Origin of the sequence: Scandinavium sp. UTDF21-P1B, from assembly GCF_040750395.1 — a bacterium.
Lineage (GTDB): Bacteria > Pseudomonadota > Gammaproteobacteria > Enterobacterales > Enterobacteriaceae > Scandinavium.
The window spans coordinates 1-57,671 of the sequence record NZ_JBFLVD010000020.1; the positions used below are offsets into that span (position 1 = coordinate 1).

Genomic DNA, 57,671 nt, shown 5'->3' on the forward strand with positions numbered 1-57,671 from the left:
TCTAATACTGGGGGCAGGTCAAATACGTAACCCTTTATTGGACTGGTCAATAGGTTATGCAGTATTGTGACGGGGAATAACATGGTCTGGAACTCGTCATTAATTACATATGCTAACCGGCTTACTGAAAATAGAGGGATGTTAAGTGACAAGTAAGATGTCAGGAAAACTGCTTGTTTTGGTGGGTTTATTTTTTTCTACAACAGCTTTGGCTGTGCCAACACAAAACGAAGATGTAGCTTCATTGATTAATCAGCGTTTGTCTTACATGAAGGACGTTGCAGGATACAAAGCGAACAATCATCTTGCCATTGAGGATTTATCTCAAGAAGCAAAAGTATTATCAAGCACAGCACTCGAAGCAGAAAAGCTGGGCTTGGATGGAGAGTCGGTAAAATTTTTTATACAGGCGCAAATGGATGTAGCCAAGGCAATTCAGTACCGCTATCGTGCTGACTGGTTATCTATATCTGAAAAAGGCTGGCAACCTAAGTCCCTGGAGCAGGTAAGAAAAAAAATTAGTGCCTTAAACACCAACATTCTTGCTGATGTCAGTACGAAACTAGCAATGGATTATCGGTTTACTGACAAAACCGCCTTCATGAAAAAGCTTGACCAGACTCACTTAAAAGATAGCGATAAAGAACGTCTATGGAATTCGTTACGACAAATTACTTTGAAAAAATTAAAGCGTCAGCACGACGTTTCTGTCCACGGTACACCTGCGGCCAAACTTGATGGTTAGGGAACTCAAAAAGGGGCGATATAGTTTTTTAAATGCAGCTACTATCTCGCGGTTGGTCATCCCTTGGGCATACAACGGCAGAATTTGGTTTGCGCCGTTCAGGCTGGCGGGTGATAACCAGCCAGCCTAGTTGATTCAACGCGACTGCGGACGCTTAGCGCGAAAGTGGCATTATCTTGCTGCCTAAATCCGCGCCATCCTCTGACAATGCTTCAATGACCACAGAGGTCTGGGTCGGCAGATGGTGCTTACAGACGCCATACGCCACCAATGTTTCGCCGGGCAGGATATACGACTTCTCCAGCGTGCCTGGCATATTATCCGGCAGCAATTTTATCTCTGTCTTCAAATGTAGCGTGGAAAGCCCAGTATTCGTGACCTTGAGCACATTGCCTTTAGCGGACCAGTTAAGCTGGTTCTGGCTGTCGGGGGAGGCTTGCGACGCAATGACATCAGCCTGTTGCTGCCCGGTCTCTCGCGTCATCCTGGCCGCGATGTTATGTTCCGATGTATCATGCTTTTCTTCCTCTCCCTGTTTCAGGGAAGTGGAATGGGGCTGCATAGCGATACTGGACGATGCATCCAGTGATGAAAGCGATGCATGAGCGCACGCGCTAAATACCAGAGAAAACAATACGGCACCGATGCGTTTTTTATTCATGGTCATGATCTTATTTCTGATAGATTAAAATTTGTTTGGGTATACTGACTTAATAAATTAATCAGGATTTCTTTGTGTTAAATGTCTGTCGCACGCGTCAATGAAAACGAAATTATTTTTTATTTTAGATACCAGGTATTTCTCATCATGCATGGTGCAAATGCGGCGAGTTAAAACCTCTCTGCCAGTAAAGCGAAGAATTACCAGCTCATACGGCGTAATAATGCTTTGCTCTGCCTAATTTTATTCAGCGCCTTGATGCTGGCGCGGATTGATGAGAGATACGCGCGGCGGCTGCCCTGCCCTGAATTAGCCAGTTGTTGTTTGCGTGTCATTTTGCTGTGATGGATTTTGCCCGGTTACGCGAGGGGGGGATATTTGACAAGTATGAAATTGACGAGTGAATCGACAGTGCGGCCTCTGTTGTCGACGGCCCGGTACAGATACGCCCAACGGCCATTGACCTTCACGTAGGTTTCATCCATATGCCACGGGCAAAGATCGGAAGGATTATGCCAGTACCAGCGCAGCCGTTTTTCCATTTCAGGCGCATAACGCTGAACCCAGCGGTAAATCGTGGAGTGATCAACATTCACTCCGCGTTCAGCCAGCATCTCCTGCAGCTCACGGTAACTGATGCCGTATTTGCAGTACCAGTGTACGGCCCACAGAATGATGTCACGACTGAAATGCCGACCCTTGTATTGGTTTTCCCGCCTCAGTCTGGGGCAAAACAAAAAGCCCGATCTCACCAGTCGGGCTTTTTTGGGTTCTGTCGCATTAAGGCAGCGTCACTCAACGTCGGTAAACCTGATGAAGAGACGATTATCATCAGGCAGAGTAAATATCTGAACAACCTAGTGGAACTTAAAGTCCTTCAGCACCACCAGAGGCTGCATGATCGCGATCTTTGCAATAGTGCCCTGAACACTACTCATCACGGGCATTGTCAAGATCGGCCTCTGCACGCTCCAGCTTTTTGCGAAGCTCCTTAACTTTACGTTCTTTGCGCCGGATGTCATCTCCATCACTGTATTGCTTGGATGGATCCCTGCAATTCTGTTTCACCTCTGATAAGGCACGTTCCAGCCCCGCAATCTCATACGTGTTATTGTATTTTTTCGCATAGCTCATCTGGCGCCTGATGGCCTCTTTTCTCTGCTCACAGTTTTGCGTTTTTGCCACTGCCTCTGTGAAAAAAGAGGGCACAGCCACCAGAACGAGGATAAGGTAAATTATATTTTTCATATGCAATTATCATCTCCATTGATATTTGTAGTTATTATCCATTTTTTTAGCCCAATGGGAACACCCTGCAATTTCACGATACTCGTACCGAACCTATCTATTGGATGTCAACTAGTTTTGCCGACTGGCGCCAACTACTCTGGCCGCATCCATTGATTGGTGGTTTTAAGCCACGCTGGTTACTGCCTTCGCTGTCTTTTTCCGGCAACCTGCCGCCGTTAATGCGACAGAACCCAAAAAGATCCTGAGACTGGTGAATATCGTCTTCGAGTAGCTCCCATCGCTATACGACGGGCACCTCGATAAGTAGTTACAACATACCAATAGATGTATTAACACTCCTATCCGTGCATATCTGCAACTCCAAGCCTCCATCCACCACTGAAAAGCGAAGCCGTCCCGGGCCGAAGGCCCGGAACAATGTTGCTTTTAATGATGGATGTTGTAACTAGGGTTTTGAGTTGCTGTAAGTAGTGGTGCTGGGGCTTTTGTGTACACGCCCGTAAGCGCACAGAAGCTTCTGTACCGCGTCTAGTGGGTTTTTGTCTTACAGGGCGAAAGGATGGATTGGCAGAACCTATCAAAACGGTAACCGGCTGCGCCAGTCTCTCACTGAGCCATATTCACCATCAGCTGGCGCCTCCATGTCGCTTCGCGCCATTGAGTGGACCTGCGCGCCAGTCCGGTAAGCCTGTGATATAAACGATTATGTTTATAAACACTTCTGTGGATATCGATATGCTGCTGACCGACTACATTGACAGCGTGTACGGAACGACGCACGGAAACCGGGCGCGCTTTCTGAGGGACAACCCGGATATCCTTCCCCAGGAGCTGAGCCGCCGGCTTAAGGCAGGCCTGAAAATCAGGCCAGAGACTGGAGAAATCTACAAGCCCGTATCACGCCGCGTCAGGATACCATCGGCGGTGGCTGCCGGGGCTGGCGTCTTTCTCTCTGACGGCCTGCGTGAACGTGTCGCGACACTGGCCACCGCACAGAACGTGACAACTGATGCCATGCTGAATGCCCTGGTGGAGCGCGAGGAGCTGTGCCGGAAACTGTCCCTTCAGACGGATAATGGTGACGCCGTGCCGGAACAGCAGATTGCCGGCATTGTCAGCCGGTACTTTTCAGCACTGTCTGAGCGCTGTGAAACCGGTGCCTGGCACAGGGTGCTGGAGGGGCTGGTCCGGGAACTGGTGGAATCTGGCCTGCCGTCATTCCATACCGGGAATGTTGCCGAGAGCCGCCGGCTGAACATTCCCCGCACCGCGTATTACTGGTACGGCGGTTTCGTGGCAAAACGCGTGGCCATGATGCTGGGATGTTTCGATGTTTATCTGTGGAATGAAATGATGCGGCCGGACAGCGACGTGTTCTTTGTGGGTGATGCGCGCAACGTCGTCGCCTGCTACTTCATTTGCCAGCAGATGTGCCGCCAGCTGAAAGCCGTGCGGCTGAACTGGCGTAAGCAGCAGGGCACGTGGGGGAGCCGGGCTGAACTGGATGAGGCTGCGCACCGCTACACGCAGCGACTGGCTGAAGGGATAATGGATAACGGTATTTTTATCGGTGGCGACGAGCAGAATTTTTACCGGCTTCACAGATATGTGGAAAAGCATTATGCATGGACCATGCGTTGAGAGGATTAATGCCCGGGCATTTGCTCAACCTGTCCCATTACTGAGGGAGTATATTTTGATGAACATAAGTGTAGAAGATTTGTTTCCGGAGTCATTTAAAAGAATTAAAGCAGAAGAAGAAACTAACAGGCCTGATCCCAACTGGTTTGCACATTTACCCCCTGAAAAAATTAATGCGTATATGTCCAAGTACCCGTTCAAATCCTTTGATGATATTCCAGAGGATAACAGTGGGTTGCAGTATGAAACGCCCCGGTAATCCTGGAGACTAAACTCCCTGAGAGAGAGGTAACAGGATGACTAAAAATACACGCTTTTTCCCCGGAGGTCCGTCAGCGGGCCGTCCGTATGGTTATCGAAAGCCAGAATGGCTATGACTCGCAGTGGGCGGCCATCAGCTCCATCTCCCTTAAAATCGGCTGCACGCCTGAGACCCTGCGTATCTGGCTGCGTCAGTATGAGCGCGATGCCGGCACAGGTGACGGCAGGCTCACCACCGCTGAACGCCAGCGCCTTAAAAGTTGGAAGAAACCCAATTGGCGGCTCTGGCAGGGACAGTGACAGACGCGCAACTGGAGTCCGCAGGATACCGTCAGGCAGGATACCTTTTTCCCCGTGTTCAGGAAGCCGGTAAATATCTCTGGGCGGCACGTCGGGGATTTACCACCTATGGCGGCGCCGGGCATTTCTGGCTGCCTGTGGCTTACCGGGAGACCCTGCTTACGGGTGCGGTGAATGTTACCCGTGATGCGTATGACTGTGTCATCACCACTACGCGGGATGCCGCTGGCCTGACGACGACGACAGAGTATGACTGGCGTTTTCTGACCCCCGTCAGGTTTACTGACGCGAACGATAATGTCCATACGGTTACGCTGGATGCACTGGGGCGTATTATGACATCCCGGTTCAGGGGTACGGAAGAGGGCATCGCTACCGGCTACAGCACTGATGCAATGATGATTCCGGCTGATGCAGAGGCTGCCCTGGCCCTGACCTCATCCTTGCCGGTTGCACAGTGCATCGTTTATATCGCGGACAGCTGGATGGCGGGTAACACGGAGAACGGCGGGAGAATTCCACCCCATGTCCTGACGCTGACAACTGACCGTTATGACAGCGATAACGCCCAGCAAATCCGCCAGCAGGTGGTTTTCAGTGATGGCTTCGGACGGGTCCTGCAGACTGCCGTCAGGTATGAAGGGGGAAAGCCTGGAGCCGGACAGGCAGCGGCGGGTTACAGACCGGAGCAGACGATCTACCGGTGGAAGTGGAAACCGCCTTCCGTTGGGCCGTCAGTGGCCGGACAGAATATGATAATAAAGGTCAGGCAGTCCACACGTATCAGCCATATTTCCTCGACAGCTGGAAGTATGTCAGCGACGACAGCGCCCGCCATGACCTGTATGCCGACACCCATTATTACGATCCGTTGGGGCGCGAATGGCAGGTGAAAACGGCACAGGGTTGGCTACGCCGTACATTATTCACGCCGTGGTTTGTGGTCAGTGAAGATGAAAATGACACGGCGGCAGAGGTCAGCGAATGACTGACAGCAGATGAAACATGGCATAACGGATGAGGTAGTCAGTTTATGAACCATAATAGCAGCCTGGTTTATCAAGCAACCCCGACGGTCACGGTCCTGGACAACAGGGGGCTGGCCGTGCGCGACATCGTGTACCACCGCCATCCCGGCACCCCGGACGTTACCAGTGAGAGCATCTCCCGCCATCAGTACGATGCCCGCGGCTTTCTTATGCAGAGTGCTGACCCGCGTCTGTACGACGCCGGACTGGCGAACTTCACGTATCTTAAGGACCTGGCCGGCAATGTTCTGCGTTCACAGGGTGTGGATAACGGCATCACAGTGGCGCTAAACGACGCCGCAGGTCGATCATTTATCGTAGTCAGCAATATCCGCAGCGCTGATGACGGTACGGAAGACAGAAGCCAGGCGGTAACCCGTACCTGGCAGTACGAGGACGCAACGCTGCCGGGGCGCCCGGTGAGTGTGACTGAACAGGCTACCGGCGAAGCCGCCCGCATCACGGAGCGCTTCGCGTATGCCGGCAATACCGATGCGGAGAAAGCCCTGAACCTCGCCGGCGTGTGTGTCAGTCATTACGATACTGCCGGCCTGATGCAGACCGATAGCATCGCCCTCACCGGCGTGTCGCTCTCCGTTACCCGCCGCCTGCTGAAGGACGCGGACAATCCCGATATCGTGGCCGACTGGCAGGCTACCGATGCCTCAGCATGGAACGACCTGCTCGCCGATGAGAGTGAGCGGCATATAACCCGGACCACCGCTGACGCCACCGGCGCGGTGTTGACCACCACAGATGCGGCCGGAAATGAGCAGCGAGTGGCGTACGACGTGGCGGGCCTGCTATCGGGCATCTGGCTGACCCTGAAGGGCAAAAAAGAGCAGGTTATCGTGAAGTCTCTTACGTACTCAGCCGCCGGGCAGAAGCTGCGCGAGGTGCACGGTAACGGGGTGGAGACCACGTACACGTATGAAGTTGAGACGCAGCGGCTGACCGGGATTAAAACGGAACGTCCGTCCGGCCATGCGTCGGGTGCGAAGGTGTTGCAGGACCTGCGTTATGAGTACGACCCGGTGGGGAACGTGCTCGGTATCAGTAACGACGCGGAAGAGACGCGCTTCTGGCGCAACCAGAAAGTGGTGCCGGAAAACACGTACGTCTATGACAGCCTGTACCAACTCGTCGACTTTCTGCTGACCGCCAGGCGTGACGCGGCAGCGGCGTTGCGCTTCTTACGTAAGGCTATCCGCCATCACTGCGAACCTGAGGTGGTACCATCGATAAAAGCGGTGCAAACACCGCTGCCCTTGCGGAGCTGAATGCTGGCAGGGAGGAGTGCATTAAGGTCAGGCAGAGTAAGTACCTGAACAATCTGGTTGAGCAGGATCACCGTAGCATCAAACGGCGGATAAAGCTGATGACGGGATTCAAATCCTTCCGACGGGGGCAGATTGTCCCCGGCAGAGCAGTTTTACCTTCTGGTTGCATAAAAAATTAACAGACCCGATTTCCGGCAACCTGCCGCCGTTAATGCGACAGAACCTTCAGGTACGCAACCTGTCCGCGAACGCCACTTGCCAGTCTGCAGGGCAGCGTTCGCTATACCTATGTGCGTGAAGGAAACTATTATCGGTTGCATCTGCAACCCCGCAGCGCCGAGATGGTTGAGCTTTTTGAGGTTCTCAAAGACGATAACATTAAGTTAAAGATAACTCCTTTAGACAGTAATGATTACATGATCGAAACACCGATTAAGACGGTTTTTTTGTGCACTGCTGAATGATGCTTTACTATGGGTAAACACAGTGTCCAAATTTCGATTAGATTCATTATGTTAAATGAACAATGAAAGTTCATTACTTCACGTACTTGACGTATCTATTGCCAACACCAAACTGCTGGTATCAGGTTACGTTTTGCTGAATGCGCTTGAGTTGAATCAACCGCAGTACAGCTGAGCCGCCAGTCGGTATACCAGACAATCCGCATGGCAAAAGGGCCAATGCGTTGCCGCCCGGGCTTCTGCGCAGGTCAGGATAACATCAGTGCGTTAACTTCGGTCAACAAACAGCGAGGAAAATATGGAACGCCGTTACAATAAACTCAGTATTGCTGGTTTAATTTTCTGTGCCCTGACGCTTCCTTTAGCACAGGGGTGCGCCACTAATCAGGATCCGCGGGTGGAGGCTGCGGTGGCGGATAAACCTTTTTACGACTGGTTTAATAACTTAATCAGTCAGATTAAGGCCGATCCCAGCTATAAGCGCCTTCCGATAGATAGTAAAGCGCAATCAAACGATTTCCTCGCTCTGCTGCACACTGCCTGGCAGCATAAAATTTCGAAGAGAGAGTTTACCCAACGCGTCAACAGCCAGTATCCTGGCCATGAATACGAAACTTCGTTCATCGTCGCCAGACTTCCTTAAACATCCGCCAGTGAAGCGCGTGTCGGCAGGTAAACTGCCGATATGGATGCTTGCTCACCATACCGCTCAGGTCCGGCGCGTCAGCACCGGACCTGGATGAGGTCATTATCTGGAGAGCTGCTGTGCAGCCTGCTCAATTTTATGATTGAGTTATTTTAAAGAGCCAGAGCATTCAGGCAAACTGAGGGCCAATGGAACGAAAACGTACGCTAAGAGATTTATTTACTGTTTTTAAAAGGTTTCAATTGAATAGCTTTTTAATTCATAGTTCTTGCCATTATGATGTAATCGATCAAATATGTGGTTAGGTTCTCTCCTGCCATTCGACCGTTGCGAGGGAGGCTTTACTCAAATACTGTCCCTACCAAATTAAGGATTTTATGAGAAATTTACTCGCTTTGCCAGTTGTCTCTGCTGCTCTGTTTTTCACCGTTCCTGTGTATTCCATGGAGGTTTCCGCTGATGCGATTCGGACTATTCAGGAATACAATGGAAATGCCCGTATTGTGTTTAAGCTGGCCGAGAAATTCCAAATCACATCGGAAAAAACCACAAAAATTAACGGCATGACCGTATTCTCCGGGAATGTTGTCGTAACGTTTAAGGGGACGACACTGAAAACGGACTCTATTACTGTGAAAAAACAAGCAGATGGTACTTCTCTTCTGGAAGCGAAAAAAATCTCACTGGAACGTGCGGATAGCTTTATTGAATAAATCAGAGTAAGCCGATAAAACGGCACCCACTGCTACATCGGTTATGTGACTGTCCGGCATACCCAACAACGTCATCCGGTTTAGCGCTTTGACCATCTCCACAATGATCTGGCAACACAAAACACGCACCCGGAAAACCGGGGCAATTCACCATTTGAGATAAAGGATATTGAACTTATGTTTTTACATTCTCTTTATCTTATAGCTATTATTGTCGAGGCCATCACTGCTGCTCTTGCTGCAGGTCGTCGTAATATGGACTGGGTTGGGGTATGTACGCTAGGTTGCGTAACGGCACTCGGGGGAGGTTCTGTCCGCGATGTACTTCTCGGAAATCATCCTCTGGCTTGGGTTGAGCATCCATTTTATTTACTCATCACGGGTGGCACGGCCCTTTTGACTATTTTTATCTCTCGATTCCTCCATCATTTGCGGAAGCTGTTCCTCTTTTTAGATGCCGTAGGGCTGGTTGTATTTACTCTGATCGGTTGCAATGTCGCTATAACTCTCACCATGCCATTTATTATTATTATAGCGTCAGGTATGATAACTGGATGCGTAGGGGGTGTACTTAGGGATATTCTCTGCGCTGATATTCCTTTGCTTTTCCGACAAGAACTTTATGCTGTCGTTTCCGCACTTACAGGATTAATCTATACAGTGGGATTGTGTGCAGGCTTGAATAATGAATTGATGATGACACTGGCAATGAGCTCAGGATTGGCTTTACGACTTATGGCTTTACGTTTTGGTTGGGGCATGCCAAAGTTTATTTATACTAAAAACTTACATTAATAGTATTACAGGGCTGTTCAGAACAGGGGGGCCTGATGGCTGCGAATTGAATGTCTGCCCTAGGGGGGCTCAGAGCAGGATTTCGCTTTGTTCGTTTTTAAATCAAAAAGTAATTCCGTCCTGAAATCTGCGTTCCAGCCTGCACGATTTCTTTTACTGCCGATGCTGCCCCTGAGTGGGTTATGTTTCAGTAAAGCCAGTGCAACCCGGTTTATCAGCGCTATATGGTTGGCTTTTGCCTGAACAACAAAATCCCCCTGCCGTGATCAAAAGCACGGTATTTTTGCAGCCACTCCAGCTGAGCATCGCCAAAGACCTGAATATATTTCCAGCCCTGCGCGCCGCTCAGAACGGCAGCTAACACCAGAAACAGCACATCAAGAAGATTGTGCTTAACATTAATGTCCCTTCTCGGGTCAGGAACTGCAGATAAATCGTCGAAGATATTCACTACCTTCCTGCATACATGGCTTATCTCGCTGCGCCATAAGCTGCGTAAGGTCCCCGTCGAAGTCCTTGAACTTTCTCCCCCTTATGTACAGACAGTTCTGACCGGGAATAAACAAAAAGACGACCCCCGCGCTATGCCGTTGTCGGATTACATCAGCGAAGTGATGAATCTACTGGAACAAGGATCATCCCGGAGGAGAAATCTTGTTAAAACGCGACTATGTCCGTCGCTGGGCCGAACGCGATGGTCGTTATGACGAGATCTTTGCCGTATTTAATCCGGAATGACAGCAGAGATCACATGAAAGAGGGAATCTCTGGTTCAGCGCTGCATTGATACCGGAACAACAACACACGGAATCGGATACCAGACTATTATTGATCTGGCTGAATTGTTTTCAATTGATGCGATGAAGGATATAGCGCGTTTCCGCTATATCCTTAAGGAATACCTGTCGCAAAGAGTATCGACAGGGAAAAGATTATCAGAAATAGCGAACGAAGAACTGAGCGCTACCTGCGAAAGCCACTTCCTGGGAGTTAGTGATTTCGGACTTCTTATTAATCTGTGGAACGACGTCAAAGGTAAAAGTAAATGCGGTACCAACTGCAGGCTGATTTGTGGTGGTATCCAGCACAGTCCAGTCTTCAACCGTTGGATATCCCCAGCCAAAATTGCTGACGGCGAAGGACTCCGTACCACGCCCACCATAGCCAAATTTGGAACTATTCTCAGTACCATCATAGGAAGAGGATTTACTGACGAGAGTAAAGTTGCCAATTCTCTTATTTGTTACCGGATCCATACCAATGCCAAAAATACGGGCTGCTACATTACCGTTATCATAAATTGTGCCTGGTATTTTAATACCTGCAATAGCACTTGCGGCATTAGCATCCGTTGCCCAGAAAGCAATATGGGTCGCAAGGCCGTCTTCACAGGTTACACTTAAGGTGGCTGATTTAGGGGGCAGCGGCGTAAAGGTGGTATTGCTCAGGCTGTTATGGCTAATCGGATCCCAGACCAGATTTTCACCGCCGCCGACAATGCTGGCATCACATGCCGGAGGGGTAATTTTCCCGGAGACATTAATGGTTGGGTTGGCAGCATACGCAGAACCTGCAACCATCAACGACGTAATTAAAAATAATTTAGAATAACACATGATAAAACTCCTCTTTATATCTTTATACAATAAGTTATATTGCCACTGCTGCTTTTAAATTATGACTGATCAATTAACAAGTAATTTGGAATTGAAATAACCAGCTGCAATATGCCTAATCAGAAATAACGGACAAAGAACTGGACTGAGCCAGAGAATGGCACCTCCTGAGCATTTGTTATTTGTGATTTTTTATTAATTTGTGGCACAACATCAAATGTAAATGTAAAACTATTAGCAAGAGCGGGTGTTTTGCTGGTGACATCCAGGACAGTCCATTCCTGCGTGGATCCCAGTCCCCAACCCTGGGTAAGATTTGCGACACCAAAAGACTCAGTGTTATGACCACTACCATTATCCACATAACCAACAGTCTGATTATTCTCGGTACCATCATACGACGAGGTTTTACCAATCAGACTAAAATTACCAATTTTATTATTTGTTACCGGGTCCAGACCAATACCATAAATACGGGCTGCGTTTTCACCATTACTGCCGCTGGTACCAGGAACTTTAATACCAGGTGCAGCACTGCTGGCATTTGCATCGACTGACCAAAAGGCCATACGTGTGGTTAAACCACTTTCACAGGTGATCTGTAACGTAGCAGGCTTAGCCTCAAGAGCAGTAAAGGCGGTATTGCTCAGGCTGTTATGACTAATCGGATCCCAGACCAGATTGCCATCCCCAGCAATGTTGGCATGACACGCGGGTGGGGTAATTTTCCCTGAAACGTTAATGGTTGGATTGGCGGCCAGTACAGAACCCGTAGCCATAATAGTACTCAGTACTGCTAACTTATAAATATTCACAAATAGTCTCCATATTATTTATCACAAAAAAACATACTTCGGTAAGCGTTGTTGAAAACGCCTGAGTTAATATCAACAATCAATAAAAATTAATAACTTATTTATTGTTTCGCATTCGGTCCAACGCCATTCATAACAGCAGACTGGCGGTTGTCCAGAATATATCCATAATCCGTCACAGCGGAGAAATCCACTTTGCTGCCAGCGACCACTCGTGTATCGGCCGGTAATTCAGCGCAATTTTTCGAACCCGGTAGCGCATATGCTTTTGGCATTGTCACCGACGTTTTCCCTGGTAGCAGCGCCACATTATTGACAAAGCGGATGGCATATTTAGTGTCATTGCTGACGCACAGCTGATTACCAATGACACTCCATTTCAAAAACTCCCATTTATTCTCTACCGGAACATAACCCGCCGGGCGAATCACCACCGGTAAATCCTGTCCCACCATGAAACCGACATGAGCACCCTGCTGTTTCTTTTCCGGTGGGATCCCCATGAACAAAATACGGGCCAGGTGCTCTTTATCGAGCTTTTTGTTACTGCGATACAGCAGACGTACTGTCTGGGTTTCTCCAGGCTGAACCACCACGGCCTGCGGGGTTGGAATCAGTGCTGCATCCAGGTCCTCATCGTCCAGACGCTGAATTTTGCTGTAGAGCAGCACCGGTTCTTTATTGGTATTTTTAATCCCAATAGTGCCTTCGCGATCATTTTCTTCAATAATCAGCACTGAGGTGGTGGGCAGAACTGCCGATGCCAATGCATTACTGCATCCAGCGCCCGCACACAGCAATAGCGCTAAAATTGTCTTTCTATACTTTTTCATGTTTTTCTCCACACGTAACCGGAACATCGATTAACCCATCGGTTAATTCCGGATTGAATGATCCTTTTTTGATATAGCAGGTAACCTGGTTACTGCTGTTTATTTTGGCGTTACTTTCGGCCAACCTGGTGGCCTTCTCCTGGCTGAGCATCAGGATATTTTCGTCAATGGTGTAACCAAGCAACTCAGCATTCTCATTTAACAACTTCGCACCATATGGAAAACTATTTCCGGCGCTCACCAGCCTGACCAGATACACCCGCTCCTGATCTGAGGAAAAATCAACCTTGCCAACCGCACCGCGCCTGATGGTAATTTCCTGATGCGGATTCTTGACATACGCGCCTTCCGGAAGCGTTTTGGTGACAATATCGACTGAGTTCGATCGTCCTTCAAATAGCTGCGGTGCAATCGCTAAACCATCATAATTGGTTATTACTCGTGAAGTGGGTGTCGTCAGACTCGTATATCCCTTCACGCCGGTATTAATTAATGCAAAGGTGTCCTGTACCGGCACAGGGGAGAACACAATATTCTTCCCTGTACTAACGACTGAACCGGACAGATTCGTCGAATAGTTACGGTTGTGTTGATCACTCGCGGAATAATACGTGGTAGTATTCACATAAGGCGTCTGCCAGAATGCCTGGGCATAATGACGAGTGCTGTTACCATTTCCTCTGTAGTGATCAACCCCCACACCGACATTTAAATTATCGGTAATTGTCTGGCTGGCACTGGTGCCCAAAATCATGTTCTTCTGATAATGATTGACATAGGACGATAACGAACCTGATTTGCCACCATTTTTAAATGGCACACGCAAATTAATCATCGTCGACCATGAATTCTGTCGGTCATTTCCCAGTTGCCAGCCATAAGAAACGTTAGCGCTGAACGTGTAATAACGCGCAGAATATGAGCCAAACACTGATACAGAATTCATCGCTGGCATATTCCACGACGTGTAATGGGACAATGAAATCCCACTGCCGACAGATCCGAAAGGTTGGCTTATTCCTCCGGATACAGAATAATGCGGGCTATAGCGCTCATCTGGGTAACTTGTATCCAGCGTCTGCTGACTTTCACCCAAATCACGGTAGTTATAGCTCTGCCAGCTCAGCGAGAGATACGGCGTGGCCGTCCCCCATTGTCCTGATAAATTGCTACTTATCTTTTGCCCTAAATCGCCATTCTTACCGCTACGGGAAAGACTGAAATTCATGTCACCCTGGGTGTTGTAAGGGATCAGATTGGCGTAAAGACCTGCCCCCAGCCCGGTATAGTGTTCAGCCAGCAGCATTCCGGCAAAAGGTTGCAAATAGTCATAAAGCGGCAGCCTGTATTCCGCCCCTAACACCGGTACGTTACCCACACCGCGTGATGGATCTGTCTGTCCGGCAAACAGAGCAAACCGGGAAGCCATCTGGCTGCTGACGCTGAATGCTGCCCGCGGGATAGTCTGTCGCTGCTCACCGCCACTGTTCTCACGAACCACGACCTCGGCATCTGCATACGCCGTGTACAGCGGAACAGCATCAAACATGAACGGGCCTGCCGGGACCGGGCGTGAAAAGATTATTTTCCCCTGTTGATATACTTCCACCTGCGCATAACCTGGTGCAATGCCACTGACACTGACAGTGGAGTCACCACTGTGCATGCCGGCATTGTTATCAAGAGTAAAACCATTAATCTGCCCCGCACCAAACAGCGAGTTACCAACGCTGAGATAACCTCCGCGAAAGCGCAAAGTATCCGCGATATCTGTTTCCAGCCAGGCGCTGTTCAGGCTTTGCTGGCTGTAGCTCTTTCCCCACGAAGGGCTGTAGTGCGCATACGAGAAATTCGTACGCAGCAGGACATTCTTAAAATTTGCCCCCCAGCCCATCAGTGCATTTATGCTGTCGGTATGTGAACCAATCCCTGTGCTGCGATTCACGCTGGCATTGTAATTAAAAAAAGTACCAAAACCACCAGACTGAATATTATGAAACTGCGATGTCTTTTCCAGATAGAAATCGGGAATAGTGATGGTTAATGCATTTTTACTACTGTCGTAGTGGCTCTCCAGTAGCGATATTTTTTTGCGATCAAGGCAATCAGTCCCCGGTGTCAACACAATTAAATCGGGCTTAAACATAAACTCGCGTAACAGATTTTCTGATAAGCAGGCATTACCATCGATATCAAAATTAATTTCCTGCACGCCGCCATATTGACCATTCAGATAAATACCAGTATTGATTTTCCCATAAGGTTTATCCGCTTGTTTTATCGCATTCTTTGCCTCGTCGCGGTTTAGTCCCAATGATTCAATGGCATTCATGTTGAAACTAATAGGTTCAGCCGCAGATGACATATTAATAAACATTGTAAAATTAATGAAAGCTGTCAAAAAAAACAGAGAACCACAATGAAGTTTAAGATGTTTCATATCCAATCCGATGGTATTGCTGGAGCCTTTTTTATATCAACAATAAAGTCTTTCATTCATCCTGGACAGAGAGGTGGCATCCCACCGGAAGATAAAACATCTCTTTCAACATCTGAACTTGATGACCATAATATTACAAACACATATAGGAACACTCCTAATGATATATTCATGATTTAAAATAGAATCATTTTCAATCAATGCATTATATTTTTGTTATATTCACTATCTGTTTCTTGTCTGTAATTTTACTCATAATCGGTGATTATTTTTATAAGATAAGATACATATCTTATAAGAAAGACGAATATGAAATTAAGAAACTTCTCTCAGTGTTCAGATTTTTCCCTTCCAGTTTATTATGAGTCGGCGTTGCCTGTTTTTCCTGCAATTGGAAGTTGCCGTAACCTTCCACTACTTCCCACTTAAACATTTCTGCGTTAGTGGTTGCAGAGGCGTTAATAGCATAGCCTGCATTGTACGTTTGTTTCTGCACAACAATATGATCCTGCAGAAGATTAATCACAGGCACAGAGTGAGCATCACCACCACCATTATCCGGCGGAGTGATGTCACTGTCACCGCTGTTATGTCCGGCAAATTCCACGTCGAGAATATTATAAAAAGCATTAGTGGTATCATGGACGGTCCAGACTGCCAGGATTTCCTGATAGCCTTCACGCTCCGGGACATCACAGGTATGAACCTAAAGAGTGCATTCATACAGGTAACTATACGATCAAACTTACGGCAGGGCGTTATGTTACATCTACAGAATATGTCACTTACCATGTTATTTCTCCAGTACCACCAGTGATTTAACTTGATGTGTAGTGTGCCCTGTAAAAAAACCTGAATAGGGTAACATATCATCTTTATATACGCCTGTTTCGGTCTGAAGCAGGAGTAGCGAAAAACTCTGGACTTCTGTGTGATTAACTTACTCTGGTGCCTCCCTGCTTTTCAGGGGGATGAAAATTGTTACTCCGGGGTTTGGGTAGCAGGATAACAGTAAACGCTTTAAAATGACTGCTTAACTGCGTTTTGGGTTCCGTTACCCCCCAAACCCCATTAACGGATTTCGGCACCATAAATGAATAGCGCCCCTGCATATTGATATGTCCGCACTGTAATGGTGAAATTTTTTCAACATCTTCATCCTGAACCTGACTTGGCAGAATGGATTACGAGCCGTTCAGGTATGTCCAGACGGTTACCGGTATTTAGCCTTCCTTTCAGACACTACTTATCTATGCGTCTTATCATCACTGCTGCTATCACCAGCAGTGTAATAGCAAAGGACGCATTAACCATCAATGCAGTCAGCATATTCCCTCCCTCATTTATGTTAATTCATGCTGTATCCATCGTTTCTTTCCCGCCCATCAGTGTAAAGCCGATGCGGAATACTTATAGGCAGACGAAATAAATCTAGGCATACTCTATTTATTTATCTAAAAAAGCAACACGCATTACGGGAATTATGTTATGTCGCCAAAATCACCATCTTGGCGCGTAAAGGGTGTGGTAATTCAGTGGTGGTAGTAAAAAGAATAGCAGCACGCAGCATGTTTTTTGACACTTGTTAATCCCGTAAAGCATATTGTGTAGTGGTTTATATGCTAATCTTTCCCCTGAATATTGAGAAAGGAGTAGCGATGGAATGGCTGGTCATTGATGTTCTTTATTTAAGAACAACAGGGAACTATGCGCTCACTCTTCAAGCCAGCATATTAAAAATGATGGCTGAGGTCACTTCCGAATCCCCTATTCTGCCTGGTGATAGTCTTTATCCCGTCATTGATGCCAAGTATCTGATTAACAAAAATGAGACCCGGCATCTGAAGGTCATCAGTGCAACTGTATTTTCAGAGAAACAGTGGCGTTTTCTGAAAAGATTATCCAGGTGCCAGACTACAACTACTGCTCAGACCGTACTAAATGGGTAAAACCCACAGCAGACAATCCGGTGAGATAGTTTTCCTGTCTCATTTGGGTTGTTTTTACCTCATTCTGGTGTTACGTTTTCCTCATCTAAAGTTAGACAGTTTTCATCATTATGGCACTTTACGGCTAATTCGGGTGCATTGCCTGGCTCTGGGTGGCGTAGACCTGACCAGTCCGGCTGGGAAAATGACTATGTGGGTGATTTCCGCAGTGGCTGAATTTGAGCGGGATTTGCTGCTTGAACGTACACACTCAGGTATTGCACGTGCCAGAGCATCAGGAAAACGTTTTGGTCGCCCTTCAGCTCTGAATGAAGAACAGCAACAACGGGCAGTGATTAATCGTATACAAGTCAGATATAAACACAACTGATGGAGTAAAAATGAAAATTCCTGCAATTTTTTCGATCATGCTAATGGGGCTGTCCTCACTTCTTGTATCACAACAGGCTATGGCGCATGCTCATCTGAAGGCTGCAACCCCCGCCGATAAGGCCGTACTTACAGAGCCTCCTAAGCAACTGGTATTAAGCTTCACTGAATCGCTTGAGCCATCTTTTTCCAAAGCAGAATTAAAAAATGCGGACGGCCAGATTATTCCCTCAGGTAAACCAGCCTTGGATCCTAAAAACAAAGCTACGTTGATAGTGCCTGTGAGCAAGACACTTGATAAAGGACAATATGAAGTTGACTGGACAGCTCTTTCAGTTGATGGTCATAAAACACAAGGAAAGTATACCTTTTCTGTTAAGTAAAAGGCTGATATTCGCGATGTCCGCGCCAGTATATATAACACTGGCGCGGACATCGTTCCAGAATGAACATACGTAATAGTTGACGTGCAATAAACGTACGCTCTGTCATCTCTGGGGCCGAGAAAGTAAAAAACAAAAAATAGAATAAAGACCAATGTAAGCGGAGACCCTGCTTTCCAGACGATTGTGCACCAATATCAATCTAATTCGTTTGTTACCGCCAAACGAATCGGAAAACCGATACTAGAAAAATGCTAACTCAGTGGCCAGTTTTGTTGACCACTACAGTTCAGAAATGAAAAAAGTTATTGTTGGTCGACAACTAACCCGGAGCTGGGCAGCCGCAGCTGATAGTGCCGCATCTCACGAATAAATGCGCTTAACAGCTGGGATAGTTCGTTTTGCAGAACCTCCCCCGCCGCCAGCAGGTCAGGCAATTTTTCCATCATCAGGCAGCAACGTTCCGCCCGCTGCAGACGCAACAGATTCCACGAAGCTTTCAGCCGGTGCGCGATGCGCGCTACCTTTTCAACATCGGGCTGGCTGGGATCCAGCTGCTGCAAATCTTCTTCAACCGACTGTTTTAACTGCTGCAGCATCAGCGCAACCATCTCGCTTTGCTCTCCTGCCAGCGCCTGTATTTCCTGGAGATCCGGCGTGTCGCTGGCGGCTTGGGGAAAGCGTGACAGCGCCTGCTGCAGGCGACTTTCGCTAAGGGGTTTACGCAACAGCCCATCCATGCCTGCATCGCGCGCGCGCTCCTCTTCCCGGCGCAGCGCGCTGGCGGTACAACCCAGTAACAGCACCGGGCAATGCAATTCGCCACTCAGACCTCGCAGGATAATGTGTTCTACTAATTTATATCCATCCATCACTGGCATCTGGCTGTCGGTAATCAGAATGTCCGGCTGGTGCTGCCGCAGGTAATCCAGCGCCTCTGTCGGCGTTGCGCAGGCGGTCACCTGATGTCCCAGTCGGGTCAGCTGCATGCTCATCACAGTCAGGTTGGCCGGGAAATCGTCCACCAGCAGTACATGATAGTGTGCTTCACTGGCAACCTCCGCCGCCGCTGTGGCGGTTTTCTTCGGCGGCGGCAGAGCGGACGCCAGCGGCAAGGTAAGCCGCACCTGCGTCCCTCTGCCCGGTTCGCTGTCGATTTGCAACGTACCTGCCATTAAACTAATCAGCTGCTGGCAGATAGCCAGCCCAAGTCCGCTACTGTAGGGCGTAGTGGCATCCAGCTGGAACCACGGCTGAAAGATATTTTCCTGCCTGTCAGGGGGAATACCGATACCGGTATCGATCACTGTCACGCTCAGCTGCTGTTGCTGATAGCGCGCCTGCAACGTGACGCTGCCCCGCTCGGTATATTTGATGGCGTTGCCCAGCAAGTTGGCGATAATCTGATTGAAGCGCACATGATCAACACGACAGAACAGCTCTGGCGGCAGCTGGATATCACTGTGCCAGTCCAGCCCTTTGCTGCGGGCGCTGCTGGAAAATATCGCCTCGCTGGCCTGTAGTAGCTGGCTCAGGTTGTGACTGGCGAACTGCAGCTGCAGTTCGCCCGCTTCGATACGCGACAGATCCAAAATATCGCCAACCAGATCCCGCAGCGTGGTGGCGGCCTGCCATGCCAGCTCCAGTGAAGGGTGCGTTTCCCGCTCAATATCCAGCAGACCAAGTAGGACATTTAACGGGGTGCGCATATCGTGGCTCATGCGAGCTAGAAACTGTGATTTTTCTTCGCTGGCTTGCTCAGCCTGCGCCAGCGAACGGTTCAGCGCGCTCTCCAGCGCCGCTTTGTCACTGATATCTATCCATCCGCCGACCATGCCCTGCGGGATCCCTTCGCTGTCGGTATAGCGCGACAGCCATCGAAACAGCGTTACACTGTGCGCCATATAAGCGACGGTAACTTCATCCACTTGCGGTTCCGCGCTGTTCAGTGTAGCGATGCGCGTTGGCAGATCGAGCCAGTCGGCCAGCGGATTTCCCGCCTGTCCGGGCAGCAGCGTACCTGCAGCGATCCCGGCAGGCACAATCGAAGCTTCAGCGAACGCCTGATTAAAACGTACGACTCGACCGGCCGGATCGCAGATAAACAGCGGTACCGGTGCGCTGTTGAGCAGCGCCTGCCACAACCGTAACGCATCATTAAGCTGACGATGAGTCTGCTCGCTTTGCCGTTGGCGAATGAAATGTCTGGCGATAATAGCGATGGTCAGCATCACCGCCGCCAGGGTAATCATCGCCAGCAGTTCCACCCACAGCGATACCCGGCTGCTCTCCCCACTTTCGCTGCCAGCCAGCCAGCGACTTTTACTGCTCTGAATATCGGCCACACTCATCCCTTCCAAGATATCGCTCAGCCGCTCATACAAAGCCGATTTTCCTTGGGGGAAGACAAACCACAGTGGAACTTCCGGCAGATCAATGCCATTGAGGATCAACTTGTCGTTATCACGGCGTTTCAGTTCATAATTCAGGCTGAACGCATCGCCTATCATGCCATCCGCGCCGCCAGCCTCGATCAGCGCCAACCCTTGGGTAATATTGTCGACCTGCAGAATCCCTTCCGCAGGCAGGCTGGCGCGCAGCGTCGGCGTCAGCTGTGCATCACGAACCACAGCCAGCCGCTTATGCCGCAAGGAGGGGAGGTCCCCTTTCAGCGAACTGGCGCTCTGACTCACCATCCCCAGCACCTGATGGTCAAAGACAAAGCCCCGATAGCCTGCTGGTAGTGGCGAGGTTTCCCCCATAATCAGATCGATTCGTCCTTGTTTTAACAGCAGCTCAGCCTCAGCTTTACTGGCAACACGCTTCAGATGTAATGAAAAAATCGAGGAGGGGAAAAAAGTATCCAGTAAATCATGCCAGACGCCGCTGATGCCGTTCTGCTCATCGGCGATCACCAGCGGTGGATGTTCGCCTATCAGCGCAATACGCAACGCTAAGGGACCCGCCATAGTGCCGTCCATCCAGGTGCGCTGATCGGTCACGCTGCCGGTTGGCAGGTTCCAGCGCTGCTCCAGCGCGCGGACATCCCGTTTATCAAGGCGACTGATGCGCCGGTTAATATCATCCAACAGCGCCAGATTTGCCGGCTCTACCCAGGCGCGATAGTTCATCAGCGCAACATCAGGCAGCACCGAGCCCGTGGTGCCGGAAAGTGGAACGCGGTGCAAAAAGCGGTCGACCATAAAACAGGGAGCAACGACGCCGCTGGCTTCATCACGCATCAGGCGGCGGAGATTACCGTAAAGGTCATTATCGCCGGAGAGGAGTTTTTGCGACCGCTGGCTGAATTGCGCCCGCAGCGACAAGGGAATTTCAGGCAGGACCAGCAGGGGCTGCTTAACGCTTTGCTCCCCCATCAGGCACAGGCGAAACGTCATCAACGGCGCGCTCGCCTTCAACCCCGCCTCATCAAATGACTCAGCAGCGATTACGCTGCTGACCGCGCCCTGAGAAAGCGCCTGAAGCGCCTGTTCCCTGGAGTGATAAGTCACCAGCGCAGGGGCCGATGTCTCACCCTGCCAGAGCAAAGCGACCTCATCAGCCAGCACGCTGCGTCCTGACGGCGAAGCCGTAGAAAAAGGCTCAGTATGACTCAGAATGCCGATACGCTCTTCAGCATGCAGACCGCCACTGAACAGCAGCCACACCAGTAACCACCGCCGTGCGCCGCCCCTCTTCATGCCGCCTGCTGTCAACTGTTCAGCCCCAGCTGCTGGGCATACTGATACAGCTCAAACTCAGAGGTGACGCCCAGCTTACGCATCGCGCTGGTTTTTTGCGCACTAACCGTTTGTTTGGTGCGCTTCAATTGGGCGCTGATCTCATTCACCGTCAGTCCGCGTAACAACAATCTCAACACTTCGGTCTCTTTCGGCGATAAGACTACAGCGACAGTCTCGCTTTTGATGGCCGCCGCTTTGCGCGTCCCTGGCGAAAAAAGAGATTTCATGGTTTGCAGCAGATCGACCGAAAGGCTGTTTTTATTCAGCACCGCCTGCACGCCGAGGCGCGAAAGTGAATTCTGGATGCCCGGATTGGTAATCATGGTGACGACAATAATAACAATGTTGGGCCAGCGACGTTTCAGGTACTGAATCAGCGCCAGGCCATCGGCGTGAAGTTTACCCGGCATACTAAGATCAGTGATCACCACATCGACAGGCTGGCGGGTCAATTTTTCCACGAGATCATCGGCACTGACAGCTTCATGAATCACCTCATATCTGTCCGCCTGTGACTGCAACAGGGTGCGTAAACCCAAAAGATAAACCGGATGATCGTCTGCTATAAGTACCGTTTTACGCATTAACCTTCCCTTAATGGTTTCCGGCCCCGAAATTCGGTGAACCTGCATTCAAGTAAATATAACACCAGAATCAGACGTTGCAGATATCCACCATAACGACACCATGGCTGGCGCCCCGGACAGTAGGGTGTCCCGCTAAATCAACACACCATTTCATGTAATTAAGATTTTTAAGACAAGCGATCACACCCTCGGATCTAGCATAATACCGGCGCGCTGACAGAATAATCCCGCAAAAATCCATGATAAATACCAGACAGAAAACCCCAACAAGCTGAAAAAAGTAATTAATCCATTGACAGTTTTAACCATAATAGCAACATAAGATGATTCTTACTGATTAAGCAAGCCAGCCGAATACTGCACATTGCTATGAAAATATTGTTGTTATATTGTTAATACATGTGGCTAGGGCTGTTGTCAGCTAAGGTTATCGTCGTTCAGGTAAATTATTCGTAAGTTAAGTAACGGTAATTGGCCGGCGCCCGGCGATCGACTGATACCCTAGCGCTGGTCGCGTGTACCGCCATGGTGATTGCCGCCAGACCATTGACATGATGCCAGCCTGCCTCAGCCTGGCGCACTTTATCCTGTCAGCAAACAGGTTGGATAAGGATAAGACGCAATGAAAGAAAAGGTCAGTAGCTTTACCACCACCCGACTTACCATCACCATCGCATTCTCCATGTTGCTGTGGGGGATGTTATATTTCGCCACTGGCTACCTCTCATTACGGCTGGACGATCCGGTCAGCCGCGTGGCGTTTGTCTGGTTTCCCGCCGGGGTGGCGGTCAGCGCATTCTTACTGACGCGGCACAGTTACTGGCCGCTACTGTTCTCTCTGTTTTTTCTGGTACGCACCCTGCTTGATCTCTATATGCGGCACCATCTGCCGACCTCGCTGATCCTCTCGGCGGTATCACTGGGCGGAGATTTACTGATTGCCTGGTATGTTCACCGTTTCAGTCGGCCAGGCGACGACCTGAATATTATCCTCATCTGGATCTCCGCAACCTTGGTGTTCAGTCTGCTGGCCGCCATTCTCGGCGTGGGCTGGCTTGCCTTACATAGCGGTCTGCCATTTTTACCAACCGTATGGATTTGGTGGAGCGCCAATGTTACAGGAACCTTAGCGGTGACCATCATTCTGATGGGGTTTCTGCGTAAAAAACAGCAGCAGGAGAACGCTGGCAATCAACGCTGGCGCCATCTCACTGGCGCCGTACTGTGGATTTTACTGGTGCTGAGCGGCTGGTTTGCTTTCGATCGGGAAATTGGCGTCGGCAGCATGGCGGGCGCCTATGCACTGGCGCTGATCCCGCTGGTGCTGGCAATTGTGCAGATGGTGATCTGCGGTAATCGCAGCGGCTCCTTCGCCTTCCTTAGCCTGAGCATTATTGTGATTTATTACTCGTGGCAAGGCTATGGGCCATTTTTCATTCATGGACTGCGCGCTGGCGAACCTCTGCTGCTGGCGCAGTGCTATCTTACCGCCATTGCGCTGTTGCTGGCCTTTATTCGCGTGCTGACGCATTCCGTCAAGAACACGGATACGGTTGGCAACCAGCTGCATGACCAACAGGTGATTTATCACCTCAATACCAGCACCGGCCAGATGGTGTGGAATAGCGAGCTTCGCCCGCCTCTGGACATCTTGCTTGCTGGCATTGATAGCAGAGAGCAACTGTTATCGCGGGTACATCCTGAAGACAGCGCCAGCCTGCAGGCGCGCTGGGATGCGGCTCTGGCGGGACAACCGCAGCGCTCCCTTCTGACTTTGCGCCTGGCACTGCCGGATAAACAGTGGCTTTCCATTATCGATCGCGAAGCTATCGCGCTCAAGGATAGCCAGGGCAACGCCATTATCGGCTACTGGTTGCTCAATCGCTACCGCCAGTAAGCTTCCCAGCATGTCATCTCAACCAATATTAATGGGAATTTTCCATGTTACATATTGCTCTCTTACTGTTGGGTGCCGATTTTGTCAGGAAAAATGCTGGCTATCTAGGCATCCTGGGGTTGTTATGGGGTGCGCTGGGGGTCAGCATATTTATTGATGGTATGCAGGGTATACGCTATTTCCCACTGCATATCTTCGGCATCCTGCTGCTGATTGAAAGCCTGTTTACTCTGATACTTGCCAGTGGCGGTATTGGCGCGCAAAAAGCCGTATTCTTTTTCAAAGGTGGGATCTTCTGCTTTGTGGCATTACTGATACTTTCCGGGCGCCAGAACAGTGATATTCTGCTGGCGATCATATTTGGCTTCAGCTGGTTTATCACCGGTCTTTTTACCATCGTCAGCGCATGGGTGGTGCGCTTTGCCCACTGGCGCAGCACTATCTTTGGCGGTTGCGCGCAAATCGCTTTTGCGCTGTTTCTGTTTCTGCCCTGGCCGACCCATCACCTAGGGACCATCTCGCAATTTATCGGTATGGTGATGATGCTGGGCAGCCTGCATATACTGCGCCTTTCGGTACGTTTACGGGAATTGCGCGAAGGGTCATCGGTATTTACTCTGCTGGCGCCGGGCGGATTAATGACCGAGCTGAATCCTGCTAATATCGAATTATTCAAACCTCAGCGCGCCGCAGCCGCGCAAGCTCACGATAACCCGTCATTAACCAAAGGCGAATTAACGGTTCATGTCTGGACCCCGGAAGGATCGTCGGCCGGGCCAACGCTGAATCGTCCCATTCTTAATCGCTACATCGCAGCGGTTGATACCAACGATGTTATTTCAACTGGCCATGCCGCCCTTGAATTTAAGCCGCATCTCTATATCAGTCTCTACCCTGCTGTTGACATCGAGCGCTCGCCATCAGAGTTTTTGCGACTGTTGAAAGCGACTCAGGAAAATAACGTGCCCGGCGAGTACAAAAAAGACTATGCCAGCGAAGCGGCTGCCTGGTGTGAATCAGACCGAAAAATCACCTTTAGCCACGTTAACCAGAGTTCGTTGGAGCGTTTCTGGCAGGCTTACCGCAGCGAGGAGATCTATAATCTTACCTGGCGTAACTGCTCCAGTAGCGTGGCCTACGGACTGGAAGCAGCGCTCGATGGCGTATTATCCGGGCGGCCGCACCCTTGGCTGACGTTTTTACGCCTGCTTATCATTCCTGAGCTGTGGATAGCATCGCAGCTGCGTAAACGCGCTACCACCATGGCCTGGACTCCAGGTATAGTGCTGGACTATGCCCGAGCGCTCCATGCTATTGTCCACCCTTTGCCGTTGTCGCTGTTTTACCGCCGCAAGAACAAGGAACTGAGTGAATGAGCAGCGGTAACGCGCAACAAGCTAATCAACCCAACGACTGGCTGCTTGAATATTCCCGTCTTGCCGCAATTATCTGGTATGACCAAGATCGTTTTCATATTAAAAACGTGAGAAATTTTCGCTACCGGGATCCGGATAATTATCTTCCCGACTGGTACCACGCGGATTACCGCATCAGTGAGGTGGTTGCTACGGATCTAGTGCTCTCCTACTGGTCCGGTAAAGCTATTGCCCATGTGTTTTTAAGCTTTGGCTTCAGCGATGGCCGCTGGCTCGCCATCTCAATTGAAACCCGCCGCAGGCAGGGCCAGCATTACTCGGCGTTTGGCGGCTTCTTTCGCCGCTATCCGGTTATTTACATTCTCGCTGATGAACGGGATTTAATCGGGGTACGTACCGATATTCGCCGCGAAGATGTCTACCTTTATCCGTTAAATATCTCAGTAGAACATAGCCAGACGCTGCTCAGGGATTATCTTCGTCGGGTTAAGCAGGTGAATGAACATCCTGAGCACTACCATACCCTGTGTAATAACTGCACCACTAACATTCTGCTGCATGGCAAGGCCGTTTCATCAGCGGTGAAATATAACTGGAAAATATTATTGAGCGGCTATGCCGATCTTTACTGTTATCAACATGGCCTGATTTCAGACGTGGTGCCCTTCAATCAACTGAAACGCAGTTGCTATCTGGCGCGGCCAGAGAATGCAAGTATCGGGGACGATTTCTCCCACAGCATCAGAAAACATCGCCCCTGATAGTCATACACCGGGTTTATTTCTTTTCGCACATGGCGATCCAGTTATCATTAATCATCATCAGCCATTTCCGGTCGGTAAGCGGCTTGAAAGTCAGGGTCAACGGGGTGCCGGTAGCGCTGAACAACGTATACTCTTTTCCCAACTGATCGCCGGCGGCAATATCGACTGCGGCTACCCGGGCGTGGATCGTCCCTTGATGCTGTCTGACATCGCCAAGGTTCAGGATGCGGTTAATTACTTTACCGCCGTGCGAATTTTTACTGATGCCAAATACGCTCAATTTTTTCTGATATGGCCACCAGGTTAGCCCGCCGTTAAAGCTGTAAGGTTGCAGATTGTCATCAATAAAATTGCCCTCCCTAATCACACTGTAACATGGCACCTGAGGTGTCAGTTTTTTTTCCTGGTAGTCTTGGATAGCATAAAACAATCCCCCTCCACCCATGATAAAAGTAATCAATAAGATGAAAAATATTCGTACTGACATTGACTGTCCCTTTTAGAAATATCTTTATTACATTTAGCGATCCATACTTTCGGCCCATTACCTGCGATATAAACGTCCTTAATACCTCCCGATATATTTTGTCGTATCGCATGCAGATTACTCTGCATCATATCTTCAGAAGTTAAAAAATGAAATTTGATATTATCCATGGTAACTTCAAATGGAAAATTAGCTATGGCAGGCCCCTTACAAATAAGCACCAGCGGCCAAAAAAGCATACAGGAAAGAATTAACAGCGCCATCTTGCGCGGGATTTTAATTATTTTACTGTCGGCCTTCTCGCTTTTCATCTCGGGTATCACTTCAGTGACGTCTGATCCGGCAGCAATGAATATTTCTTCATCCGGTTTATTTATCACCACAGCGCCCGCTTGATCATTTATCTCCACTGACGCCGCTTCCAACGCAGTTTGCTTCAGGCTTACATCTTCTTTTGCCTCCAGCTCCTGTTCAGTCTGCGGGTTTAAATCAGCTTTAGCTACCGGGAGAATGTCATGATCATAGTTAATAAAAATAACGCCATAGCGCGGTATGGTTTTGATCATTGAGCAGGACAAACCGGCGAGCTTTAATTTACGTCGCAGATTTTTTATCAGCTGATGATAGCTGGACTCACCAACAATAGTGCCATTTTTAATCCAGATCTCATGGATGATATTCTCTTTACTGCCCTGACCCTCTAGTACAATTTCAAACAATTTTTTTTCACTGGGCGTCAGATAAATAGTGTGTCCGGAGTCATTACTTTTCAGGCATGAAAGAGTCGGATAAAACTCTACCTGAGAGGTCAAAGGAATGCTCCTAGTTGTGATAGTCATAACTTCACCCTTATTGAATTAATCACAAAATCTCCTTATCCCGAAAACCGAAATCAGGACTATTCCCAGGTTACAGATGCTCTGTGAAAAGGTGACAGCAAAGAAAAAACAAACCCAGCCCCATAAGGTAAAAATCATGGAAAACTCACCAATACCTCATAAAAAAATCACAATGTAGCAACGTATACCAATACCTATATCGCCGCAGGCGAATTATCAGCCCACGACATCAACGGCCAAGGAATTAAAAAATGCTAACAATTACCTGATAAGAGAACAAAGCGAAGGCTCTATGGTTAAACAAGGAGATGACAATCATGAATAAGAAAAATCCAATAACGCTAAGAGATTTCGCAACGCCGCTGAGAAAAAAATGACAGACCGCCCCAGCTGAATGATCAAATCTGTTAATGTAAATCACTATCACTTAAAACGCTGACGGGTAACAGCTGCGCCTGCAATCGGCGAGTAAAAACTCTATTCTGCCGGGTAAATCTGCTGTGTCAGGTTATTTCGCCAGCACCGATAACCCCCCCAGCATGGTTTTGTCAGGCAGCTCTGGCGCAATAACCAGTAAACAGGGCACCCGCTCCTCGCCTTTGAACACCATCAACTGCTGAAGAAATAACTCTTTCTGATCGCCCTGATACCACTGCTCAAATTGCTCGTTAAACGGCGGTTCGCTGCTGGCTTCCAGTAGAGCCAGGGTAGCGATGGAATAGCCATTAGCAAAGAAATGGCGACTGGGTGCCGACCATGCCAGTCGTTTTTGCGGCAGGATAATACGGAAAGTAATATGACTGGCGGCGTCAGAAAGCGCCGTCTCCAGTCGCTGCTGGCTGTGCTGTATCTCCTGCTGCAAACGGTCGCTTTCCGCAAAGCGGAACAGGGTGAATGCCAGTAATGAAGCAAAAGCGACATACCACTGCACGTCCCAGATGCCCCAGATAGCCGTATCCTGAAGCCGGGCAAATGGCCCCAGTCCCATCAACGTAGCCCGGATAGCAACCACATAGTGCGCCACCAGTAGTAATCCCAGCGCTCTTCCGCTCAGCAACAGCGAGGAGAGTAGCAGGCTGCTTAACAGCAGGTAGACAGGGTTAAAGCCGGACAGCATGGCTTTCGGGCCGTTAACCACCTGACCAAACAGCAGCAGCATCAGGGTGATATTCACCAACAGCAGCGTCACATCCCGGCGCCAGCGCTGGCGCCAGGGCGTCAGGGCGCACTTTTTCAAACTCCAAGTCAGCGGCCAGAACGCCAGACAGCCGGTAAGCAATGCTAATGACCAGGAGACTAGGTGGAACGACGCAACATCATAACGGTTCAGCCGCAGGCAGAGCGTCAACAAAGCGCCCATGGAAAAGGTAATAGCGCTCAATGTCGCCACTTCACTAAGCGAAAATAGCAGCGGCCTGCTGGTTTCACGCTCCGTCCAGATGCGGTCGAGCAGAATAAGCGCCAGCGCACAAAGCGGCACGCTCAGGCCGTCAAAAAATGCAAACAGGGCCGCCAGCGGCAGCGGGCGGCCGATATAGAATCCACATAGAGTATGCATCAGCATGGCGCTGATCACCCAGAGCGGCCATTGCTTGATCGAGGTGAGAAGCAGCGTGGCAAACAGAATGCAGGCGGGCAGCCAGGTGGTAGTAGAAAAACTCCAAGGATCGCGGTACTGCAAACTTAACAACGCCAGCCCGCTCCAGCACAGGCAAAAAACTAACCATCGCAGAGTAAATCTCACCATCCTGATAGCACCTCATTCTCTCCTGACGGGTAGCATCGCCTGATCTCAGCGCCCTTTGCAGACTGAGGGCAGCGGTGCAGCAGGATCTTTTTCAACTTCAAATACCCACTCTTGATAGCGGGTAGCCTGACGAAACTTTTCGCCATCCAGAACAAATCCCTCCTTGCGTAATGGTCTTCCCTGCCCTTGACTGTAAACGCCAATCCAGCGTCCCTTATCATCAAACGTCATGCCCCATTGCCGCTGGCCGGTCAGCGGATCGCTGAACCACTGGCGCAAGTGGTAGTGGATCTTACCTCCGCGCATATCTTTCAGCAGATCGTCAAAGCCGGTCGGATAGCAGCCATTAGCATAGCTGGCGGTGCGGTACTGCCTGATCGCCTGGCGGATCTGCTCGCCACGAAACAGCAGCTCGGCTTCCTGCTGCTGGCGATGGCGCAGCTCGATCAGATCCTGGCTTTTCAGCATCGACAGCGCCAGAATGGTAAGCGCCAGCAGCAGCAGCAGGCAGGTAAACCCCTGCTGTCCGACGCAAGACCGCTTACTGTCACCACTCATCCTGGTCTTCCTGTTCGCTGGCCAACGAAGGCGAAGTGACATCCATTATCTGTCCATGCTCATCAGTTGCCACCAGCCATCTGTCACGACTGTTAGTCACCGGATCCAGAGGAAGCTCGCGCAGGTATCCCTCTTCGACCAAGTCTTGCAGCTGCTCCGGACCCTGTAGCCGATCGCGGCGAAAGCCATCTATCGCGGAGCGGAGCGCATGTAGATTGTGTTCAAGTACCACCACTTTTGCTCGCTCGGTTTGCTGAAAAAAACGTGGAGCAACCAGCGTCATTAACGTGGCGATAATGGCCATCACCACCAGTAACTCTATCAGCGTAAAACCTTTTTCACCATTGCGCATAAGCCACCCCATTCAGACCGGTCTCACGGCTGTCGGACCTAACGTCAAAAACATCTTTGCCGCCGCTGAATTCGCCCGGTGGCTGAGTTGATGCGCGAACCTTCCATGTCTCGCTGTCAGCCTTGCCCTCGCACTGGCAAAAAGGATCGCGCGGGATGCGACGCAGAAAGTAGATCTTCTTTTTATCCGGGCTGGCTTTATCCGCCACCCCTTCCACCAGGCTATCCAACGACGGCGGGTAAGGCGAAGCATCAGCCTCCTTTTCTATTCGCCCTTCCTCGCTCGCCTGCTTGTAACGATCTATCGCGCTACGAATGTCGCGCAAAGATTCACGTAACACCTGTTCATTACGCTGCTGCTGATAGCGCTGTACCAGTGGTAAGGCCGCAGCAGCCAGCGTCGCCAGCAGCGTCAAGGTGACCATCATTTCAATCAAGGTAAATCCTTGTTGACCGCGCATCATTACTCTCCGTCGTCGGTCAGATCCTGGCTGACGACCGGCGCCGGCAGGGCGCGTACGCTGACCGGGAAGCGGGCTGGCGGTGCCAGCGGCGGCGCTTCGAACTGGCTGGCTGCTGTGGCCTTTTCCACGCCACGCAGTTGGAATCCGCTGTCGCCCTGCGCCTCTTCGGTACCCATATTAATAGTGCTTATATGGTTACCCGGCAGATCGATATTACGTTCAATCATTGGCGTAATTAACAGGATCACTTCCGTCCGCTCGCTGCTGTTCTCTTTACTGCCAAACAGGCGGCCTACGCCAGGCAGTTCGCTCAGATAAGGCACGCCACTACCGCTGTTCTTGTCCTCCTGCTTGATAAGGCCAGCCAGCATTTGCGTCTCACCGCTCTGGCTGCTTAATACCGTGCTCGCCTCACGATTGTTGGTGCGGTAATACGCCACGCCATCTTTCGATCTTTCTGCACTGCCCACGGTACTCAGGTTAAATTTCACATCCATCGAGATATTGCTATCGACGCTGATCTCCGGTGTCACTTCCAGTTTGAGGCCGACCTCCTGGTACTCCACTTTTTCCTGGGAAAAACCTTCCGAAATCGTGCTGGTTAACACCGGAATACGCTCACCAATATCAATTAACGCCTTTTTATTGTTTTTCACTCTGATGCGTGGATTGGCCAGCACTTTGGCATTATCCCGCACTTTTTGCATATCGGCGGTAATTCCCTGACCGGCGCCGAGATTAACGAACATATTGCCACTGCTGAAAGCTTTTAACGGAATATTACCGTTGGTTCCTTCCAAGCCATTAAAGCCAATACCAATCTGTCCTGGATAGTTGATGCCCAGTTTTTCGATATCCTTTGCATTCACCTCTAGAACTTCCACCGCCAACGTCACTTCGGCTTCAGGACGGTCAAGCGTCATCAGTAATCTTTCCGCTTTTTCCACGCTCTCTTTGGGGCCGCGAATGGTGACGGAGTTGGTGCGTTCATCAACATGGACATCTTTCAGCTTCACCATATTGCGCAGCGCCACGTTAACCTCTTTCGCCTTGGCATAACCGAGGAACACCGTTTTCACCATCACATCGCGATACATTTTCTCTTTCTGTGGCGACGACGGGTAAATCAGTAGCGTATTGTCATTAAGAACCTTTTTGCGCAGCTGATTAGAAAGCAACAACAGATTTAACGCATCTTCCGCCGTGGTTTCTCTGGCCACTATGCTGGCCGTGGCGGCGGAGGAAACATCTTTGTCATAGATTATATTCACGCCAGTCAGCTGGCTGATGGTATCGAAAATAGCCATGAGATTATGCTGACGGAAATTCAGTGACACTGGCTTGCGCAGCTCGCGGTTCAGCCTGGTTTCTGGCTGATTCTGCATGGCGATTTCACGCAGCAGGTGATCGCGTAACGCAGCGGCCTGCGGCCAGTTTGGATTTTCCGCTAATACTTTCTGTACTTTTTTCAGTGCCAGCTCAGGTTCCTTTGCCGACAGCTCGGTCGCCTGCTGATACAAGCGATCCAGCGCCCGCCAGCTGTCTACACGACGTAGCCCCTGTTTGGCGCGCTGGTTACCTGGCTGGTACACCAGTGCGTTCTGCCACAGCTCTGATGAGCGGGCAAAATCATTACGGGCAGCGGCTTGCTCCGCCTCCTGCATATAGTTCCCCACCAGTTGCTCAGTCAGATTCTGCTGCCTGATACGTAATGCGGCATCGTTGGGCGCGGCAATACGCGCTTTATCGGTTGCTACCAATTCCGCGATCAGCGAGGCGTTGCTCTCTGGCTGCATGGCGGTGGGTGGAACTTGGTGCTGTTGGGCGCAGCCGGCCAGCATCGAACTCATAAGTGTAAGTACAACAATAATTTTTTTCATTTTATCGTGCCGGTTTAGATTTCAGATCGCCAAGCTCAATACGCTTGAGTAAATTTTGTGGCAGCCATTCCACCATCAAGTGGTCATCCGCTATCGAATCCAGCCGCCACTCCAGCGCGAGAGCCTCGCCGGGGCGAACTACGCCGGCAGCCTGGCATTGCTGACACAGCAATCGACTGTGTGCCCCATCGCTGATAATCACTATTCGCTGTCCATCTTTCCACCAGGCCCCTACCACCTGAAAGGCGAAGGGCGGATCGATTTTTTCTGCTACTGCCGGACTCTGCGGCTCAGGAGCCGCAACCGGCTGCAGTACTTCCGGGACAGGGAAAAGATCAACAATCTCCTGTCGTTCGTCTGCCTGCCGCGTCACTGCGGCGGCAGTGGCTGGATTACGGACGGACTTCACCGGCCGCACCACTGAAGATGGCTCTTCCGACTGGCCCCAAAACTGGCTCGCCATCACCACTAATCCGGTAGCGGCTAAGGCGATAACCAAGTAACGTGGAATTTTCATGCCTTCCCCCTGCGTAACGACAGTTGCAAGGTAATGCTTAGTTGTGACACATTCGCCTGGCTACGCTTTGCGTCCAGCCGTTCCACCGATACCGGCAACACCCGGCTAATCTCCTGCAGCGCCTGTGCCAGCGATGTCCAACTGCCATACAGCGGAACTGACAGCTTCAGGCTCTTCTCCTCCCCATCACTGGCAGCAGGGAAGTGATAACTGCTGCCTTCAACCCGCAGGTGATAATGCGCGAACAGGGTGAATAACATTTTGACCTGCTGATATTCGGTTACGCTAAGCGCGGTCTGCAGCGCGGGCTCATCGCTCTCCGCGATCACCGGCAGCGGTTCTTTCAGCTGCTGTTGCATCTCATGTAGCGCCCTTTGTTGTTGGGCATTTTGCGGTGCCAGCCACGCCAGCCAGTAGCCAGCCAGCAGTAGCGGCAACAGCAGTGCCGCCAGCGGCCATCTGCCGGTTTTCTCTACCAGACGGGCGCTTTGCCATCGCAGCCGCGCGGGTGAGGGCCAGCTCAATTTTTTATTCATGCGGCGTCTCCTTATTGGCTTCCAGCGTCAGATTCAGGGTGGCCCGTAACGGCCACTGACCGCTCTTATCCTGTGACGGACGATGATTATGTAGCTCCACCCGCGCCGGAATGCGCTGTAAGCGCGCGCTGAAATCCAGTAGCGCCGACAGGGATTGCGCTGCCACTTCCAGCCTGACGCTCTGCTGGGGGAAACTGGCATCAACCTGCAGCAGCGCCACCTCGGCAGAGAGCGCTTTTCCTACTGGATTGAGTAAGGTCAGCGCCACCGGTGAAGCAGCCTGTACTTTCTGCTGACGACGCATTTTTTCCGCAATTTTGCGCGCGGCTTGCTGATGGGCGCTTAACTGCACCTGCACCTGCTCAGTCATCGCCGTCAGTTGCTGCTGCGTCTGCCAGCCATTGAAGGTACCCACCATCACAGGCAGCGTCAGCACCGCAACCATCAACGAAGTGCGCAATGACCAGGGCGGCAATCGAGTGAATCGCAGCGTCACAAGGCATATCTCCGAAAAAGGTTAGGGTTAGAGCGAATGGCTGAGGTCAGAAGCATCACGTATCAGCCGTGCAAATCATGAGAAGCAAGATACGGACAGAGAGGGAGTTTCCATATAATACCAGTCAGAAAAGCACCAACTTTCCTGCTATGTGACTAACAGCGGCGCCGGAGTGATCCGCGCCGCCGGGATTCAGCCAGCGGCCGGGTTACTGACGAGCTGGGCGGACAGCGACTCCCACCGAGATACGTCGTGCGCCTGCTCGGCAAGCAGACTGACCTGCCAGCTGTCAAGATTCAGACAGTAGCAAGGGACCTCTTTTAACCCCGACAGGCGTTTAACCAGCACCAGCTGCTGCTGCAGAGAGAGTTCTGGAAATGCCATGCGGTGAACGTGCTGCCACTGCTGCTCCGATCGACAGGCAAAAGTGCTGGCTTCAGCTCCAGCCACGACAAACACCCCGCTGGCCGGTAGCGGCTGAGCCAAGCTGCGCAACAGATGCTGAAAGGGAGTAACCACCCCGTTAAAACGTAGTTTTTGTTGCCGGGCCGCCGCACGTAATTGCTGCCAGAACGCCTGTTCAAGCGTTACGGCCAGCGCAGTTTGGCCAAATTGCAGCTGATCAAAATCAACCACCAGCGGCTGTGAGCGCAACTGCGGAAATACGTTCTGAGCCAGCGACACTGTATAACAACGCAGCTCGTCAGGAGTAGCGATCCCCTCCTGCCAGGGCACCGTCAGCGTATGCGCCAGACTGTTATCCAGCCAGAACTCGACGCTGTCCAGCCATGCCAGCCGGCGGCCGCTGAACAGTTCAGACAGCACCTCATCTAACGCCTGTTCCGCCAGCCGCGGCAGCTGCTTAATCATTTGCTGGCCGTCGCGCAGACAAACACGGTCCGGGAAGATGTCACACTGCCAGTTTTTAGCCATGCGCAATGACACGATTGATCTCCTGTAATGTTGTTTTACCTTCGAGCACCGCCCGCAGCGCAATGGTCTGCAAAGCAACAAAGCCATCTGCAACCGCCACTTCACGCAGCCGGCGTACGGAAGATCGTGCCAGCAGCGCTTCTTTCATCGCATCGCTGAATGAGAGCACTTCCGCCAGCGCCAGGCGCCCACGGTAGCCACTATAGCGGCAGGCTTCGCAACCCTGGCCTTTGCGCCAACTGGCGCTGAGATCGCGTAATTCACTGGCCTGCCAGACGGCAAGCTCTTCTGCATCCGGCTGAACGGATACGCCGCAATCCGGACAGATACAGCGCACCAGCCGCTGCGCCACCACCCCGTTCAGTGCGGTAATCAGACTGGCGGGTTCAACCTGCATATAGAGAAAACGTTCCAGCACGCTGAACACGTTATTGGCGTGTACAGAAGACAGCACCACGTGTCCGGTCAGAGCGGCCTGCACCGCGATCCCCGCGGTTTCGCCATCGCGGATCTCGCCGACCAGAATAATATCCGGATCGTGGCGCAGAATAGCTCGCAGGCCGCGGGCGAAGGTCAGCCCTTTCTTATCATTTACCGGGATCTGTAATACGTCGTTAAGCTGGTACTCCACCGGATCTTCAATAGTAATAATTTTGCTTTCACCGCTGTTCAGTTCGCTTAAAGCGGCATACAGGGTAGTGGATTTACCACTGCCGGTAGGCCCGGTTACCAGCACCATACCGTGCGGCAGATGCGTCAGCTGGCGTATGGCGCCCAAGGTATAGTCATCAAAGCCCAGCGACTCCAGACGCAGCGTCTGGTCATGGGATTTGTCCAGCACGCGCAGCACCGCATCTTCGCCGTGAATACTCGGCATCACTGAAACACGAAAATCGACCGGCCGCTGATGGATCAGAGCTTTAAAACGTCCGTCCTGTGGGGTGCGCCGCTCAGCAATATCCATGCAGCTCAATACCTTGAGTCGGGAAATTACCTGTTCGGCGTGTTGCGCTCCGGTACAGTGGCGGATTGAATGCAGTACCCCGTCAATGCGATATTTCACCGCCAGCCCGTCCGGAACGGCCGCCAGATGGATGTCGCTAGCGCGGCTCTGTAACGCATCATACAGCGTGGCGTTGACCAGCTTGATCACCGCATTACTTTCTCCGGCAATGGTGGCTGGCGAAATCTCCAGCATCAGCTCTTCGCTGCTGGCTTCGCCACTGTGCTGTTCCAGCTGATCCAGCGTACGCTGTTGTTTGATCAATTTTTCCAGCGTCAGATTGAGCCAAGAGAGCGAAGTCAGCGCCATCCGCAGCGGGAAGCGCTGCGCCCACTGCCGTAATGGTAGCGAGAAAGGATCGGCCACCACCAGCCAGAGCTGCTGCTGAAAACGCAGCGGTAAGACGCGCTGCGCCAGAGCTTCGGCCAGCGGCAGATGGGTGAAATCCACTTCCGCGGCTTCCGCCTGCTCTGCCGTCAAAGCCGCCAGCCCCAGGGCCGTAGCCACTTCCGGCAGCAGACCTGGCGTACTGTCGAGCAGCGCGGCGAGTTCATCGCAATGCTGCTGCTGCGGCAGCGCCAGGATAGCGTCCAGCCGGTCGATTACAACATGATTAAACAAGGTCATCAGGACAGCCCTCCGGCCAGTTCAAAAATTGGCATATAAAGTAAAAACACCACCAGACCAACAATTCCGCCAACCAGCATCATCAGTACCGGTTCGAAAACCTTGCTGAACATTTCAATGGCTCTTTCCAGCGCTTCGTCATAAAAGGCGGCGATGCGCTCACACATGTCCGCCAGCTGACCGCTGCGCTCGCCTGCTTGCAGCAGGCGCGTGGCTACCGGCGTCGTCATCTGCTGCGCTTCCAGCGTGGTCGAGAGCGCCTGCCCGGCCTGTACTTCCTCCAGAACTTTTTGCAGTTGAGGATGATGGCTGGCGGGCAATATCGAGCGAGTCAGCTGCAACGCCTGCACTACCGGCATACCACCCTGCAGCAGCAGACCTAAAGTACGGTAAAAACGCACCAGAACCGTTAACTGATGCTGGCGACGCAGCTGCGGTAAACGCAGCAGCAGCCTGGTCATCGTCTGGCGTACCGCGGTGGTGCGCAGCATGGAAATCGCGCCGGTCAGCAGCGCGCCGGTGGCCAGCAGCAGCGCCAGGCCATGATTCTCGACCAGCTGGCCCCACCACAAAATAAAGCGCGCGCTGCCGGTCAGGTTTTTCATGCCTTCAAACACCACCGCGAAGCGGGGAATGATAAAGCCCAACAAAAAGCCGAGGATCAGGCCGCCCACCGTCATCACGATGGCCGGATACATCAGCGTTGCCTTTACCCTTTTTCGCAACATTTCCATGCGTTGTTCGTAGTGCTGGAAACGTTTTAACGCCAGCGGCAGATGGCCGGTCTGTTCCGAGGAGCGCACGGTATTAACCAGCAGTGGCGGAAATATCGTCGGCAGTGCCGCCATCGCCTGGGAAAGCTGGCAACCTTGATAGAGTTTCTTCAGCAAGGTATCCAGCATGTTCCGTGTCAGCGGCTCGCGGCTGCTGGCGTGGAGCGCCTCGATAGCTTCAGTCACTACCAAGCCAGCCTCAAGCAGAGCGACCAGCTCCTGAATAAACAGGTTGAGAGAAAAGCGCTTTGCCCGCCCGGCGGCGCGCGCGGTTACCCGCATCACGGTACAACCCGGCGCGGTTAACCTTTGCTGCGCCTCTGCCGATGAGCTGGCGGTCACCTGAATCTGCTTTCGTTTACCTTGTTCAAGATAAATGACGTCAAAAGTTTTCATGGTTGTAACATGCTCCCGTCACTCTTATTCTTTAATTTCAAATAGTGAGGAACGACTTTTTTAATATATTTATTGCGCAGAGCCTGACGCTGGGTGCTTTTTCCCGTTCCAGCGTTGTAAGCACCCACCGCCTCCCAGGAATATCCGTACTGGCGGAAATTGCCAGCAAGTATCCAGGCGCCAGTCATCACGTTCTGACAGGGATCGTTAATTAATCCCTGTCGGGTAATATTAAATTTCTTCAGCGTAGGCAAATGGATGCTGTTAATTTGCATCAGCCCGACATCATGGCTGCCGTCACGATTTTTATTGATCGCCGTCGGGGTTAGCCCTGACTCTACAATAGCAATTGCCTGTAACAATTCCGGTTCAATACCGTAGCGGGCTCCAGCCTCATCCCAACAGTCCGCCAGCGCGGGAGAGGCGGTCGCTACCAGCGAAAAGAGCAATACCAGCCGTTTCATAATTAAAAACCATATACCAATGGCTTGCCGTCTTTACCGGTCGAGGTGATATCAACTTCGTTGATGCTGTTTTTTTCCTGGGTTGGGTTGTGCCACTGATAAGGATTGCCCCAAGGATCATTAGGTACCTGCTGACTGAGATAAGGACCATTCCAGTCAGACACATTGGCAGGCTTTTCCGTCAGCGCTTTCAACCCCTGACCTTCAGTGGGGTAAGAGCCGGTATCCAGCCGATACTGACTTAATGCATCGGAAAAAGATCGCATCTGACGCAGTGCCGTCTTTTCTTTTGCCTGGTCGACGTTAGAAAAGACCTTTGGCCCAACAAAACCGGCCAGCAACGCGATAATCATCAGGACCACCAGCAATTCAAGCAGAGTGAAGCCGCCCTGATGGCGCAAGTGTGAAAGTGCTTTATTCATTTTTGAGTGCCTTAAAATTATAAAAAAAATCAACGTTATTACGGTTGATATTTTCCTTATCAAGATCAGAAAATGAAGATGATTACTCTCTCTGACATGTAGAAATCCAGAATATCAGGCAAGAAATTTCTCTGTTGCGCAAACGCCGCCTTGCCATCTTTATTATGTCCTAATCATATACAGAAGAGAACGCAGACCCTGTATAATTAAAGGCTTGGCATAATAACAAAATCATAGCGCTGACGAGAGCATTTGTGCTTAACGATTAGGTTTTCACATAATTATCATAATACTTTACCGCTTGATGACGGAAAGGGGTTGGGCTGGTCGTTTAAAACTGACGCGGTTATCGTTCCTGAAGTTACAGCATACAATTGCTAAGCCGCACAAAAAACGCATCAAAGCGGTCTGGAGGCGCAACAGGCTATTTTCGCCAACCGGGAGACGGGCACAAAAAACCACATTTATTTAATTTAAAGCGACAAAACTTGACAGATTAAATTGATGCGAGCCGATTATAGAGATAAAAATCACGATTAACTCTGAACATTATTAACCCTATTTATGGCTAAATAGAGGCTGCCTTAATCAATAAGCTGGAGAATAACTGTCCCCAGGAAAAAAAAGGAACAGTTATTGTTGAAATGAAACTAAATAACTTCGCTCTTAGCTACTGGATGCGCCTGCCCACTAAAAGCCAAGGCGGCCGTCAGGCACTGTATCGCATTGTTATAAGCGGCGCTTTCGGAAGTCAGCGCCAAAGCGTTTTTATCTTCGGTATGGACAATATCATGAATCGTAAAAATATGGCTGCCTTCAACACTCAGTCCGGAATGGGTGACAATCGCGCATACCACTCTGAAAATAATGGTATGTTTATCATTGTCGCGCATCAATTCATTCCACTCATAGCGAACGGTCTTAAGCAGCGTTTCTGTATTGGATCTCACAAATTCACTCTCACTCTGATAGATGTCATTATATAATGGCAACAATATCTCCACGAGGACAATGAAATGTAGTTAACTACACCTTTATTTATTGTCAAAGAGGCTGCGTTAATCAATAAAATAGAAACAAGAGACCGCCTGAGTTTCACCATTACAGATACAGCCATCAAGCTATATTATTTCGCCTTGCAGGATATAGATTCATTTTAACCCGGAAAATAGATGTCATGCCTCGTACAGATCTTAACTTATTAATCATTCTGGACTCACTATTAGAAGAATGCAGCGTGAGCAGGGTGGCAAAGCAGCTTAACGTTACCCCCCCAGCTATCAGCAAATCTTTAAATAAGTTGCGCGAATCCTTCCAGGATCAAATACTGGTCCGTTCAGGTTCGATACTGACGCTGACGCCGCTGGCAATGCAGTTGAAACCACAAATTCGCGGCCTGATTAAGAATATTGACGCGGTACTTAACCAAACGCTTTCGTTTGAAATCGGCCGGGAGCCTTTAACCTTTAATATTGCGGCTAATGATCTCACTATTGCCATCATCAATTCCGGCATGGTGCAGGAGCTTAATCAGCAGGAGAAGAATGTCATTCTCGACTTCTCCTACGATCAGAACACCCCCGATTTTCTACGACAGGATAATATTGATCTGTATATTGGCGAACATCGCCCGCTGAATCCTGAGATAAAAATCCGCACTATCCATCGCGATGACTGCTTACTGATCGCCAACAGCTCTCACCCGGTATTCAGTCTGCCGCCGACACTCGCCAACCTGGCTGAATTCAACTTTATCAGCACCAAAGGCCGCCTGAACGAGGAGGTAGATGCGCTATTCGCCTCGGCGGGACGGCAGAGGAAGATTGTTGGAATTACCCCAGGCTATCTGACCACCATTGAAACAGTAATACGAACCGATACGCTTGCCGTGGTACCGGCATTTTATTCCCACGCGCTTGGCGAAAGACACCAGGACGCCGTGGCTTTTAGCGCCGAGGTCAAACTACCCACGGTGAATCTGATTCAGGCATGGCACCCACGCAATGACAACTCGCCCTCGCATAAGTGGCTCCGCGACTACATTAAAGACTTTCTCAACGCAAAAATTAATACTACGGTTTAACTAACGCTACGCATCGATCCTGCCCCTATTTTTTCATCAGCGCTAGCTTGCCAGTGCCGGTTATTTCACGCTGTCGGGGAAGACGCTGTGAGTGAGTGAGCAGCAAAACATGCCGTTCCCTTCTGTGCAGTCAGTTGACCGCAACAGAAGAGAAGGGGTTGAAAGGTTACTTCTTTTGCAGATTATTGAAGAAATCCATCGCTTCTTTGGGGAAACTCAGACTGGAAGCGCCCTGCTCGTCAGCCGACTGCTGGGCCTGTTTCATCAACTCGCCAACGCCTGATTTGGGAACGCCCTGCTGCGCCTCGCGGGCGTTCTCTTTAGTCTCGTCGCTTTCGGTGCCATTATTTTCAGCGCCCTGCTCGTCAGCCGACTGCTGGGCCTGTTTCATCAACTCGCTAACGCCTGATGTTGCCTTTTCATTCATATCTTTCATCATCGACATCATTTTTTCCATTTCACCCATGCCGTCAATTTTCATCCCCGCCGCTCCGGACATAAAACCCTGAGTCAGGGACTGTTGGGTGGCCTGGCTCATCGATGACATATTCGTCAGCATTTCAATTAATTTTTTTGGATCTAACATACAACCTCCACTATTTGGTTTTAACACTGGGACAGGAAAAACGTTTTAAGGCCCGCGACCACAGTGGGAAGTCGTTCAGTGTTGAACGCAGCTCCACCCGGAAAGCGCCGCTGATATTCTGCATTCTCATGGTCAGTTCCTGCCGATCGCGATCCACCGCCTGCGGACTGCTCATATCGTAGAGACGGAACAATGCCCAGGGGCCATTCAGGCTGGTCGATTCAATTCGCCCGTTGGCATCTTTAAATGAAAGCCTCACATAGGCTCCGCCGTTTTTACCCGGCCACTGAACATTCATCGGCGGAGCGGATCCATGGCTGTAGCGAATTACCTGACCGTCAATATCTAGTTCCACTTCCATAATGTTCGGCGATAGCGACAGCGGACGCAGATAGAGCGAAAATGCCACATTATCGCCCCCCCGGCTAAAGAAAGTGTCGCCAATTTGCATGGCGTCTTCAAATACCCGTAACGTACCGGCGCTCAGCAGGCCACGGCTCTCCTGGCGCACGCGCAGAGTGCCGCCGGTATTATCGACGTAAGGTGCCAGATGCTGCTCAAAGTAACGCTTAATCGAGCCGCCAGGGCCAAATTGACGGGCAAAGTCACCGATACCGACTTCAGCGCTGGCGCTGCGATTAAACGGATAAAGACGGCTGACGTTGCTGCTGCAGACATCCGCAACAAAAGCAATAGCGCTGTTATTCAGATTAAACCGGCTCTGTTGCATGCTTTGGCTGTTGCCGGTATCCAGCAGATCCTGCATGATGCTGCGCACCGGCTCCGGCTGCTGCGCAGCGGCTATGCGTAGCCTGCTCAGACTATTTTGCGGCTGCACTTCTCCCGCCCTGAGCGCTACCGCCAGTGAGGACAACTGGTTGTATATCTCCTCAAACTGCCGTGCCAGAGGATCGTCATTGCCGCCAGAAGTTTGCATCAGCTGCATCCCCAGACGGCGGATGGCGTCAAAGCGCAGTTCCAGCTCTTTCTCCGGCACAATACGGAACGGATGATGGTTGTCTGGCAGCTCCGATCCGGTCAGGTTCTGCACCGTCTGACTCTCCAGCATGTTCTGACGGCGCTTGTTCAGCCAGCCGGAAACAAAGTGGTCATCTTCAACGCTGTTCAGACTGGTCTGGCGAGTAACAGTGCGCAACAGATTAGACAACGGCGATGAGGGCGCGGCAAACTGGCGCGCCAGCAAGGCAGCGTCGTCAAGGTTGCTTATCGGACGCACCCGGATATCTTTGAGGAACGCTTCCCAATGTTCGGCGTATTCCAGCAGATAAAGCTTGCGCACGTCATCAGTCAGCTTGTTGCGGAACTCCAGCGAGTGGAACTGGTCACGACCGCCATTGCCGTCCTGTAGCACCCAGGTCTCTTCCTGCATCATCCGCTCTACCGCGCCGGCGAGCTGAGGATTGAACACATTGTGATAGCTGCTCAGGGTATAGAAGGCGGGCACCGCCATATCGGTGACCACCGCGGTCCCTTTACGACGCAGCATCAGCGACGCATTGCTGCCAGCCGCATTAGCCAGCGACACATTTTCGATTGCGGCCGGAACTTCGTTCTGCAAACGCCTTAGTACGCGCACATGTATTGGCGTAGCCATCGCTTTCACCCTGGCAAGGCGAATCAGCTCAGGTCGCAGCGTCGCAACCGGCGCCTGACTCACCAGTTCCTCGGCGAAAATAGTGCGCAGATGCTGATTAAACAGGCGTCTGTCGCGATCAGAATAGCCCTGAGGAGCAAAGCGGTTCCAGCGAGTGGCAAACCAGCTTTCCAGTTCCACCGGCGAGCGATGTTCCGGCTTACCCATCATCAGATAAATTTTCAGCGTATCGTAAACATCGGCATGGCTGGCGGTCACATCATGCTGCAATTCTTCATAAACATACCGCTCCAGCGCCGGCCAGAAAAATTTGAACAGATGCCGACGATAGGTCTGCTGCACCTCGCGGTTGAGCAACGTGTGCTCGAAGTAGGGGTTGGCCAGCGGTGAACGGTGGCTCTCCATCTGGGCGGACATATAACCCAGCTGCTCGTAGGCCGAAATCAGATCGTCGCTGATACGATTGGTGGCGGGAATTTCGCGGATCATGCGCTTGGTTTCGTCGAACCGGGCGCTGATATAGGCAATGTAATCCTCTTCCCAGAAGTAGCGCGAGGCCAGAACATTAAAAGCAAAAGCTAACAGCGCGCATACCGCGCCGTAGCGCGCCACCAAACCAAGGCGGTGACGCAGCGGCATAGCGCGTAGATTCAGCACTCCCCGCTCCTGAATAGCGGCGTCGAGCATCGGGCAGTACAAGGGCCCGGTGGGACGAATATCCACATTCTCTCCCAACCATTGCGCGCCCTGTAGCAGTCGGGTGCTGCCAAACCACACCTGGCGTACCTGACCGGAGTAGCCCACCGGCATCTGAGGGAAAACCTGTTCCAGCAGATTAAATAACGGCTTGCGTATATTCCCCAGCGCCTCAGTAAAAAACAGCAGCTGCCTACGCTGTTCGGCGGATTGTGTGGTGTGCAGCAACCGCTGAATATAACTGCTGATTTGGGTGAGCAGCTGGGTATATTCAGCATCACTGCGACCATAATCCACCTGCCCCGCTTTAGTTGTCACCATCGGGAAGCCGATCCCCTGGCTGAACAGGTCATCATCGATCAGCGTCAGGAAAGATCCGCCCCCTGGTAACGAGTCGATGTTGTTGAGCGCCAGATAAACCGCAATATCATTACGGAAGGTTGACGCCAGCTCCTGCATACGTGCGCAGAGCGCATCAGCCATCGATTTACGCTCGGTTAGCGAAGCGTTCAGTAACCAGCAGACGTCAAGGCAGAGCACCACGCCGTCAATGCCGGGGTGGCGGCGGAAGCGCCGAATCAGGGAATAGAGCGTTTTCTGTGCCTTGCTGGCCTCTTCGCTTAAGCCATTTAACTGGATCCACTCTCCCGCCGTATCGATATAAACCGCTTTATCTGTCAGCCACCAGTTGCAATCCCGGGTAGCGCCAACATCGGCGGTATGCGGCAGCCCGTACTGTTCCGGAAGCAGAAAACGTTTGCCGCTTTCATGGAGCAGCGAGGTTTTGCCGCTATTACTGGGGCCGATAATTAAAAACCACGGTTTTTCATCATGGCAGTTACGGCTTAATCGATGGCGCAAGCGCTGCCATGCGGATTTCCGTTCCGCAAAACCAGCATATTTAATCATGCGCATGGCGTCATAAAACCGCGACGAAACTCGATCGCGCTGGCGGCTACGCTTACCTGCTCTGGCCGGTCCGCGCGTCTGACGCAAAAGCCAGGCAATACAGCCCGCGACCCAAGGCCATACGGCCCAGATAGCAATAAGCGTGATAACAATGATTCTGATATTAACGGGCGACAACGGCCGTAATTTTGCCACCGCAATCTGTGGACCAACCCACCAGACGACTAAGGACAAGCAAATAGCGATTAATAAAATAAATACTCTACGGATCATAATGTCATAGCCCGATCAGTGGGAGCCTCCAGCGGAGGAGTGGGTATTCAGCAAGGCCGGCGTTTCATCACGTTGCGGTGAACTGAGGTCACTGGCGCCGCCGGAGCGATCGCCTACTTTCCATAGGATATCGACCCGGCGGTTTTTCCGCCGCCCTTCATCAGTACTGTTATCCGCAATAGGCTCAGCATCGCCCTTACCCACCGCGGTGATGGTGCGCTGATACTTGCTGTTCACATGAGTGCCTTCGCTCAGTTTGTCCGCCACCCGCTCCGCACGCTCCTGCGAGAGGGTCAGATTGGGATCTTTCAGTTTACTATTACGGAATGGACTGTTATCGGTATGACCGATCACCTCCAGATCACCGGGCCAGCCGGCCAGCGCTTCACCAAGGCGCTCAATATTACGTTTCTGCACAAATTCAGCGGAAAGCATAGATTTACCGGTACGAAACGCGCCGTCAGAGGTAAACAGCAGCAGCCAGCCGCGCGGATCCGGCCGCGCCTCAAGCCAGCCTTCGCTCAGAATGGCCGGCAGCGGCTGCGGCAGGGTTTCCATAATATTGATCTTGCGCGGCGCCGGTGGTTCCCAGGCAACAATGGCATTACGGATAGCGCGGGACTTATCATGGAGATAGAAAGAGATACCGCCCCAGGCGAGCAGAAAAAGCAGCGAACCAACGCATAACAGCCGTCCCGGACTCAGGCCGCTGCGCTTACGGACCACCACCTGTGGCCTGACCGGAGCCATGCTCCAGGCTGGCGCACTGTCAAACAGCATGCTATGTAATCTCAGAAAGAGATCGGCCAACAGCACTTCGCCTCGCTCCAAGATGTGATATTTGCCTTTGAAGCCCAGAGATAAAATCAGGTAATAAAAACCCAGAATTTCAATAGGTTGCCTTGGCTCCTGCATATAGTTTTCCAGGTCGCTAAAGCTCTTTTCTCCGCCCCAGGAATCACGGTGGAAGGCGATCAGCAGGTTAAGCGGCGCCACACCGCGCTCTTTCAACTCGGCCGAAGCACCATCGATAAAGGTGCACAGCAGATAGGAGAGACGGCGCACATCCTCTGGCAGACGCTGCTGTTTAAGCAGAGTCTGCTCAAAATGCTGGACCTCACGTACCAGCTGGGCGCGAATCGCCACTTCGTCCTCGTCGTACTGTCCACGCATACGCTCAAGGATCAGCAGCGCTGGCATCGCCGCGGCCACACAGGGATTATCCCAACAGCCAGCCAGCACGCCGACCCGCTGCATGGCAACTGACCGGGTGGAGGGCTGGACGGTCGGCGAAGCGCCAGTAAAGTAGTAAGGCTCACTGGTAAAGCTGCTATGAGTGCCCACCGGACGCGCGCCGCTGTCCACGCCGGCTGGCGCCGCAGGCGCTACGCCAACCTCATTCTGACGCGCACCGGCAGCCAAGGTGGTGGCGAGACTTGCCGCGCCTGCTGCTGCCAACGGAGAGTTCATCAGGCTGTTAATCCGTTCCAGCTCTGAACGGGGGCCGTGCATGGCATTACGTATTTGCTGACCAAACTCTTTCATCTTCCTCTCCCTGGCCGCAGACCCCAGACATCAAAACGCAGCGACGGGAAATCTCCAACCACACTGAATGCCATTGCCGCGCCAGACATCATCTCGATGTACAGCGGATCGGCTGAATCCACCTCGAAATAGATACTGTCCGGGTAATAGGGAATATGCCGAGGCGGCGCATTCAGCGCACTGATACGTACTCCAGGCAGCTGGAAATCGATCAGTTGAGCAATTTTCTCAACCGGCCCAAGTTTGATTTGTCCCGGGAAGTCAGTGCGCAGGAGCTCGCCTGGCACGTCGGCGCTCACGGCAAAAATCAGTCGCTCCAGCCCCAGATGGATATCGTTATGACACTGATAAACGTTGTTGCCATTATTCTTAAAGGAGAGAGCCACCGCCGGCGATTCAATCACCAGCGACAGTGAGCGTCGCAATGCGGTAAACAGCGGGAAAAAACCTTGCGCCGGGCGCTCATGGTTATAGCTGATGTCGTTACGCTCGTGCACCGCCTCGCTGCCGGGAATGATCGAGAGCCGTCCCAGCAGGCCCAGCAAGGTCTGGAACAGACTTTCCGGATGCACCTGCGGACGCTGCAGCAGATGGGTAAGCTGCAGATGATATTCACCCAGCAGCTGCATCAGCATCAGTTCCAGCACCTCGTTGACGCCGCTACCGTGGTGATGGGTATCCACGATGCGCACGGCAGTAAGGCGCTGACCAATTAGCCCCAGCAGCTCAGTGGCTGCGCCATGTAGCCAGCCGGTAGCGCGGATATTTAACATCGGCGGCAGCAGTTTACTGTCGGGAAGTAAATAGCCTTCGGGGCGAGGCTCGCCCATAGCTACCAGCGGCAGGACGGTCTCAGCGCTACTGCAGTTCTCTTTCAGACACAGCCGCACCTGTAACTGCCCAAGCTGGAGCAAAGCGCTGCGCGAACCGCCTTCACCGCCAGGTAGCAGGTTACGATCCTGGATCTCCGCTTCAATGGCGCGGTAGCGGCTGCTGCTGCCGCGCGATGTCAGATCGATATAGGGGTTTCCCGGCACATCCATCGCCAGCGCCAGACAGACCAACCGATTGTGAAAACTTTCCTGCAACTCCAGCGGCAACGGCAACGGATCTTTATCTGGCATATCAAACACGGTGCCGTCGGGAAAGATCCCTCTGGCCCTGCGGATGGCGAGTTTTCCTTGAGTCAGCAGCTCTTGGTCAATTTCCAGCGCGCTCAATCCCCATCCATAAACCCCAAGCGTAGCCGTTTTGCTGTGAATAAGGTTTTCAATATATCGCTCCTGCTGCTGGAAATGCTGTGGCTCCATAAGCATTCCCTCAACCCAGGCGACACGTTGTGTTGGTAGCATTATCAGCATCCGTATTATTTTATTTATAAAACAGTCAGCGAGGTTTTTTCCACGACGACATTAAGTTTGAAATCTTCACCGGGTTTAATCTCCTTCTCTATTAATGAACGAGCTCCGATGCCTTGCTGAAATTCAGCGCCAATCAGTATCCACCGAGGATTAATGGCTCCAGTGGGATAAGCTGCCTGGTAAATCCGCTTCTGCCCCGGCGCAACGATATAACTTTCATAATTAATTACATCTACCGCATCCGAAGGTTCGCTGCATATCCGGCCTTCATACAGTCTGGCTGGCAACCAGCCAGCGCGACGTACCTCAATAACGCAAAGCTTCACCGGTTGAGAAACAGAAAATTCATTCTGATTAACATTCCATTCGGTAAATAGGGTTATTTCAATATTATGGGATTTTTGCTCTGTCTCTTCTGAGAAAAAACTGCTGCAGCTTACAGTTAAAAAAAGCAGAACCAGAATGATAAATCTTCTCATACTAGCAGCTTACATGAACCTTATACTGGCTTGGCACGTGCTGTACACAAACCGTATTACAGGTGTTCGCCATACCGCTACAACCCAGATAAGTAACACCATTGCCTTTGGCAAATACTTTTTGAGACGCCATCAGATGCATTCCTCTGCCGGAATTAGTGCAGGAAGCCACCCCGCTTCCTGGCCCGCATGTTTGCGTATAATAATATTCAGTGGTCAGCGTCTGCACAAAACCGCCGCAAATAATAAAATTGGGCACATTCACTACACCGCAGACATTTGACATATTATTGGCACTAACCACAACGATTAGTCCCAAATCAAGAACGTCGCAGCTGGAGATACTTACTCCGGCTGCACTGGTATTAACTGCTGGCATTTTTCATCCCATATGAATTTGGCTACCATCAACTTTAACCACCGTAGAGCCGCTGATTGAGGTAAGTTTTCCTTTTACGCTTACCATCTCTTCTGCCTGATGATTAATATTTCTCGCCTCAACATTTTCATCGAATTTTATTATACGACTTGCATCTTCAGCCTGAACAAACCATCGCCTGGCCACCTGCGTCATATGTTCCGCGACCCAACGCGCCATTCTGGAACTGAAAGCGATTTTTTCCGCTTTGATCTCAACCTGACTGCCGCCGTCCAATATCAGCTGCGCTGCGCTAATATGCAATGCCTCATTACCACAGTTTATTTCCAGCGGTCCCGACCGATCGCGTTGCAGAATATCGGTGATAAAAAAGGTTTTCTGGTCAACTACGGCTCTGACGCGATCCCCTTCCTGCGGCTTTAGCAGACAGCTGGCGGCGGTTTTCAACTCACTGCCGCTGTAGGCCGCAAGGTAAAGCTCGCCCTGCTTATTGCGTTTGATATCCGCCACCACCATGGTACCGGGGCTCAGTCGGCGTGCCCTCTCCGGCAGAATCGTCACCTCTGCCGTTTTATCCGCCCCAGCCTGACCTGATAACAGCATTCTAGACATAGCGGCTGCCTCCTCCTCTCCTCGGACCGGCAGGGGGAGTTGTTTCCGCCTGCCTTCCCGGTTGGTTAATCTGGTACCAAGCGTCAAGCCGCATCAACAGCGGATCCTGCTCTCTGCCGGCCGGAAGCCCGCTGGCGCCATGCGTACGGGCACCATCGCTGCTACCCGTGCCGGAGAAGGCCGTCTCCTTAACCGTCATCTCTCTCATATCCGCCCGACTGAAATTTGCCCCCGTCACCTGACAATGCTCAAGAACGCTCCCGGCAAGCCGGGCCTGCGCCAAAGCAGCACCGCTGAAATCACAGTGAATAAACTGCACATCCGTCGCCTGACAGAAGGTCATCTCTGCCTGGTTAAAGCAGCAGTGACTGAAATACCCCGCCGTTAACACTGCATTGGCCATTGCGCTGGCACTGAAGTCGCACTGAGCGGCGCGGGAGTTCATCAGACAGGCGCCAATCAACGAGAATCCACGCCAGTCAACCTGGTTCAGCTCGCATTCGCTCCAGACGTTATGACTGCTGTCGCCATAGTTCGCCCGGTAGCTTACGCGATCCAGCAGACAGCGATTCATCGCCTGCCGACGCAGCGTTCCTCCCTGCCAGCAGGAGTCGGTCAGCCGGCTCTGATACCAGCCGCCATCATGAAACAGGCTGTCCACCACCGTCAGCTGGTGAAAGCTGCTGGACGCCGCCGTCCAGCGCGCCAGCTGAACTTTTTCCAGCCGCATTTCCGCCGCGCTCACCCCGTTGAAGGTCAGTCCCTCTATCCGGCTGTTCCAGAAGAGCGCATGATTTAACTGCCCTGCCAGAAACAGGCATTGTTCCACCACTCCGCCATTCAGCGTCAGGCGCTGAATATGGCAATCTGTGAAGGTTAATTCGCTGATATTACATGCCATGACCTGAACATTGTCCATTACACAACGTTCAAAATATAATTTCCTGAAATGACATGCCTCGAAGGTCACGTTATTAAAATGACACTCAACATAACGCAGCCCCTCTTTTTGCCGGCCGTCGAAATGTAGGTCGTGATAGTACTGTTTCTCAATTTTTTCCGGCGCCGAAGGGATATCGAAATCACTTAAATCAATATCCGCGCCGCTGGCAAGTCCATCAAAGGTTGTGATTCTCTGTTTCATCGTGATCATTCTCCCCCATCGGCCACATCTTCCTGATGAAACGGGTACCACATAACTTCGTCCATCAGGCAGTGGTTAAAAACGTTATCCCGATCGCGCCTGACCTGTGCCATATTGGCCGCCACCAGATTGCAGTGATCAAAGCGGGCGCTACGAAGATCGGCATGATAGAGCATCGCCTGCTGCAGGCTGGAGCGTTGCCACAGGCTGTGTTGCATATCCGCATCCTTAAAGCCGCCGCCAGCGATCTCGCAGCGCGTAACTCGGCTATAGCTGAGATCCGCCGCTTCAAAATTGGCTTCGCTGATTACGCAGCCCGAGAAGGTAGCTGACGACAGGTCCACGCCCCTCATCCCCACCTGCTGCAGTGTGCTCTGTTCGATATCGATCTGCCGCAGAATGCAGTCGGCTGTGAGGGTGGCGCTTTCAATCTGACAGTGGCGCCACACCATCGCCTGACAGTTGCACTCAAACAGCGATCCCTTGCGCAACTCCACCTGCTGCCAACGACTCTTTGACAGATTGCACTGTTTGAAAATAGCGCTGTTCAGCTCAATTCCCCGCAGCTCCAGCTTCCCGAACAGACAGGCGCTGAATGTGGCGTTGTCCAGCGCACCACCGCTGAAGCAGGTGCTTTCCCAGTGGCTTTTGTCCCACCGACAACCTTGCCAGTCACTCTGCTGACTCCTGAAATCAATGGCTTTAACCCGATCGAAAGTAACCTGCTCCAGCTGACAACCACTGACCATGGTCTGTTCGAAAGCACAGTCGCTGAAGCGGTTTTTATGCAGATTACAACGGTTAAAGTTAACGCTGGCGAAGCTGCAATTTTCGAAACAGCAATACTCGAACAGACAGTCTTCCAGCTCCACCTGAGTAAAATTGCAATCGGCAAAGTGGCACTGGCGAAATATCGCCTTTTGCAGACTGCGTTGCTCCAGCGACTGGCAGGTAAAGATCTCATTTTCAGCAGCAGGCACGCTATGTTGGGCCAGTTGAAACAGCGTCTTAGCATTCGCCTGAGGAAAAGTTTCCCATTTGATTTTTTCCAGCGGCGGCACGGTTTTTTCACCGCCATCTTGCTGCTGGTCAATCTTCTGTCGCAGAAGTTGATAATACGCTAAATATTCATGTCTAGGACCGGGAAGATAAGCCAGCGACTGCGGATTGTGCTCCATCGCATTGATCACGTTCATCCCCATACCTGCGGGCATTAAATCGGGATCGTACAGCGATTCCAGCTCGCCGCCCTGCTTCGCTCTCCGCCGGGAAAATACCTGCTGATAGTGACGATCGGAGCGCGGGGCCTCCAGCGAGTCCAGCGCAATCATCACGCTTGCCAACGGCTCCTCCAGCAGATAAGCCAGCGGCAGATGACCAGTAAAGATCATCAATCCCAGATCGCAATCCGGCAACAACCATAAGGTCTTCCGCTCCATCCTCAGCGAGCGTAGCTGTTCCGGTCGTTCTTTATCGCTGTAGAACGCTCTGGCCTGCACGCGCGGAAAAACGCCGCGCAGGATCTCACCGCCAGGCCTGAATCCCTCCAGTTCATAACAGATATCGTCAGGCCATTCCGCCTCGCTGTAGCGCTGAGCCGGAGCTGCCAGTTGAAAAAACTGGCGATCCAGCGAGGCCGGGTAACCAGGGAAAACATTCACCAGATAGCTTTTGCCCGACATTTCAGACGTGACTTTATCCAGCCAGGCTTTACGCACCTGGAAACCCGGCGGTATAGGTCCCGGCGCGGCCAGCGGCGCTCCGCCCTGGGGAATGCCGTTCATCAGCGGCATGAGCATCGGCGCCAAGCCATCTTTATGACCGCGTCCCAAGGGATTAGCAGCAGAGTTTTCACCGCCATAACTCTGCCGGTGATCTAAAGGCATCTGTAAAAACGGCTGCACCTGCAGAGCGGCCTGCGTCGCTGCTCCTTCCACCCGCCACTGACGTTGCAGGCCACCCACCTTTACCGCCACGTCCAGCGCCTTAATGGGTTCGCCGATGCCCGCATGGCCCGCTAACAGATATTCAGCAAAGGGTTTTGGCTCGGCTAAATCCAGCACCTGATGTGACATTGGCGCCTGTTGCCAGCCATGCCAGATATCTGCTTCGCAGGCAAAGTGTCTGGGCTGTGATAGGTAGAATCCAGCAACCATGCTGATGCCAAGGTGGCTCTGTCGGCCAATCTGGTATCGTCCATTAAGCAAAATAAGCTGCTGAGGTTTAATAATCTGCATATATTCTCTTCAGGAAAGTATTCTGTTTTGACGCACCGCTTAAACCATGAAGAATGCTGGCAGGCTTCCCGCCGCCGGTCGGTACGTCCGGCGGGTCGAAACCCTGGTGCTGGCTTAACGCTTTAACTAATCATCAACAGACCAACGAACCGATGCTCAAAGGCGGTGTTATTGAGCGTCAGCAAACTGTTTTCAAGTTTAAATTTCATATTGCCCATATAGGCGCCGTAATTCTCATTACGCGCTTCGACAATGCTCACTTCCGCCCCACTCAGGTTGAGCGAACTTCCGGTGCGCATCACATTGATGCCATACAATTCGGTATTCAGGCCGGTAATATTATTATTCACGCCTACCGTAGCATTGCGATTGACGATAGCGGAATTATCCATACCAACAAAATCGTTGTTGAAAGCAACAAAGCTATTTTTATTAGCAATTAAACTATTTTCCATTACTGAAAGTTTATTTTTCATCGCTATCGCTTCATTATCCATTGCGGTTAATGAAATCTTCACACCGGTGATATTGGTCTCCAGACCGGTCAAATGCGTGCCTATAGCAGTGAATGAAGTATCGACGCCGGTAAATGTGGTTTGCATCCCGGTGCTCTGAAAGTCGACCATTGTCATGCCACAGCGGAGAGCGGCGATATCCTTTTTAATTCCGGTAACCTGTACTGCCAGTCCGGTATAGCTCATCCGCATATTGGCCAGGTAATAATGGTTGTTGAACAGGCAGGAATAGTTGCTGGCAACCCGGTCAAAGCGATTATTATCAACCTGAATATCGAGATCATTCTCGACGGTATTATGCATATCGCGTTCAGCGTGAATAATAACCTGTTCGTTACCGCGATCGTCAACCAAGGTGATTTCATTATTATTAGCTGGCAACCCATGCTGCAAGGATCGCGATTTTATCCCTGTATGGCCAATCTGCTGTGGCAGATTATAGGGCGGTGGATTGGCGCCATTATAGACGATGCCGGTCACCATCGGGCGGTCAAGATCGCCGTCAACGTAGGTAATCAAAACCTCCTGGCCGACGCGCGGCATAGCGATAACGCCCCAGCCTTTACCGGCCCAGGCCTGCACCACCCGCACCCAGCAGGAGCTATCCTCTTCGTTGCTTTTATAGCGGTCCCAGTGGAAGTGCACCCGGATGCGCGCATGCTCATCAGTGTAGACTTCAGAGCCTGGCGTGCCAACCACGGTAGCGCTTTGCAGACCCGGCACTTCCGGCCGCGGCGTGCGCAGCGGCGGGCGATTGGCGATATCATCATTCAGCGCGGTAAACTGACAGGTAACCAGCCCGCTGGCGGCAACGGCACTAACGCTGTCGGATTCGCCCTGAATATAGGTATAGCGCGCAGCGATAAGTTTAAAACGGCGATTACGCGCGCTGTCAGGATGTTGAAACAAGGTAAAGGCATAACCAGGGATCAGCCCAATTGCGTTACTGTCACCGCTTAACAGCTGGCGCTCGCTCTGCATCATTTGCAGCCGCAGACGGGCCAGTTTTTCGCCGCGCTCTTTGTCGCTGTAGCCAGCGGCGTAGTCATACCACTCCAGCTGAACGTTCGCCAGGCCACTTTCAGGCGCTTCCAGATCAATCTGCAGATTCGACGACGGATGCAGGTAGTTATAGTCACGTAAAATAACTTCATTCGGACGAACTTTACGCGAACGATGGATGGCCTGTATCGCTTCCAGCAATGGGCGGCCGTCTTCTTCCGTGGCGGCATAAGGCAGCGTGTCATAACCTCCCGGCAAATCAGCAAACGGCTGCCGATCGGTGATCACCATAGTGTGTTTATCCTGCTGGTGACGGAAGTAGTACCAGATCCCCTCCTCCTCAAGCAGCCGGTTGATAAAATTGAAATCGGTTTCACCAAACTGAACGCAATATTCCCGGACTGGATACTCTTCATCAATTTCCAGTTCGTAATTAGCAATATCCTGATAACGGGAGAAGGTTTCCTTAACCACATCCAGAATATTTTTATCTTGGAAGATACGACTATTGCGGTTTTGCCGCAGAAACCACAGCCAGGTGCTCAGCTCTAGCTGATAAATATATTTATTGCCCTGTTTGCGCAGATCATAGCCGGCGGTAACATAAGCATTATAGTAACGCCAGTAATATTCATCCGGCGCAGCCGGATCGATGTTTGCCATCGAGCCGCCAATCTCGTTTTCCTGTAATGAGTAAGGCAGCACGCCGCTGCGATAACGCACCAGCACCTGTACATTTTCCCCAAGCAGACCATCGAGATCTACCTCGGCAGAGGGTGATTCGAATTCCAGAATAAACTTCTGGCTGTGAGAAAGCCCCTCATCCGTTTTAAACACTACAGGCCAGGCGCTAACTTCCTGCAATTTGTCATTATAAATTCGCAGAGAAAATATACGGTCTACGTCTTGATTCATTACGGACATAATAACCCCTTGATTATAGCGTTCTTGCCAGAAAGAGTAATCTGGCAAGAATAACGAACAGTTTGTTAGTTCCTGTTATACAAACGCCATGCTAAGTTCTTGGCCTTCCAGGATAAGATGAATTCGTTTTGTTCCTTCTTCCCTTTTCTTGCGCCGCAGTAATTCGTTACTGATAGCGGGTAACACGGTTTGCCGCAGCAGATCCTCTACCGCCCTGCCGCGATTCGGATGGTTGACAACATGGCTGGCTAGCCACTGCTCCACCTCCGCCTCAAAGGTAAACTCCGCTGCCAGGTTCTCCTGCAGCCGCTGACTGAGGCTGGTTAAATGTTTACGCGCAATCTGCTTAAGCGCTTCTTCATCCAGCGGCCAGTAAGGAATAAGCTGCATCCTCGCCAGCAATGCTGGCGCGAATTTGCGCTGCAGAGCAGTGTGCAGCAGTGGCCGCAACGCTGACAATGGCATATCTGGCTGCTGAGCTAACGCCTGTTCGATCTCCTCCGCGCCCTGGTTACAGGTCAGCAGAATAAAGCAGTGGCGGAAGCTGATAATTCGCCCTTCGCCATCCTCCATCCAGCCTTTGTCAAATACCTGGTAGAACAGGTCATAGACGTCCGGGTGTGCTTTATCGAACTCATCCAGTAGGATCACGGAATAGGGTTTGCGCCGTACCGCTTCGGTAAGTTTGCCGCCTTTGCCGTAGCCTACATAACCCGGCGGCGCGCCTTTCAGGGTGGATACCGTATGCGCTTCCTGAAACTCGCTCATATTAAAGGTGATCAGGTTGTGCGCGCCGGCGTACAAGGCTTCCGCCAGCGCGATAGCAGTTTCCGTCTTACCAGTGCCGGTCGGCCCCGCCAACATAAATACCCCCAGAGGCCGCTCCGGATGCTGAATACCCGCCCGGCTGATACGCACCGCCTGGGCAATGTCGCTCACTGCGGCCTGCTGGCCGAAAACCCTTGCGCCCAGGCGTTTTTCCAGCTGCAGAGCGCTGTCCAGATCGTCCTGCAGCATGCGCCCGGACGGTATGCCGGTCCAGTCGGACAGAACTTCCGCCACCACATGTTCATCCACCCACGGATGCACCAGCGGATCACCCTGCTGAATCGCATCCAGTGCCTCCAGCGCCGTCAGCACCTCGCCGCCTTCACGCTGTCCCTCATGCTGCACCTGCTGCACCAGCTGACGCTCCCGATCGCACCGGGTCTGCAGCTGCTGCAACTCCTGCTGATCGTGCTGCATACTATTTTGCAGGATGCTCAGCCGTTCCTGCACGTTGCCGCCCAACGGGATCTCCGCATTAAGCGCCACAATCTCAGCGTCCTGTACCGTCAGCGCAGCGCCTAACAACTCAATCTGCTGCGGCGTAACATGCTGACTGAGCGAGACCCTGGCGCAGGCCGTATCCAGCAGGCTGATGGCTTTATCGGGCAACTGACGCGATGGCAGATTGCGTAATGAGAGCCGCACTGCGGCGCGGATCGCCGCATCGCGAATAATGACCCCATGATGACGTGAAAAGGCTGGCGCTATCGCCCGCAGCATATCCACTGCCGCCTCTTCATCCGGCTCGCCAACCAGCACGCGCTGGAAACGGCGGGTCAGCGCTGCGTCCGGCTCAATAAATTGTTTATATTCCGACCAAGTGGTAGCGGCAATCATGCGCAGCGAACCGCGTGCCAGCATCGGCTTGAGCAGATTGACCGCGTCGCCGGTACCTGCCTGGCCGCCAGCCCCAACCAGGGTATGCGCTTCATCGCAGAACAGAATTACCGGCGTCTCAGACTGCAGGATAGCGTCAATCAGCGCCTTGAGGCGCGACTCGAATTCGCCGCGCATACTGGCCCCAGCCTGCATCCGACCGAGATCGAGAGAGAGCAGCCGCGCACCTTTCAACAGCGGCGGTACATCGTCGGAGGCGATCCTGCAGGCCAGCGCTTCTACTACCGCCGTTTTACCCACGCCCGCTTCACCAACCAAAATCGGGTTGTTCTGACGCCGCCGCAGCAAAATATCCACTACTTGGCGCAGCTCGCTGTCACGCGCCACTACCGGATCAATCTCCCCCTCTGCGGCCTGTCGCGTCAGGTCGCTGCACCATTTCTCCAGCGTATCCTGCTGCTCGCGGCTGCTGGCGCTAACCACGGTTTCCGGCGTACGGCTAATCTCCTCATGCTCCACTGACTCCGTCAGCAGTTCAGCAAAGCTTTCCATAACCTGTGGGATCGGCAACATTTTGAACTCGTCGCTCAGGCGGT

The 57,671-nt window shown here is 51.6% G+C and carries 47 protein-coding genes and 7 pseudogenes (1 of these 54 running past the window's edge); 16 read left to right on the top strand and 38 right to left on the bottom strand.

Translation table 11 applies throughout. The features are described 5' to 3' along the window. Positions 1-157 precede the first annotated feature (157 nt). Positions 158-745 (top strand): chorismate mutase, encoded by a 588-nt coding sequence (locus AB1287_RS17040; RefSeq protein WP_436799847.1) that lies wholly within the window; start codon positions 158-160, stop codon positions 743-745. Between the two features lie 154 nt (positions 746-899). On the opposite strand, the gene AB1287_RS17045 is transcribed toward AB1287_RS17040, so the two are convergent. The 3 genes and pseudogenes from AB1287_RS17045 to AB1287_RS17060 form a co-directional block, all read right to left on the bottom strand. Further along, positions 900-1,412 carry a hypothetical protein gene (locus tag AB1287_RS17045; RefSeq protein WP_435618520.1) on the bottom strand — a complete coding sequence of 171 codons (513 nt, stop codon included), beginning with the start codon at positions 1,410-1,412 and terminating at the stop codon, positions 900-902. A 398-nt stretch (positions 1,413-1,810) separates the two neighbouring features. Beyond that, positions 1,811-2,128 (bottom strand): annotated as a pseudogene (locus AB1287_RS17050) (IS6 family transposase); the annotation flags it as partial. Between the two features lie 208 nt (positions 2,129-2,336). After that, positions 2,337-2,654: a DUF1090 family protein gene (locus AB1287_RS17060; RefSeq protein ID WP_435618521.1), complete on the bottom strand. Its 318-nt coding sequence runs from the start codon at positions 2,652-2,654 to the stop codon at positions 2,337-2,339. Positions 2,655-3,362: 708 nt separating this feature from the next. Here AB1287_RS17060 and AB1287_RS17065 point away from each other — a divergent pair. The 8 genes and pseudogenes from AB1287_RS17065 to AB1287_RS17105 all read left to right on the top strand — a co-directional run bounded on the left by AB1287_RS17065 (position 3,363) and on the right by AB1287_RS17105 (position 9,785). Beyond that, on the top strand, positions 3,363-4,298 hold the full coding sequence (locus AB1287_RS17065) for a hypothetical protein (RefSeq protein WP_435618522.1): 936 nt from the start codon (positions 3,363-3,365) through the stop codon (positions 4,296-4,298). A 58-nt stretch (positions 4,299-4,356) separates the two neighbouring features. Further along, a pseudogene (locus AB1287_RS17070) lies at positions 4,357-4,542 on the top strand (hypothetical protein); the annotation flags it as partial. A 52-nt stretch (positions 4,543-4,594) separates the two neighbouring features. Continuing rightward, a pseudogene (locus AB1287_RS17075) lies at positions 4,595-4,844 on the top strand (transposase); the annotation flags it as partial. 718 nt (positions 4,845-5,562) lie between these two features. Next, positions 5,563-5,847 carry a hypothetical protein gene (locus AB1287_RS17080; protein ID WP_435618523.1) on the top strand — a complete coding sequence of 95 codons (285 nt, stop codon included), beginning with the start codon at positions 5,563-5,565 and terminating at the stop codon, positions 5,845-5,847. A 1,116-nt stretch (positions 5,848-6,963) separates the two neighbouring features. Next, positions 6,964-7,335 (top strand): annotated as a pseudogene (locus AB1287_RS17090) (DDE-type integrase/transposase/recombinase); the annotation flags it as partial. 594 nt (positions 7,336-7,929) lie between these two features. Continuing rightward, a complete protein-coding gene (locus AB1287_RS17095; RefSeq protein ID WP_435618524.1) occupies positions 7,930-8,274 on the top strand; it encodes a hypothetical protein in 345 nt (114 codons plus the stop codon). Positions 8,275-8,654: 380 nt separating this feature from the next. Next, positions 8,655-8,990 (top strand): LptA/OstA family protein, encoded by a 336-nt coding sequence (locus AB1287_RS17100; RefSeq protein WP_435618525.1) that lies wholly within the window; start codon positions 8,655-8,657, stop codon positions 8,988-8,990. A gap of 177 nt (positions 8,991-9,167) precedes the next feature. Then, positions 9,168-9,785: a trimeric intracellular cation channel family protein gene (locus tag AB1287_RS17105; RefSeq protein WP_435618526.1), complete on the top strand. Its 618-nt coding sequence runs from the start codon at positions 9,168-9,170 to the stop codon at positions 9,783-9,785. A 259-nt stretch (positions 9,786-10,044) separates the two neighbouring features. Here the strand turns inward: AB1287_RS17105 and AB1287_RS17110 are convergent. The 7 genes and pseudogenes from AB1287_RS17110 to AB1287_RS17140 form a co-directional block, all read right to left on the bottom strand. Continuing rightward, positions 10,045-10,236, bottom strand: a pseudogene (locus AB1287_RS17110) (transposase family protein); the annotation flags it as partial. Positions 10,237-10,720: 484 nt separating this feature from the next. After that, positions 10,721-11,401 (bottom strand): DUF1120 domain-containing protein, encoded by a 681-nt coding sequence (locus AB1287_RS17115; protein WP_435618527.1) that lies wholly within the window; start codon positions 11,399-11,401, stop codon positions 10,721-10,723. Positions 11,402-11,520: 119 nt separating this feature from the next. Beyond that, positions 11,521-12,216, bottom strand: a complete 696-nt coding sequence (locus AB1287_RS17120; RefSeq protein WP_435618528.1) for a DUF1120 domain-containing protein — start codon at positions 12,214-12,216, stop codon at positions 11,521-11,523. Positions 12,217-12,317: 101 nt separating this feature from the next. Then, positions 12,318-13,049, bottom strand: coding sequence for a fimbria/pilus chaperone family protein (locus AB1287_RS17125; RefSeq protein WP_435618529.1), 732 nt, complete (start codon positions 13,047-13,049; stop codon positions 12,318-12,320). Continuing rightward, complete coding sequence (locus AB1287_RS17130) at positions 13,036-15,489, bottom strand: fimbria/pilus outer membrane usher protein (protein WP_435618530.1); 2,454 nt, start codon at positions 15,487-15,489, stop codon at positions 13,036-13,038. Before AB1287_RS17130 ends, AB1287_RS17125 begins: the two co-directional genes overlap by 14 nt. Positions 15,490-15,781: 292 nt before the next feature. Next, positions 15,782-16,096: a hypothetical protein gene (locus tag AB1287_RS17135; RefSeq protein WP_435618531.1), complete on the bottom strand. Its 315-nt coding sequence runs from the start codon at positions 16,094-16,096 to the stop codon at positions 15,782-15,784. Between the two features lie 9 nt (positions 16,097-16,105). Continuing rightward, positions 16,106-16,177, bottom strand: a pseudogene (locus AB1287_RS17140) (lytic polysaccharide monooxygenase); the annotation flags it as partial. Positions 16,178-17,147: 970 nt separating this feature from the next. Here AB1287_RS17140 and AB1287_RS17145 point away from each other — a divergent pair. From AB1287_RS17145 to copC, 3 genes and pseudogenes are all read left to right on the top strand, one after another. Next, positions 17,148-17,438 carry a polymyxin B resistance protein pmrD gene (locus AB1287_RS17145; protein ID WP_435618532.1) on the top strand — a complete coding sequence of 97 codons (291 nt, stop codon included), beginning with the start codon at positions 17,148-17,150 and terminating at the stop codon, positions 17,436-17,438. A 127-nt stretch (positions 17,439-17,565) separates the two neighbouring features. Beyond that, a pseudogene (locus AB1287_RS17150) lies at positions 17,566-17,784 on the top strand (recombinase family protein); the annotation flags it as partial. Positions 17,785-17,818: 34 nt separating this feature from the next. Continuing rightward, positions 17,819-18,190 carry a copper homeostasis periplasmic binding protein CopC gene (gene copC, locus AB1287_RS17155; RefSeq protein WP_435618533.1) on the top strand — a complete coding sequence of 124 codons (372 nt, stop codon included), beginning with the start codon at positions 17,819-17,821 and terminating at the stop codon, positions 18,188-18,190. A gap of 305 nt (positions 18,191-18,495) precedes the next feature. On the opposite strand, the gene AB1287_RS17160 is transcribed toward copC, so the two are convergent. Both AB1287_RS17160 and AB1287_RS17165 read right to left on the bottom strand, forming a co-directional pair. Beyond that, positions 18,496-21,891, bottom strand: coding sequence for an ATP-binding protein (locus AB1287_RS17160; RefSeq protein ID WP_435618534.1), 3,396 nt, complete (start codon positions 21,889-21,891; stop codon positions 18,496-18,498). An 11-nt stretch (positions 21,892-21,902) separates the two neighbouring features. Beyond that, positions 21,903-22,517, bottom strand: coding sequence for a response regulator (locus tag AB1287_RS17165; RefSeq protein WP_435618535.1), 615 nt, complete (start codon positions 22,515-22,517; stop codon positions 21,903-21,905). A gap of 625 nt (positions 22,518-23,142) precedes the next feature. On the opposite strand from AB1287_RS17165, the gene AB1287_RS17170 reads away from it, so the two are divergent. From AB1287_RS17170 to AB1287_RS17180, 3 genes are read left to right on the top strand one after another with little or no spacing between them, the layout of a single operon-like run. Further along, complete coding sequence (locus tag AB1287_RS17170; RefSeq protein ID WP_435618536.1) at positions 23,143-24,417, top strand: MASE1 domain-containing protein; 1,275 nt, start codon at positions 23,143-23,145, stop codon at positions 24,415-24,417. 44 nt (positions 24,418-24,461) lie between these two features. Then, complete coding sequence (locus AB1287_RS17175; protein WP_435618537.1) at positions 24,462-25,793, top strand: HdeD family acid-resistance protein; 1,332 nt, start codon at positions 24,462-24,464, stop codon at positions 25,791-25,793. Next, the gene (locus tag AB1287_RS17180) at positions 25,790-26,554 is read left to right on the top strand and encodes a DUF4105 domain-containing protein (RefSeq protein WP_435618538.1); all 765 of its coding nucleotides are present in this window, start codon (positions 25,790-25,792) and stop codon (positions 26,552-26,554) included. The genes AB1287_RS17175 and AB1287_RS17180 overlap by 4 nt, the downstream gene beginning before the upstream one ends. Positions 26,555-26,570: 16 nt before the next feature. On the opposite strand, the gene AB1287_RS17185 is transcribed toward AB1287_RS17180, so the two are convergent. From AB1287_RS17185 to AB1287_RS17260, 16 genes are all read right to left on the bottom strand, one after another. Next, positions 26,571-27,044 (bottom strand): hypothetical protein, encoded by a 474-nt coding sequence (locus AB1287_RS17185; RefSeq protein WP_435618539.1) that lies wholly within the window; start codon positions 27,042-27,044, stop codon positions 26,571-26,573. Beyond that, positions 27,014-27,883 (bottom strand): transcriptional regulator, encoded by an 870-nt coding sequence (locus AB1287_RS17190; protein WP_435618540.1) that lies wholly within the window; start codon positions 27,881-27,883, stop codon positions 27,014-27,016. Before AB1287_RS17190 ends, AB1287_RS17185 begins: the two co-directional genes overlap by 31 nt. 508 nt (positions 27,884-28,391) lie before the next feature. Beyond that, positions 28,392-29,630: an MASE1 domain-containing protein gene (locus AB1287_RS17195; protein ID WP_435618541.1), complete on the bottom strand. Its 1,239-nt coding sequence runs from the start codon at positions 29,628-29,630 to the stop codon at positions 28,392-28,394. A 45-nt stretch (positions 29,631-29,675) separates the two neighbouring features. Next, positions 29,676-30,188 (bottom strand): hypothetical protein, encoded by a 513-nt coding sequence (locus tag AB1287_RS17200; protein WP_435618542.1) that lies wholly within the window; start codon positions 30,186-30,188, stop codon positions 29,676-29,678. Beyond that, complete coding sequence (locus AB1287_RS17205) at positions 30,178-30,540, bottom strand: type II secretion system protein (protein WP_435618543.1); 363 nt, start codon at positions 30,538-30,540, stop codon at positions 30,178-30,180. Before AB1287_RS17205 ends, AB1287_RS17200 begins: the two co-directional genes overlap by 11 nt. Continuing rightward, complete coding sequence (locus tag AB1287_RS17210; RefSeq protein ID WP_435618544.1) at positions 30,527-31,003, bottom strand: type II secretion system protein; 477 nt, start codon at positions 31,001-31,003, stop codon at positions 30,527-30,529. The genes AB1287_RS17205 and AB1287_RS17210 overlap by 14 nt, the downstream gene beginning before the upstream one ends. Beyond that, on the bottom strand, positions 31,003-32,883 hold the full coding sequence (locus AB1287_RS17215; RefSeq protein ID WP_435618545.1) for a secretin N-terminal domain-containing protein: 1,881 nt from the start codon (positions 32,881-32,883) through the stop codon (positions 31,003-31,005). The genes AB1287_RS17210 and AB1287_RS17215 overlap by 1 nt, the downstream gene beginning before the upstream one ends. 1 nt (position 32,884) lies before the next feature. Continuing rightward, entirely contained in the window at positions 32,885-33,400 is a 516-nt protein-coding gene (locus AB1287_RS17220; protein ID WP_435618546.1) for a hypothetical protein, read from the bottom strand. After that, complete coding sequence (locus AB1287_RS17225; protein ID WP_435618547.1) at positions 33,397-33,936, bottom strand: hypothetical protein; 540 nt, start codon at positions 33,934-33,936, stop codon at positions 33,397-33,399. The genes AB1287_RS17220 and AB1287_RS17225 overlap by 4 nt, the downstream gene beginning before the upstream one ends. Next, positions 33,929-34,432, bottom strand: a complete 504-nt coding sequence (locus AB1287_RS17230; protein WP_435618548.1) for a hypothetical protein — start codon at positions 34,430-34,432, stop codon at positions 33,929-33,931. Before AB1287_RS17230 ends, AB1287_RS17225 begins: the two co-directional genes overlap by 8 nt. A gap of 192 nt (positions 34,433-34,624) precedes the next feature. Beyond that, a complete protein-coding gene (locus tag AB1287_RS17235; protein WP_435618549.1) occupies positions 34,625-35,377 on the bottom strand; it encodes a hypothetical protein in 753 nt (250 codons plus the stop codon). Then, positions 35,358-36,995: a GspE/PulE family protein gene (locus tag AB1287_RS17240; RefSeq protein WP_435618550.1), complete on the bottom strand. Its 1,638-nt coding sequence runs from the start codon at positions 36,993-36,995 to the stop codon at positions 35,358-35,360. Before AB1287_RS17240 ends, AB1287_RS17235 begins: the two co-directional genes overlap by 20 nt. Beyond that, positions 36,995-38,164 (bottom strand): type II secretion system F family protein, encoded by a 1,170-nt coding sequence (locus AB1287_RS17245; RefSeq protein WP_435618551.1) that lies wholly within the window; start codon positions 38,162-38,164, stop codon positions 36,995-36,997. Before AB1287_RS17245 ends, AB1287_RS17240 begins: the two co-directional genes overlap by 1 nt. Continuing rightward, positions 38,161-38,628: a lytic transglycosylase domain-containing protein gene (locus AB1287_RS17250; protein WP_435618552.1), complete on the bottom strand. Its 468-nt coding sequence runs from the start codon at positions 38,626-38,628 to the stop codon at positions 38,161-38,163. The genes AB1287_RS17245 and AB1287_RS17250 overlap by 4 nt, the downstream gene beginning before the upstream one ends. A gap of 2 nt (positions 38,629-38,630) precedes the next feature. Continuing rightward, a complete protein-coding gene (gspG, locus tag AB1287_RS17255; protein ID WP_435618553.1) occupies positions 38,631-39,050 on the bottom strand; it encodes a type II secretion system major pseudopilin GspG in 420 nt (139 codons plus the stop codon). A 650-nt stretch (positions 39,051-39,700) separates the two neighbouring features. Further along, complete coding sequence (locus tag AB1287_RS17260) at positions 39,701-39,943, bottom strand: hypothetical protein (RefSeq protein WP_435618554.1); 243 nt, start codon at positions 39,941-39,943, stop codon at positions 39,701-39,703. 284 nt (positions 39,944-40,227) lie between these two features. On the opposite strand from AB1287_RS17260, the gene AB1287_RS17265 reads away from it, so the two are divergent. After that, a complete protein-coding gene (locus tag AB1287_RS17265) occupies positions 40,228-41,133 on the top strand; it encodes a LysR family transcriptional regulator (protein ID WP_435618555.1) in 906 nt (301 codons plus the stop codon). A gap of 166 nt (positions 41,134-41,299) precedes the next feature. On the opposite strand, the gene AB1287_RS17270 is transcribed toward AB1287_RS17265, so the two are convergent. From AB1287_RS17270 to tssH, 10 genes are all read right to left on the bottom strand, one after another. After that, on the bottom strand, positions 41,300-41,614 hold the full coding sequence (locus AB1287_RS17270) for a hypothetical protein (RefSeq protein WP_435618556.1): 315 nt from the start codon (positions 41,612-41,614) through the stop codon (positions 41,300-41,302). Positions 41,615-41,729: 115 nt separating this feature from the next. Then, on the bottom strand, positions 41,730-45,212 hold the full coding sequence (tssM, locus tag AB1287_RS17275; protein ID WP_435618557.1) for a type VI secretion system membrane subunit TssM: 3,483 nt from the start codon (positions 45,210-45,212) through the stop codon (positions 41,730-41,732). A gap of 15 nt (positions 45,213-45,227) precedes the next feature. After that, a complete protein-coding gene (gene icmH, locus AB1287_RS17280) occupies positions 45,228-46,757 on the bottom strand; it encodes a type IVB secretion system protein IcmH/DotU (RefSeq protein WP_435618558.1) in 1,530 nt (509 codons plus the stop codon). Continuing rightward, positions 46,754-48,109, bottom strand: a complete 1,356-nt coding sequence (gene tssK / locus AB1287_RS17285; protein ID WP_435618559.1) for a type VI secretion system baseplate subunit TssK — start codon at positions 48,107-48,109, stop codon at positions 46,754-46,756. The genes icmH and tssK overlap by 4 nt, the downstream gene beginning before the upstream one ends. A 23-nt stretch (positions 48,110-48,132) precedes the next feature. Continuing rightward, on the bottom strand, positions 48,133-48,597 hold the full coding sequence (locus AB1287_RS17290) for a hypothetical protein (RefSeq protein WP_435618560.1): 465 nt from the start codon (positions 48,595-48,597) through the stop codon (positions 48,133-48,135). A gap of 382 nt (positions 48,598-48,979) precedes the next feature. Then, complete coding sequence (locus AB1287_RS17295) at positions 48,980-49,579, bottom strand: DUF3540 domain-containing protein (protein WP_435618561.1); 600 nt, start codon at positions 49,577-49,579, stop codon at positions 48,980-48,982. A gap of 1 nt (position 49,580) precedes the next feature. Then, entirely contained in the window at positions 49,581-50,741 is a 1,161-nt protein-coding gene (locus AB1287_RS17300) for a pentapeptide repeat-containing protein (RefSeq protein ID WP_435618562.1), read from the bottom strand. Continuing rightward, on the bottom strand, positions 50,738-52,969 hold the full coding sequence (locus tag AB1287_RS17305) for a DUF2169 domain-containing protein (protein ID WP_435618563.1): 2,232 nt from the start codon (positions 52,967-52,969) through the stop codon (positions 50,738-50,740). Before AB1287_RS17305 ends, AB1287_RS17300 begins: the two co-directional genes overlap by 4 nt. A 122-nt stretch (positions 52,970-53,091) precedes the next feature. Continuing rightward, complete coding sequence (locus AB1287_RS17310; protein ID WP_435618564.1) at positions 53,092-55,410, bottom strand: type VI secretion system Vgr family protein; 2,319 nt, start codon at positions 55,408-55,410, stop codon at positions 53,092-53,094. 75 nt (positions 55,411-55,485) lie between these two features. Next, positions 55,486-57,671: the 3' portion of a type VI secretion system ATPase TssH gene (gene tssH / locus AB1287_RS17315; protein WP_435618565.1), read on the bottom strand. Its footprint extends 388 nt past the window's final position; only the last 2,186 of its 2,574 coding nucleotides appear in the window; its start codon lies beyond the right edge, outside the window; the stop codon is at positions 55,486-55,488.

What these genes read in the sequence shown, in the direction of transcription:
- AB1287_RS17065 (WP_435618522.1), top strand. Translation starts at nt 3,363, where the DNA reads ATGTTTATAAACACTTCTGTGGATATCGATATGCTGCTGACCGACTAC.
- AB1287_RS17160 (WP_435618534.1), bottom strand. Translation starts at nt 21,891, where the DNA reads ATGAAGAGGGGCGGCGCACGGCGGTGGTTACTGGTGTGGCTGCTGTTC.
- gspG (WP_435618553.1), bottom strand. Translation starts at nt 39,050, where the DNA reads ATGAATAAAGCACTTTCACACTTGCGCCATCAGGGCGGCTTCACTCTG.
- AB1287_RS17265 (WP_435618555.1), top strand. Translation starts at nt 40,228, where the DNA reads ATGCCTCGTACAGATCTTAACTTATTAATCATTCTGGACTCACTATTA.
- AB1287_RS17185 (WP_435618539.1), bottom strand. Translation starts at nt 27,044, where the DNA reads ATGTCAGTACGAATATTTTTCATCTTATTGATTACTTTTATCATGGGT.
- AB1287_RS17145 (WP_435618532.1), top strand. Translation starts at nt 17,148, where the DNA reads ATGGAATGGCTGGTCATTGATGTTCTTTATTTAAGAACAACAGGGAAC.
- AB1287_RS17130 (WP_435618530.1), bottom strand. Translation starts at nt 15,489, where the DNA reads ATGAAACATCTTAAACTTCATTGTGGTTCTCTGTTTTTTTTGACAGCT.
- AB1287_RS17190 (WP_435618540.1), bottom strand. Translation starts at nt 27,883, where the DNA reads ATGACTATCACAACTAGGAGCATTCCTTTGACCTCTCAGGTAGAGTTT.
- AB1287_RS17310 (WP_435618564.1), bottom strand. Translation starts at nt 55,410, where the DNA reads ATGTCCGTAATGAATCAAGACGTAGACCGTATATTTTCTCTGCGAATT.
- AB1287_RS17270 (WP_435618556.1), bottom strand. Translation starts at nt 41,614, where the DNA reads ATGAAAATTGACGGCATGGGTGAAATGGAAAAAATGATGTCGATGATG.
- AB1287_RS17045 (WP_435618520.1), bottom strand. Translation starts at nt 1,412, where the DNA reads ATGACCATGAATAAAAAACGCATCGGTGCCGTATTGTTTTCTCTGGTA.
- AB1287_RS17095 (WP_435618524.1), top strand. Translation starts at nt 7,930, where the DNA reads ATGGAACGCCGTTACAATAAACTCAGTATTGCTGGTTTAATTTTCTGT.
- AB1287_RS17205 (WP_435618543.1), bottom strand. Translation starts at nt 30,540, where the DNA reads ATGCGCAATGGTGAAAAAGGTTTTACGCTGATAGAGTTACTGGTGGTG.
- AB1287_RS17125 (WP_435618529.1), bottom strand. Translation starts at nt 13,049, where the DNA reads ATGAAAAAGTATAGAAAGACAATTTTAGCGCTATTGCTGTGTGCGGGC.
- AB1287_RS17060 (WP_435618521.1), bottom strand. Translation starts at nt 2,654, where the DNA reads ATGAAAAATATAATTTACCTTATCCTCGTTCTGGTGGCTGTGCCCTCT.
- AB1287_RS17220 (WP_435618546.1), bottom strand. Translation starts at nt 33,400, where the DNA reads ATGAAAATTCCACGTTACTTGGTTATCGCCTTAGCCGCTACCGGATTA.
- AB1287_RS17100 (WP_435618525.1), top strand. Translation starts at nt 8,655, where the DNA reads ATGAGAAATTTACTCGCTTTGCCAGTTGTCTCTGCTGCTCTGTTTTTC.
- AB1287_RS17210 (WP_435618544.1), bottom strand. Translation starts at nt 31,003, where the DNA reads ATGATGCGCGGTCAACAAGGATTTACCTTGATTGAAATGATGGTCACC.
- AB1287_RS17305 (WP_435618563.1), bottom strand. Translation starts at nt 52,969, where the DNA reads ATGCAGATTATTAAACCTCAGCAGCTTATTTTGCTTAATGGACGATAC.
- AB1287_RS17040 (WP_436799847.1), top strand. Translation starts at nt 158, where the DNA reads ATGTCAGGAAAACTGCTTGTTTTGGTGGGTTTATTTTTTTCTACAACA.
- AB1287_RS17260 (WP_435618554.1), bottom strand. Translation starts at nt 39,943, where the DNA reads ATGCGCGACAATGATAAACATACCATTATTTTCAGAGTGGTATGCGCG.
- AB1287_RS17200 (WP_435618542.1), bottom strand. Translation starts at nt 30,188, where the DNA reads ATGAGTGGTGACAGTAAGCGGTCTTGCGTCGGACAGCAGGGGTTTACC.
- tssM (WP_435618557.1), bottom strand. Translation starts at nt 45,212, where the DNA reads ATGATCCGTAGAGTATTTATTTTATTAATCGCTATTTGCTTGTCCTTA.
- AB1287_RS17215 (WP_435618545.1), bottom strand. Translation starts at nt 32,883, where the DNA reads ATGAAAAAAATTATTGTTGTACTTACACTTATGAGTTCGATGCTGGCC.
- AB1287_RS17165 (WP_435618535.1), bottom strand. Translation starts at nt 22,517, where the DNA reads ATGCGTAAAACGGTACTTATAGCAGACGATCATCCGGTTTATCTTTTG.
- AB1287_RS17115 (WP_435618527.1), bottom strand. Translation starts at nt 11,401, where the DNA reads ATGTGTTATTCTAAATTATTTTTAATTACGTCGTTGATGGTTGCAGGT.
- AB1287_RS17225 (WP_435618547.1), bottom strand. Translation starts at nt 33,936, where the DNA reads ATGAATAAAAAATTGAGCTGGCCCTCACCCGCGCGGCTGCGATGGCAA.
- AB1287_RS17245 (WP_435618551.1), bottom strand. Translation starts at nt 38,164, where the DNA reads ATGAAAACTTTTGACGTCATTTATCTTGAACAAGGTAAACGAAAGCAG.
- AB1287_RS17300 (WP_435618562.1), bottom strand. Translation starts at nt 50,741, where the DNA reads ATGATCACGATGAAACAGAGAATCACAACCTTTGATGGACTTGCCAGC.
- copC (WP_435618533.1), top strand. Translation starts at nt 17,819, where the DNA reads ATGAAAATTCCTGCAATTTTTTCGATCATGCTAATGGGGCTGTCCTCA.
- AB1287_RS17240 (WP_435618550.1), bottom strand. Translation starts at nt 36,995, where the DNA reads ATGACCTTGTTTAATCATGTTGTAATCGACCGGCTGGACGCTATCCTG.
- AB1287_RS17170 (WP_435618536.1), top strand. Translation starts at nt 23,143, where the DNA reads ATGAAAGAAAAGGTCAGTAGCTTTACCACCACCCGACTTACCATCACC.
- AB1287_RS17290 (WP_435618560.1), bottom strand. Translation starts at nt 48,597, where the DNA reads ATGAGAAGATTTATCATTCTGGTTCTGCTTTTTTTAACTGTAAGCTGC.
- AB1287_RS17105 (WP_435618526.1), top strand. Translation starts at nt 9,168, where the DNA reads ATGTTTTTACATTCTCTTTATCTTATAGCTATTATTGTCGAGGCCATC.
- AB1287_RS17295 (WP_435618561.1), bottom strand. Translation starts at nt 49,579, where the DNA reads ATGCTGTTATCAGGTCAGGCTGGGGCGGATAAAACGGCAGAGGTGACG.
- AB1287_RS17250 (WP_435618552.1), bottom strand. Translation starts at nt 38,628, where the DNA reads ATGAAACGGCTGGTATTGCTCTTTTCGCTGGTAGCGACCGCCTCTCCC.
- AB1287_RS17195 (WP_435618541.1), bottom strand. Translation starts at nt 29,630, where the DNA reads ATGGTGAGATTTACTCTGCGATGGTTAGTTTTTTGCCTGTGCTGGAGC.
- tssK (WP_435618559.1), bottom strand. Translation starts at nt 48,109, where the DNA reads ATGCTACCAACACAACGTGTCGCCTGGGTTGAGGGAATGCTTATGGAG.
- icmH (WP_435618558.1), bottom strand. Translation starts at nt 46,757, where the DNA reads ATGAAAGAGTTTGGTCAGCAAATACGTAATGCCATGCACGGCCCCCGT.
- AB1287_RS17180 (WP_435618538.1), top strand. Translation starts at nt 25,790, where the DNA reads ATGAGCAGCGGTAACGCGCAACAAGCTAATCAACCCAACGACTGGCTG.
- AB1287_RS17175 (WP_435618537.1), top strand. Translation starts at nt 24,462, where the DNA reads ATGTTACATATTGCTCTCTTACTGTTGGGTGCCGATTTTGTCAGGAAA.